The organism is Pseudomonas sp. NPDC087697, assembly GCF_044743155.1.
GTDB lineage: Bacteria > Pseudomonadota > Gammaproteobacteria > Pseudomonadales > Pseudomonadaceae > Aquipseudomonas.
Genome location: NZ_JBIUVW010000025.1, coordinates 1 through 57,428 on the forward strand (window position 1 = coordinate 1; position 57,428 = coordinate 57,428).

Annotated in this window: 48 protein-coding genes and 1 riboswitch (1 of these 49 running past the window's edge); of the genes, 19 read left to right on the top strand and 29 right to left on the bottom strand. The window is 59.6% G+C overall.

Annotated features, from left to right (window positions below):
- Positions 1 to 113 precede the first annotated feature (113 nt).
- Positions 114 to 833: a 16S rRNA (uracil(1498)-N(3))-methyltransferase gene (locus ACIPIN_RS17470; RefSeq protein WP_401120504.1), complete on the bottom strand. Its 720-nt coding sequence runs from the start codon at positions 831 to 833 to the stop codon at positions 114 to 116.
- A 175-nt stretch (positions 834 to 1,008) separates the two neighbouring features.
- Positions 1,009 to 2,415, bottom strand: coding sequence for an adenosylmethionine--8-amino-7-oxononanoate transaminase (locus ACIPIN_RS17475; protein ID WP_401120505.1), 1,407 nt, complete (start codon positions 2,413 to 2,415; stop codon positions 1,009 to 1,011).
- A 322-nt stretch (positions 2,416 to 2,737) separates the two neighbouring features.
- Here ACIPIN_RS17475 and ACIPIN_RS17480 point away from each other — a divergent pair, with 322 nt between their 5' ends.
- Positions 2,738 to 3,289, top strand: a complete 552-nt coding sequence (locus ACIPIN_RS17480; RefSeq protein WP_401120506.1) for a cytochrome b — start codon at positions 2,738 to 2,740, stop codon at positions 3,287 to 3,289.
- Positions 3,290 to 3,320: 31 nt separating this feature from the next.
- On the top strand, positions 3,321 to 3,899 hold the full coding sequence (locus ACIPIN_RS17485; protein WP_401120508.1) for a YceI family protein: 579 nt from the start codon (positions 3,321 to 3,323) through the stop codon (positions 3,897 to 3,899).
- A 66-nt stretch (positions 3,900 to 3,965) separates the two neighbouring features.
- Here the strand turns inward: ACIPIN_RS17485 and ACIPIN_RS17490 are convergent, their stop codons facing one another.
- From ACIPIN_RS17490 to ahcY, 4 genes are all read right to left on the bottom strand, one after another.
- A complete protein-coding gene (locus tag ACIPIN_RS17490) occupies positions 3,966 to 5,819 on the bottom strand; it encodes a DEAD/DEAH box helicase (protein ID WP_401120509.1) in 1,854 nt (617 codons plus the stop codon).
- A 226-nt stretch (positions 5,820 to 6,045) separates the two neighbouring features.
- Positions 6,046 to 6,861, bottom strand: a complete 816-nt coding sequence (locus ACIPIN_RS17495) for a substrate-binding periplasmic protein (RefSeq protein WP_401120510.1) — start codon at positions 6,859 to 6,861, stop codon at positions 6,046 to 6,048.
- Positions 6,862 to 7,045: 184 nt separating this feature from the next.
- A complete protein-coding gene (gene metF, locus ACIPIN_RS17500) occupies positions 7,046 to 7,891 on the bottom strand; it encodes a methylenetetrahydrofolate reductase [NAD(P)H] (protein ID WP_401120511.1) in 846 nt (281 codons plus the stop codon).
- A gap of 160 nt (positions 7,892 to 8,051) precedes the next feature.
- Complete coding sequence (gene ahcY, locus ACIPIN_RS17505; protein WP_401120512.1) at positions 8,052 to 9,461, bottom strand: adenosylhomocysteinase; 1,410 nt, start codon at positions 9,459 to 9,461, stop codon at positions 8,052 to 8,054.
- A gap of 23 nt (positions 9,462 to 9,484) precedes the next feature.
- A riboswitch (S-adenosyl-L-homocysteine riboswitch) is annotated at positions 9,485 to 9,587 on the bottom strand.
- 198 nt (positions 9,588 to 9,785) lie between these two features.
- Here ahcY and ACIPIN_RS17510 point away from each other — a divergent pair.
- On the top strand, positions 9,786 to 10,190 hold the full coding sequence (locus ACIPIN_RS17510; RefSeq protein WP_103396738.1) for an acyl-CoA thioesterase: 405 nt from the start codon (positions 9,786 to 9,788) through the stop codon (positions 10,188 to 10,190).
- Between the two features lie 115 nt (positions 10,191 to 10,305).
- Here the strand turns inward: ACIPIN_RS17510 and ACIPIN_RS17515 are convergent, their stop codons facing one another.
- Positions 10,306 to 11,475: an MFS transporter gene (locus tag ACIPIN_RS17515; RefSeq protein WP_401120513.1), complete on the bottom strand. Its 1,170-nt coding sequence runs from the start codon at positions 11,473 to 11,475 to the stop codon at positions 10,306 to 10,308.
- A 194-nt stretch (positions 11,476 to 11,669) separates the two neighbouring features.
- Between ACIPIN_RS17515 and ACIPIN_RS17520 the strand changes: the two genes are divergently transcribed.
- Complete coding sequence (locus ACIPIN_RS17520; protein ID WP_401120515.1) at positions 11,670 to 12,503, top strand: EamA family transporter; 834 nt, start codon at positions 11,670 to 11,672, stop codon at positions 12,501 to 12,503.
- 35 nt (positions 12,504 to 12,538) lie between these two features.
- Positions 12,539 to 12,922: an MAPEG family protein gene (locus tag ACIPIN_RS17525; protein ID WP_123426462.1), complete on the top strand. Its 384-nt coding sequence runs from the start codon at positions 12,539 to 12,541 to the stop codon at positions 12,920 to 12,922.
- A gap of 128 nt (positions 12,923 to 13,050) precedes the next feature.
- Here ACIPIN_RS17525 and ACIPIN_RS17530 read toward each other — a convergent pair whose 3' ends face one another.
- Positions 13,051 to 14,235 carry a murein transglycosylase A gene (locus ACIPIN_RS17530; protein WP_401120516.1) on the bottom strand — a complete coding sequence of 395 codons (1,185 nt, stop codon included), beginning with the start codon at positions 14,233 to 14,235 and terminating at the stop codon, positions 13,051 to 13,053.
- A gap of 128 nt (positions 14,236 to 14,363) precedes the next feature.
- On the opposite strand from ACIPIN_RS17530, the gene ACIPIN_RS17535 reads away from it, so the two are divergent.
- Complete coding sequence (locus tag ACIPIN_RS17535) at positions 14,364 to 14,813, top strand: c-type cytochrome (protein ID WP_401120518.1); 450 nt, start codon at positions 14,364 to 14,366, stop codon at positions 14,811 to 14,813.
- 119 nt (positions 14,814 to 14,932) lie between these two features.
- Here ACIPIN_RS17535 and ACIPIN_RS17540 read toward each other — a convergent pair whose 3' ends face one another.
- From ACIPIN_RS17540 to ACIPIN_RS17555, 4 genes are all read right to left on the bottom strand, one after another.
- Complete coding sequence (locus ACIPIN_RS17540; RefSeq protein WP_401120519.1) at positions 14,933 to 15,328, bottom strand: DUF1090 domain-containing protein; 396 nt, start codon at positions 15,326 to 15,328, stop codon at positions 14,933 to 14,935.
- A gap of 97 nt (positions 15,329 to 15,425) precedes the next feature.
- Positions 15,426 to 17,072, bottom strand: a complete 1,647-nt coding sequence (gene ligB, locus ACIPIN_RS17545; protein ID WP_401120583.1) for an NAD-dependent DNA ligase LigB — start codon at positions 17,070 to 17,072, stop codon at positions 15,426 to 15,428.
- Positions 17,073 to 17,313: 241 nt separating this feature from the next.
- Positions 17,314 to 18,504, bottom strand: coding sequence for a methionine adenosyltransferase (metK, locus tag ACIPIN_RS17550; protein ID WP_401120521.1), 1,191 nt, complete (start codon positions 18,502 to 18,504; stop codon positions 17,314 to 17,316).
- Between the two features lie 18 nt (positions 18,505 to 18,522).
- Entirely contained in the window at positions 18,523 to 19,518 is a 996-nt protein-coding gene (locus ACIPIN_RS17555; protein WP_401120523.1) for an ArsR/SmtB family transcription factor, read from the bottom strand.
- A gap of 273 nt (positions 19,519 to 19,791) precedes the next feature.
- Between ACIPIN_RS17555 and tkt the strand changes: the two genes are divergently transcribed.
- The 6 genes from tkt to fba all read left to right on the top strand — a co-directional run bounded on the left by tkt (position 19,792) and on the right by fba (position 26,167).
- Positions 19,792 to 21,789: a transketolase gene (gene tkt, locus ACIPIN_RS17560; RefSeq protein ID WP_401120525.1), complete on the top strand. Its 1,998-nt coding sequence runs from the start codon at positions 19,792 to 19,794 to the stop codon at positions 21,787 to 21,789.
- A gap of 175 nt (positions 21,790 to 21,964) precedes the next feature.
- The gene (gene epd / locus ACIPIN_RS17565; protein WP_401120526.1) at positions 21,965 to 23,035 is read left to right on the top strand and encodes an erythrose-4-phosphate dehydrogenase; all 1,071 of its coding nucleotides are present in this window, start codon (positions 21,965 to 21,967) and stop codon (positions 23,033 to 23,035) included.
- A gap of 25 nt (positions 23,036 to 23,060) precedes the next feature.
- Entirely contained in the window at positions 23,061 to 24,224 is a 1,164-nt protein-coding gene (locus ACIPIN_RS17570; protein ID WP_401120527.1) for a phosphoglycerate kinase, read from the top strand.
- A 34-nt stretch (positions 24,225 to 24,258) separates the two neighbouring features.
- Positions 24,259 to 24,480, top strand: a complete 222-nt coding sequence (locus ACIPIN_RS17575) for a hypothetical protein (protein WP_401120528.1) — start codon at positions 24,259 to 24,261, stop codon at positions 24,478 to 24,480.
- A gap of 59 nt (positions 24,481 to 24,539) precedes the next feature.
- Positions 24,540 to 24,872: an MliC family protein gene (locus ACIPIN_RS17580; protein WP_401120530.1), complete on the top strand. Its 333-nt coding sequence runs from the start codon at positions 24,540 to 24,542 to the stop codon at positions 24,870 to 24,872.
- A 230-nt stretch (positions 24,873 to 25,102) separates the two neighbouring features.
- On the top strand, positions 25,103 to 26,167 hold the full coding sequence (gene fba / locus ACIPIN_RS17585) for a class II fructose-bisphosphate aldolase (protein ID WP_020295332.1): 1,065 nt from the start codon (positions 25,103 to 25,105) through the stop codon (positions 26,165 to 26,167).
- Positions 26,168 to 26,266: 99 nt separating this feature from the next.
- On the opposite strand, the gene ACIPIN_RS17590 is transcribed toward fba, so the two are convergent.
- Both ACIPIN_RS17590 and ACIPIN_RS17595 read right to left on the bottom strand, forming a co-directional pair.
- On the bottom strand, positions 26,267 to 27,091 hold the full coding sequence (locus ACIPIN_RS17590; RefSeq protein ID WP_401120531.1) for an aspartyl/asparaginyl beta-hydroxylase domain-containing protein: 825 nt from the start codon (positions 27,089 to 27,091) through the stop codon (positions 26,267 to 26,269).
- A gap of 196 nt (positions 27,092 to 27,287) precedes the next feature.
- Entirely contained in the window at positions 27,288 to 27,581 is a 294-nt protein-coding gene (locus ACIPIN_RS17595; RefSeq protein WP_401120532.1) for a fructose-bisphosphate aldolase, read from the bottom strand.
- 829 nt (positions 27,582 to 28,410) lie between these two features.
- Between ACIPIN_RS17595 and ACIPIN_RS17600 the strand changes: the two genes are divergently transcribed.
- From ACIPIN_RS17600 to ACIPIN_RS17610, 3 genes are read left to right on the top strand one after another with little or no spacing between them, the layout of a single operon-like run.
- The gene (locus ACIPIN_RS17600) at positions 28,411 to 30,534 is read left to right on the top strand and encodes a putative bifunctional diguanylate cyclase/phosphodiesterase (RefSeq protein WP_401120534.1); all 2,124 of its coding nucleotides are present in this window, start codon (positions 28,411 to 28,413) and stop codon (positions 30,532 to 30,534) included.
- Positions 30,535 to 30,576: 42 nt separating this feature from the next.
- Positions 30,577 to 31,068: a M48 family metallopeptidase gene (locus tag ACIPIN_RS17605; protein ID WP_401120535.1), complete on the top strand. Its 492-nt coding sequence runs from the start codon at positions 30,577 to 30,579 to the stop codon at positions 31,066 to 31,068.
- 52 nt (positions 31,069 to 31,120) lie between these two features.
- Positions 31,121 to 31,417 carry a helix-turn-helix domain-containing protein gene (locus ACIPIN_RS17610; RefSeq protein WP_401120536.1) on the top strand — a complete coding sequence of 99 codons (297 nt, stop codon included), beginning with the start codon at positions 31,121 to 31,123 and terminating at the stop codon, positions 31,415 to 31,417.
- A 108-nt stretch (positions 31,418 to 31,525) separates the two neighbouring features.
- Here the strand turns inward: ACIPIN_RS17610 and ACIPIN_RS17615 are convergent, their stop codons facing one another.
- The gene (locus ACIPIN_RS17615; protein WP_401120537.1) at positions 31,526 to 31,978 is read right to left on the bottom strand and encodes a GNAT family N-acetyltransferase; all 453 of its coding nucleotides are present in this window, start codon (positions 31,976 to 31,978) and stop codon (positions 31,526 to 31,528) included.
- A gap of 265 nt (positions 31,979 to 32,243) precedes the next feature.
- Here ACIPIN_RS17615 and ACIPIN_RS17620 point away from each other — a divergent pair, with 265 nt between their 5' ends.
- Entirely contained in the window at positions 32,244 to 32,981 is a 738-nt protein-coding gene (locus tag ACIPIN_RS17620; RefSeq protein ID WP_401120539.1) for a substrate-binding periplasmic protein, read from the top strand.
- Positions 32,982 to 33,132: 151 nt separating this feature from the next.
- On the opposite strand, the gene yccS is transcribed toward ACIPIN_RS17620, so the two are convergent.
- The 10 genes from yccS to betI form a co-directional block, all read right to left on the bottom strand.
- Entirely contained in the window at positions 33,133 to 35,316 is a 2,184-nt protein-coding gene (yccS, locus tag ACIPIN_RS17625; RefSeq protein WP_401120540.1) for a YccS family putative transporter, read from the bottom strand.
- Positions 35,317 to 35,565: 249 nt separating this feature from the next.
- On the bottom strand, positions 35,566 to 36,744 hold the full coding sequence (locus tag ACIPIN_RS17630) for an NAD(P)/FAD-dependent oxidoreductase (RefSeq protein WP_401120541.1): 1,179 nt from the start codon (positions 36,742 to 36,744) through the stop codon (positions 35,566 to 35,568).
- Positions 36,745 to 36,889: 145 nt separating this feature from the next.
- Positions 36,890 to 38,227 (bottom strand): ATP-dependent RNA helicase DbpA, encoded by a 1,338-nt coding sequence (gene dbpA / locus ACIPIN_RS17635; RefSeq protein ID WP_401120584.1) that lies wholly within the window; start codon positions 38,225 to 38,227, stop codon positions 36,890 to 36,892.
- Positions 38,228 to 38,457: 230 nt separating this feature from the next.
- Positions 38,458 to 39,885 carry a multidrug transporter subunit MdtD gene (gene mdtD, locus ACIPIN_RS17640; protein WP_401120542.1) on the bottom strand — a complete coding sequence of 476 codons (1,428 nt, stop codon included), beginning with the start codon at positions 39,883 to 39,885 and terminating at the stop codon, positions 38,458 to 38,460.
- A gap of 191 nt (positions 39,886 to 40,076) precedes the next feature.
- Positions 40,077 to 41,414 carry a TldD/PmbA family protein gene (locus tag ACIPIN_RS17645; RefSeq protein ID WP_401120543.1) on the bottom strand — a complete coding sequence of 446 codons (1,338 nt, stop codon included), beginning with the start codon at positions 41,412 to 41,414 and terminating at the stop codon, positions 40,077 to 40,079.
- Entirely contained in the window at positions 41,414 to 42,856 is a 1,443-nt protein-coding gene (locus tag ACIPIN_RS17650) for a TldD/PmbA family protein (protein ID WP_401120544.1), read from the bottom strand. Before ACIPIN_RS17650 ends, ACIPIN_RS17645 begins: the two co-directional genes overlap by 1 nt.
- Positions 42,857 to 42,998: 142 nt before the next feature.
- A complete protein-coding gene (locus ACIPIN_RS17655) occupies positions 42,999 to 43,694 on the bottom strand; it encodes an RraA family protein (protein ID WP_401120545.1) in 696 nt (231 codons plus the stop codon).
- A 276-nt stretch (positions 43,695 to 43,970) separates the two neighbouring features.
- The gene (gene betA / locus ACIPIN_RS17660; RefSeq protein WP_401120547.1) at positions 43,971 to 45,674 is read right to left on the bottom strand and encodes a choline dehydrogenase; all 1,704 of its coding nucleotides are present in this window, start codon (positions 45,672 to 45,674) and stop codon (positions 43,971 to 43,973) included.
- Between the two features lie 166 nt (positions 45,675 to 45,840).
- A complete protein-coding gene (gene betB / locus ACIPIN_RS17665; RefSeq protein WP_401120549.1) occupies positions 45,841 to 47,313 on the bottom strand; it encodes a betaine-aldehyde dehydrogenase in 1,473 nt (490 codons plus the stop codon).
- Between the two features lie 106 nt (positions 47,314 to 47,419).
- On the bottom strand, positions 47,420 to 48,013 hold the full coding sequence (betI, locus tag ACIPIN_RS17670; protein ID WP_401120551.1) for a transcriptional regulator BetI: 594 nt from the start codon (positions 48,011 to 48,013) through the stop codon (positions 47,420 to 47,422).
- A gap of 482 nt (positions 48,014 to 48,495) precedes the next feature.
- Here betI and ACIPIN_RS17675 point away from each other — a divergent pair, with 482 nt between their 5' ends.
- Entirely contained in the window at positions 48,496 to 50,436 is a 1,941-nt protein-coding gene (locus ACIPIN_RS17675) for a BCCT family transporter (protein WP_401120585.1), read from the top strand.
- Between the two features lie 192 nt (positions 50,437 to 50,628).
- On the opposite strand, the gene choV is transcribed toward ACIPIN_RS17675, so the two are convergent.
- From choV to ACIPIN_RS17690, 3 genes are all read right to left on the bottom strand, one after another.
- Positions 50,629 to 51,807, bottom strand: coding sequence for a choline ABC transporter ATP-binding protein (gene choV, locus ACIPIN_RS17680; RefSeq protein WP_123426493.1), 1,179 nt, complete (start codon positions 51,805 to 51,807; stop codon positions 50,629 to 50,631).
- Entirely contained in the window at positions 51,804 to 52,649 is an 846-nt protein-coding gene (choW, locus tag ACIPIN_RS17685; RefSeq protein WP_123426562.1) for a choline ABC transporter permease subunit, read from the bottom strand. Before choW ends, choV begins: the two co-directional genes overlap by 4 nt.
- Positions 52,650 to 52,715: 66 nt before the next feature.
- Positions 52,716 to 53,666, bottom strand: coding sequence for a choline ABC transporter substrate-binding protein (locus ACIPIN_RS17690; protein WP_401120552.1), 951 nt, complete (start codon positions 53,664 to 53,666; stop codon positions 52,716 to 52,718).
- Between the two features lie 429 nt (positions 53,667 to 54,095).
- Between ACIPIN_RS17690 and ACIPIN_RS17695 the strand changes: the two genes are divergently transcribed.
- Both ACIPIN_RS17695 and ACIPIN_RS17700 read left to right on the top strand, forming a co-directional pair.
- Positions 54,096 to 55,472, top strand: coding sequence for an L-serine ammonia-lyase (locus ACIPIN_RS17695; RefSeq protein ID WP_401120553.1), 1,377 nt, complete (start codon positions 54,096 to 54,098; stop codon positions 55,470 to 55,472).
- A 521-nt stretch (positions 55,473 to 55,993) separates the two neighbouring features.
- The gene (locus tag ACIPIN_RS17700) at positions 55,994 to 57,097 is read left to right on the top strand and encodes a GlxA family transcriptional regulator (protein WP_401120555.1); all 1,104 of its coding nucleotides are present in this window, start codon (positions 55,994 to 55,996) and stop codon (positions 57,095 to 57,097) included.
- Positions 57,098 to 57,190: 93 nt separating this feature from the next.
- Here the strand turns inward: ACIPIN_RS17700 and ACIPIN_RS17705 are convergent, their stop codons facing one another.
- A protein-coding gene (locus tag ACIPIN_RS17705) for a hypothetical protein (RefSeq protein ID WP_347902423.1) crosses the window boundary here: on the bottom strand, positions 57,191 to 57,428 show its 3' portion. 26 nt of this gene lie beyond the right edge of the window; only the last 238 of its 264 coding nucleotides appear in the window; the start codon falls outside the window, past its right edge; its stop codon occupies positions 57,191 to 57,193.

The window sequence follows — 57,428 nt, forward strand, 5'->3', positions numbered from 1 at the left end:
CCTGCCGCCTGCGCTGTTTGAGCAGCAAGCGGCCTAATGCTCCTACAGAGCGGTTCAAAAAAACTGAACCACAACACCGAAGGCTGCGATCTTTTAGCAGGCGACATACCCGCCTAGAAATCACCCCAAAGTTGCTGGGCCACGGCCAACGCCACCACCGGCGCGGTTTCGGTGCGCAGTACTCGCGGGCCGAGGCGGGCGGAATGGAAGCCGGCGCTTTGCGCCTGTTCGACTTCCGCATCCGACAACCCGCCTTCCGGGCCGATCAGGAACGCCAGTGTCGAAGGTTTGGCATGGCTGACCAGCGGCTCGGCCACCGGGTGTAGCACCAGTTTCAATTCAGTCTCGGTCTGCTTCAGCCAGTCGGCCAGCAGCAAGGGCGGGTGAATCACTGGCACTCGTGAACGGCCGCATTGTTCGCACGCGCTGATAGCGACTTGACGCCAGTGTTGCAGGCGTTTGTCGGCGCGTTCGTCCTTGAGCCGGACTTCGCAGCGGTCAGTGAAAATCGGGGTGATTTCAGTCACGCCCAGTTCGGTGGCTTTCTGAATCGCCCAGTCCATCCGTTCGCCTCGGGACAAACCCTGGCCCAGATGAATCTGCAACGGCGACTCGATTTGCCCGGCAAAACTTTCCGTCAACGCCACGCGCACGCGCTTCTTGCCGACTTCCGCCAGTGTGCCGCGAAACTCCTGACCTGAACCGTCGAACACTTGCAATGCATCGCCCTCGGCCATGCGCAGCACGCGACTGATGTAGTGCGCCTGGGCCTCTGGCAATTCATGCTCGCCGAGGCTCAGGGGGGCGTCGATAAAGAAGCGGGACAGTCTCATTCGGGTTCTCTGAAAAGGGTGCTGGTTATCTGAGTCGGTGTCGACATCTTTATGGGCGGCCTGCCCCTGTGGGAGCGAGCCTGCTCGCGATAGCATCACCGAGGTCTAGCAGATCGACTTCGGTGTCCGCATCGCGAGCAGGCTCGCTCCCACATAGACCGTATAGTGCGATCCATCAACCCGGATCGCGGAAGCCCGGATGGAAGTCCTTCGGCACCGCCACGCTGACCTTGTTGCTGGTGGCGATATCGATCCCTTCGCTGGCGACTTCGGCAAGGAAGTCGATCTGCTCGGGGGTGATCACGTACGGTGGCAGGAAATACACCACGCTGCCCAATGGCCGTAACAGCGCACCACGTTCCAGAGCGTGCTGGAACACTTTCAGCCCACGGCGTTCCTGCCATGGGTAGGCGGTCTTGCTCGCTTTGTCCTGAACCATCTCGATAGCCAGCACCATGCCGGTCTGGCGCACTTCCGAGACGTGTGGATGATCAACCAGGTGCGCGGTCGAGCTGGCCATGCGCTGGGCAAGGGCCTTGTTCTTCTCGATGACGTTGTCTTCTTCGAAGATATCCAGCGTCGCCAACGCCGCCGCACAGGCCAGCGGGTTGCCGGTGTAGCTGTGGGAATGCAGGAAGGCGCGCAGGGTCGGGTAGTCGTCGTAGAAAGCGCTGTAGACCTCGTCCGTGGTAACGCACGCGGCCAGCGGCAGGTAGCCGCCGGTCAAGGCTTTGGACAGGCACAGGAAGTCCGGACGGATGCCGGCCTGTTCGCAGGCGAACATCGTGCCGGTGCGGCCGAAGCCGACGGCGATTTCGTCGTGGATCAGGTGCACGCCGTAACGGTCACAGGCTTCGCGCAGCAATTTCAGGTACACCGGGTGATACATGCGCATGCCGCCAGCACCCTGGATCAGCGGCTCGACGATCACCGCGGCGACGGTTTCATGGTTTTCGGCCAGGGTCTGTTCCATCGCGGCGAACATGTTGCGCGAATGCTCTTCCCAGCTCATGCCTTCGGGGCGCAGGTAGCAGTCCGGGCTCGGCACCTTGATGGTGTCCAGCAGCAGCGCTTTATAGGTTTCGGTGAACAACGGCACGTCGCCGACCGACATCGCGGCCATGGTTTCGCCGTGGTAGCTGTTGGTCAGGGTGACAAAGCGTTTCTTGTTCGGCTGGCCGCAGTTGAGCCAGTAGTGAAAGCTCATTTTCAGCGCGACTTCGATGCAGGACGAACCGTTATCGGCGTAGAAACACCGTGTCAGGCCTTCCGGCGTCATCTTCACCAGGCGTTCGGACAACTCGATCACCGGTTGATGGCTGAAGCCTGCGAGGATCACGTGTTCCAGTTGATCGACCTGGTCCTTGATCCGCTGGTTGATCCGCGGGTTGGCGTGGCCGAACACGTTGACCCACCAGGAGCTGACCGCATCGAGGTAGCGTTTGCCTTCGAAGTCTTCGAGCCATACGCCTTCGCCGCGCTTGATCGGGATCAGCGGCAGTTGTTCGTGGTCTTTCATCTGGGTGCAGGGATGCCACAAAACCGCGAGATCTCGCTGCATCCACTGATTATTCAAGCCCATCTTCGTTCTCCTGGAGGCGGTTCGCGGCATGCGCGGCCGTTCAATCGCGCAAGCCTATGCAATGCCAGGCGAGCGGACAACCTATTGTGGCGTTTGCACATGGAAACACAGGTGCGCTACGTGGTTGTATTGACGTGCGCATACTCTGACAGGGCACGGTAAAGCTACTTCCGATTGCGTCGCTCGCTGGGGGTTAATCTTTCCTTAACCCACCTATTTCAGACTCTTGATCGTATTTCTCGATATTTCAAAGCGAAATTTTCGGCTTTAAATCGATAGATAACTCGATAGTCTTGGTCGCAGTTCTTACAGGATTTGGGCAATGCAGCTACGTAACTCTTCCTCCCGCTACGGCTGGGTCAGCATCTTTCTGCACTGGGGCGTGGCGCTGGCAGTCTTCGGTCTGTTTGCTCTGGGCTTGTGGATGGTTGGTCTCGACTACTACAGCACCTGGCGCAAAGAAGCGCCGGACCTGCACAAAAGCATCGGCCTGACATTGTTCGCGATCATGCTGCTGCGGGCGTTGTGGCGCTTTATCAGCCCGCCACCGCCAGCCTTGACCAACTACAGTCGCATGACTCGCCTGGGCGCCACGCTGGGCCATGGGTTTCTGTATTTCAGCCTGTTCGCTGTGATGATTGCCGGTTACCTGATTTCCACTGCAGACGGTGTCGGGATTCCGGTGTTTGGCCTGTTTGAAATTCCTGCGCTGATTTCCGGTCTACCGGACCAGGCAGACATAGCGGGTGCTATTCATCTGTATCTGGCGTGGGCACTGGTAATTTTTTCCGGTCTCCATGCGTTGGCAGCACTGAAGCACCACTTTATCGACCGTGATGCGACCCTGACGCGAATGCTGGGACGCAAAGCCTGATGTTCAACCTCGACTCCAAGGAATAGAAAGCATGTTGAAAAAGACTCTCGCCGCTCTGGCAATCGGTACTGCTCTGTTGTCGGCAGGGCAAGCGATGGCCGCGGAATACACAATCGACAAGGAAGGCAATCACGCCTTCGTCGACTTCAAGATCAGCCACCTGGGTTACAGCTTCATCCACGGTACTTTCAAGGATTGGAACGGCAAGTTCAACTTCGACGCCAAGGCTCCAGAAGCCAGCAAAATCGACGTTGTCCTGAAAACCGCCAGCATTGATACCAACCACGCTGAACGTGACAAGCACATCCGTACCCCGGACTTCCTGGACGCCGCGAAATTCCCCGAAGCCAAGTTCGTTTCCACCAGTGTTAAATCCACTGGCGAAAAAACCGCTGACGTGACCGGCGACCTGACTCTGCACGGCGTGACCAAGCCAGTCGTGTTCAAGGCAACCTTCAACGGCGAAGGCAAGGATCCATGGGGCGGCTACCGTGCCGGCTTCAACGGTACTACCACGCTGCAGTTGAGCGAGTTCGGTATCAAAGGCCCAGGTCCTACTTCCCAGACCCTGGACCTGGACATCTCGTTTGAAGGTGTTCAAGCGAAATAATTTTCGCTGCTGACACAAAAACGCCCCCGATCTCGCGATCGGGGGCGTTTTTGTTAGCGCGATAAATCAGCGGTTGCGAGTCAGCAACGCTGGTTTCTCGCCGCGTGGGCGGCTTGGCAGTTGATCGAGCTGCTCAGGTGTCGGGAAACGATCAGCCTTGGACTCCTTGTGCATGATCTTCGGCTGGGTACCGCGCGGGTTTTGCACTGCGGGCTCCTGACGCGGCTGCTCGTCACGGGCCGGGCGGTTGCGCGACTCTTCGCGACGGGCCTGGCCGTCACGTGGTGCGCCACTGCGTGGACCGCTGCGTTTGGCAGGCGGGGTGCCAGTGCTGGCGCCGCTGCTGTTACGCGGGCCGTTCTGACGACCTTGCGGCTGACCGGTACGTGGAGCAGCTGCGCCCGCGCCTTGTGCCGGAGCACCCGGACGGCGGCCGCGGCCCTGAGGGGCTTTCTGCTGCGGAACGTAGTCGACGCGGTTACCGAAGTTATCGACATCGTCGTCGAGGAACTCGTCCGGTGCACGGTCAGCGGCGGCGCGGGGTGCCGGACGCTGCTGTTCACGGGCCGGAGTACCCTCGCGAGGTTTTTGAGCCGGGCGTTCGCCACGGCCGGCAGCCGGTTTTTCCTTACCTCCCTTGTCCTTGCCTTTGTCCTTACGACCGCCACCACCACCGCTGCCGTTTGGACCGTCGCCGCGCGGGCCACGTGGGTTGCGCGGGTTACGCACATCCGGACGCTCGCGAACTTCTGGCTTCTCGGCTTCTACAGCGCTGGAATCAAAACCCATCAGATTGCCATCGGCAATTTTCTGCTTGGTCATGCGCTCGATGCTTTTCAGCAGTTTTTCTTCGTCCGGGGCAACCAGCGAGATCGCTTCGCCCGAACGACCGGCGCGGCCAGTACGGCCGATACGGTGCACATAGTCTTCGTCGACGTTTGGCAGCTCGAAGTTGACCACGTGTGGCAGTTGGTCGATATCCAGGCCGCGAGCGGCGATATCGGTGGCGACCAGAATGCGCACTTCACCAGCCTTGAAGTCGGCCAGGGCTTTGGTGCGAGCGTTCTGGCTCTTGTTACCGTGGATCGCGACGGCGCTCAGGCCGTGTTTGTCCAGGTACTCGGCCAGACGGTTGGCGCCGTGCTTGGTGCGGGTGAAGACCAGGACCTGTTCCCAGGCGCCGGCAGTAATCAGGTGCGCCAGCAGCGAGCGTTTGTGGCTGGCGGCCAGGCGGAACACGCGTTGTTCGATACGCTCGACCGTGGTGTTCGGCGGCGTGACTTCGATGCGTTCCGGGTTGTGCAGCAACTTGCCGGCAAGGTCAGTGATGTCCTTGGAGAAGGTTGCCGAGAACAGCAGGTTCTGACGTTTGGCTGGCAGGCGGGCGAGGACTTTTTTCACGTCATGGACGAAGCCCATGTCGAGCATCCGGTCCGCTTCGTCCAGTACCAGGATTTCCACGTGGGACAGGTCGACGCTGCCTTGGCCGGCCAGGTCGAGCAAGCGACCCGGGCAGGCCACCAGTACGTCAACACCGCGGGACATGGCCTGAACCTGTGGGTTCATGCCAACGCCGCCGAAGATGCAGGCACTGACGAATTTCAGGTCACGGGCGTAGACCTTGAAGCTCTCGTGCACCTGAGCGGCCAGTTCGCGAGTCGGGGTCAGGACCAGTACGCGTGGTTGGCGCGGGCCGTGACGCTGGGATTTGTCCGGGTGACCGTTGGGGAACAAGCGCTCCAGAATCGGCAGGGCGAAGCCGCCGGTTTTGCCAGTACCTGTCTGTGCCGCGACCATCAGGTCGCGACCTTGCAACACGGCGGGAATGGCCCGCTGTTGCACCGGAGTAGGCTCGGTATAGCCCGCTGCCTCGATGGCGCGGACTAAAGCCTCGGAGAGACCGAGGGAAGCAAAGGACATGAGTAATCCTGTTTTAGTTAGGGCTTGGCCCAATGGGATAGTCTTGCCTGGCGCGAATGGCGTTTAAGAGAAGCGCAATCGCGTCCGGTCCTGCTGGGCCTTGAAGGCTCATCTTCGAGTACTCGCGCGGGCTGAAAAGCTGCGCTGTAGCGGTGTCGAGATGCCTTAAACAAGACCGAGCGTCCGGGCGTGAGCCTGGCGGGAAGGCCGGAGTATAACAGAGCAATCACGGAGCGCTGCTTTCCTGCTGCTCAACGGTTTTTCCGTTGCTGGCTTGCGGCGCGATTAACGGGTCGGTATTTACCGGGCCGGCGCCATAACGCGCACTCAATTGAGCGTAGGCCGGTTCGCGTTTGAAGCGCTTGAGCTCGGCGCCGAAACGCTGCACCAGCAGGTCCATGCCGGCATTGCGGCGCAGGGCCAGAAACTGTTTTTCGTGGCTGATGACCGTCGGGCTTTCGCTGATCTGGCCGCGCAGTTTCAAGGTGTCGAGCAGGGTTTGGCCAACCCGGCGGTCAGTGATCAGCAGGTCGATACGCCCGCGTTGCAGCTTGCCGAAGTTGGCTTCATGGGTTGGCGCAGGTTCGCGGGTGAACAGGGTCGAGTCCCTGAAGTCCTGGCTGTACAGGTAGCCGGGGGAGGTGCCGATGGTCAGGCCGCGCAGGTCTTCAAGGGTGCGGAAGGGGTGAGGGCGATCATTGGCATAGAACATCACGAACTCGACTTCCGACAGCGGTTCGCTGGGATAGAGCAGGGTGGCGTCGCGTTCGTTGCTGTGGAAGATATCCAGCACGCCGTCGACCAATCCTTGATCCAGCATGGCCAGGCAGCGTTTCCATGGCAGGAATTGCCACTGCACTTCAATCCCCAACCGCTGGAAGACGATTGCCGTGGTTTCGTAATCCAGCCCAAGGGCCTGGCCGTTTTCCTCGTATACGTAGGGCATCCAGGGCTCGGTGACAATGCGCAATTTCTCGCCCCGAGCAGTAAAGCTCAGGCAAGCAAAAAGCACGGCTGTCAGTAATTGGGCAATGACGGGCATCGCTGGAGATTACGACGAGATTTGAGCAATAGCCAGAAACGGGTGTTAGAAGAGGGGGCTCTAGCACAAGGGATTTGGGCGTGTGATCCGAGAGTCGAAAGATCGCAGCCTTCGGCAGCTCCTACGGATTATCCGCGTAGGAGCTGCCGAAGGCTGCGATCTTTTGATCTTGCCTGTACGACTTTTAACGCGGCAGTTTCAGGTTGTTCCATACCGCCAGGCTAGGTTCAGCCTGGTTCAGGGTATAGAAATGCAGCCCTGGTGCACCGCCTTGCAGCAAGCGTTCACACATTTCGGTGATCACTTGCTCGCCGAAACCCTGAATGCTCTGGGTGTCGTCACCGTAGGCTTCCAGCTGCTTGCGGATCCAGCGCGGGATTTCCGCACCGCAGGCGTCGGAAAAGCGTGCCAGCTTGCTGTAGTTGGTGATCGGCATGATGCCCGGAACAATCGGGATGTTCACACCCATAGCCCGTACACGCTCGACGAAGTAGAAGTAGCTGTCGGCGTTGAAGAAGTACTGGGTGATCGCACTGTCGGCACCGGCGTTGGCCTTGCGCACGAAGTTGGTGAGATCGTCTTCGAAGTTGCGCGCTTGCGGGTGCATTTCCGGGTAAGCGGCGACTTCGATGTGGAAGTGGTCGCCAGTCTCTTCACGAATGAAGCTCACCAGGTCATTGGCGTGGCGCATTTCGCCGCTGGCCATGCCCATGCCCGAAGGCAGGTCACCGCGTAAAGCGACGATCCGCTTGATGCCGGCTGCCTTGTATTGAGTCAGCAGGCCGCGCAAGTCAGCCTTGCTGTCGCCAACGCAAGACAGATGCGGTGCGGCAGGGACTTTGACTTCGCTTTCGAGCTGCAACACGGTGTTGAGGGTGCGATCACGGGTCGAACCACCAGCGCCATAGGTGCAGGAGAAGAAATCGGGGTTGTAAGTGGCCAGCTGACGGGCAGTGGCGATAAGTTTTTCATGCCCAGCGTCGGTCTTCGTAGGGAAGAACTCGAAGCTGTAGCGACGGTCTTGGGACATTGGAATACCCTTGAGAGCTCGTAAGCCTGTGAGACTTGCACATCCCATGTGGGAGCGGGCTTGCTCGCGAAGGCGCCGGGTCAGTCGACATCAATGTTGAATGATTGGCCGCCTTCGCGAGCAAGCCCGCTCCCACAAGGAGAGCAGGCTGCAGGACCTATCAGTAGCGGTAAGCGTGCGGCTTGAACGGGCCTTCGACGGTCACGCCGATGTATTCAGCCTGTTGCTTGGTCAGTTGAGTGACCACGCCACCGAAACCGCGGACCATTTCCAGGGCCACTTCTTCGTCGAGTTTCTTCGGCAGTACTTCAACCGTCAGGCGCTCGGCTTTCTGGGCTGGCGACAGGTCGGCGTACTTCTGGCCGAACAGGAAGATCTGCGCCAGAACCTGGTTGGCGAACGAGCCGTCCATGATGCGGCTTGGGTGGCCAGTGGCGTTGCCCAGGTTAACCAAACGGCCTTCGGCCAGCAGGATCAGGTAGTCGTCGTTCTGTGCGTCGAAATCGCCAGGGCCGGTACGGTGAACCTTGTGAACCTGTGGCTTCACTTCTTCCCATGCCCAGTTCTTGCGCATGAAAGCAGTGTCGATTTCGTTGTCGAAGTGACCGATGTTGCAGACAACGGCACGCTTCTTCAGGGCTTTGAGCATGTTTGCGTCGCAAACATTGACGTTGCCGGTTGTAGTCACGATCAGGTCGATCTTGCCCAGCAGTGCCTTGTCGATGCTTGCTTCAGTACCGTTGTTGATACCGTCGATGAACGGCGAAACCAGTTCGAAACCGTCCATGCAGGCTTGCATGGCGCAGATCGGGTCAACTTCGGAAACTTTAACGATCATGCCTTCCTGACGCAGGGACTGGGCCGAACCCTTGCCCACGTCACCGTAACCGATGACCAGCGCTTGCTTGCCGGACAACAGGTGGTCGGTACCGCGCTTGATCGCATCGTTCAGGCTGTGACGGCAGCCGTACTTGTTGTCGTTCTTGCTCTTGGTTACCGAGTCGTTGACGTTGATGGCCGGGATTTTAAGCTCGCCCATGGCCAGCATGTCCAGCAGACGGTGTACGCCAGTGGTGGTTTCTTCGGTCACGCCGTGGACGCGGTCCAGGATGGCCGGGTACTTCTTGTGCAGCAGTTCGGTCAGGTCGCCGCCGTCGTCGAGGATCATGTTGGCATCCCACGGCGCGCCATTCTTCAGGATGGTTTGCTCAAGGCACCACTCGTACTCTTCTTCGGTTTCACCTTTCCAGGCGAAAACCGGGATACCGGCAGCGGCGATAGCGGCAGCGGCCTGGTCCTGAGTCGAGAAAATGTTGCAGGACGACCAGCGTACTTCGGCACCCAGGGCAACCAGGGTTTCGATCAGCACGGCAGTCTGAATGGTCATGTGGATGCAGCCGAGGATCTTCGCGCCCTTGAGCGGTTGCTCACCAGAGTACTTGCGACGCAGGCCCATCAGGGCTGGCATTTCGGATTCTGCGATGATGGTTTCGCGACGGCCCCAGGCAGCCAGGGACATGTCGGCAACTTTGTAATCGGTAAAATCTGCAGGCGTGTTTACAGCGCTCATGAAGAGCCTCCATTCGTAATGTATGCGAATGGGCGCCGTTGTGCGTTTAGTGTCTGGTCGATGACGACCAAGCAACGCCCCATCCGAGCCTGACAGGTCGAACCTGCTGCAGCGCCCCTCGGACAGGTGGCGGGAAAACGGTATCAATGCAACGTTACCGTTTTGAAACGGTGGCGATTATAGCGGGCTACGCTGATCTTCCAAAGCCTTTCTGCAGGTCAATGTCTGAACGGTAATCGAGACCATAGTCGATGCCCAATAGAGCTCTAGGTCGGGCTCTGCCATGATGGCGCCCATCATTCGGCAAGACGCTCAGGAGTGAATATGAATTTCCACACCCGCAAATGGGTAAAGCCCGAAGACCTCAACCCCAACGGCACACTGTTCGGCGGCAGCCTGCTGCGCTGGATTGACGAAGAAGCGGCCATCTATGCGATCGTCCAGCTGGGCAACCAGCGCGTGGTCACCAAGTACATTTCCGAAATCAACTTTGTCAGCGCCTCGCGTCAGGGCGACATCATCGAGTTGGGTATCACCGCCACCGAATTTGGTCGCACCTCGATCACCCTGACCTGCGAAGTGCGCAACAAAATCACTCGCAAAAGCATCCTCACGGTCGAGAAGATGGTCTTCGTCAATCTGGGCGAAGACGGCTTGCCGGCGCCACATGGCCGGACCGAGATCAAGTACGTCAAAGACCAGTTCCAGGATGATGCGTCCGTCGAATGACCGCGGTCCCTGTAGGAGCAAAGCTTGCTCGCGATGGGCTCAACTCGGTTTCAGCGGTGTTGCTAGTGGCGCCATCGCGAGCAAGCTTTGCTCCTACGGTACAGCGACATGTCGATCAGCCAGGGACATTGACCGTTGCCGCACTGCGACGTTGCAGGTAGATGAAGAACAGCGCGGTGAACACGGTCAGCCCTCCGACCAGTGCGCCAGTCCACGGCAGGTCTGCCAGATCGGCGCCGCTGGCCACCACCAGTCCACCGATCCATGCACCGGCTGCGTTGCCCAGGTTGAATGCGCTTTGGTTCAGGGTCGAGCCCAGATTTGGCGCCTCAAAGGCCTGATCGATGATCAGCAGTTGCAGAATCGGGCACAGTGCAAAAGCGAACACGCCCCACAGCACAAGGGTGATGGCTGCCGGTATCACCGAGTGGCTGGTCTGGCTGAACGCGGCCAGCACCAGCACGACCGCGAGGGCCATGCCGACCAATGACGGCAGCAAGCGGCTGTCGGCCAGGCGCCCGCCGAGTATGCTGCCGGCAGTCAAACCCACGCCGAACAACAACAGCATGATGGTCACGCCGTGAGGGCTGACGCCGGTGATGTCCTGCAGGATCGGTGCGATGTAGGTGAACACGCTGAACAGGCTGGTGGACGCCAGCACACTCATGCCCAACGCCAGCAGCACATTGGGTTTGCCCAGAACCTTGAATTCGCTGGCCAGGTTGGCCTTGTCCATGGCGATCTCTTTCGGCAGCCAGACCCACTGGGCGATGGCCGCAATCACGCCGATTACCGACACCGCCCAGAAAGTCGAACGCCAGCCCGCGTATTGCCCGAGTGCGGTGCCCAGCGGTACGCCGAGCACGTTGGCCAGGGTCAGGCCGGTGAACATCATCGCAATCGCCTGGGCACGTTTGTTCGGCGCCACCAGCCCGGCGGCGACCACCGAGCCGATGCCGAAGAATGCGCCATGGCACAGTGCGGTGATCACCCGTGCGGCCATCAACGTGGCGTAGTTAGGGGCTAGCGCGCAGAGGATGTTGCCGAGGATGAACATCAGCGTCATGCCCAGCAGCGTGGCTTTGCGCGGCATGTTGGCGGTGCCGACCGCGAGGATCGGGGCACCGAACACCACGCCCAAGGCGTAGCCGGTGATCAGCAGACCGGCTTCGGGAATGCTCACGGCGAGGTCGCGGGCGACATCGGGCAGCAAGCCCATGATGACGAATTCAGTGGTGCCGATGCCGAAGGCGGCAACAGCCAGTGCAAGCAAGGCGAGTGGCATGCGCAAGGTCTCTGTCGGTAGTCTTGACGCTCTGATCAGGCATACGCATGCCGGCTCCCGGCTTCGTGAGACGTCGGGTAGCGGCAGAAATTTATTGGAATAGGTATGTGCGCAACTGAGTGCGGCGTGGTCGGTTGCAGTATAAACAGCTGCTGACATATGACGAATCAATTCTCTGCAGACAAGGAGGTCGTGTGCTCGCGACGGTTCTGGTGTTGGTGGCGGCGCTGTTGCACGCGGCCTGGAATACGCTGATCAAATTCAGTGGTGAGCGGTTATTGGTCGTGGCCTGCATGGACAGCGTGGCGATGCTGTTTGTCGCGCTGATGCTGGGTTTCGTAGTGCTGCCACCGATGGACATCTGGCCGTGGATTTTCGCTTCGGCGGCCTTCGAGTTGCTCTATCGCTATCTGCTGATCCAGGCCTATCGGGTCGGCGATCTCGGATTGGTCTATCCACTGATGCGCGGTTTGTCGCCATTGGTGGTGTTGGCGCTGACGCTGATCTTTGCCGGCGAAGTGCTGACGACCCAGCAAATCCTCGGCATTTTGCTGATCCCGTTCGGCATGCTGTGCCTGCTCTGGCAGGGCGGTGGCGGGGAGCGTTTGCCGTGGTCGATGTTGCCGGTGGTGGTGCTGATCGGCTTTTGCATCGGCTGCTACACCTTTATCGATGGGCAGGCATTGCGGCGCTGGTCGCACCCGCTCGATTATCTGGTTTGGGTCACGCTGTTCAGTGCCTGGCCGTTCCCGCTGTTGGCGCTGGTGCGCAAGCGTCCGGCCTTTATGCTGTTTTGGCGTGAACAGTGGCGACTGGGCTTGAGTGTCGGGTTCTGCGTGTTGTTCAGCTACGCTTTGGTGCTCTGGGCCATGCAGTTGGGGTCGATTGCCGAAGCGGCGGCGCTGCGCGAAATCAGCGTGATTCTGGTGGTGCTGTTCGGCATGCGTTACCTCAAAGAACCTTTTGGCAGGCCCAGGCTCTTAGCCTGTGGACTGGTACTGGCTGGCATGCTCGTGATGAAGTTCTGAGCGAACGTTCACAAAACTCTAAAAAGGAATCTGCAATGACTGTTGCTCTGTGGTGTGTATTGATCGCGATTTTCTTGCCGTACGTTTGCACCTCCATCGCCAAGATTGGGGGTAAGTTCGGGCTTCGGGATAATCATGATCCGCGAGACTTTCTTGAATCCCTCGACGGGTTTGCCAGGCGTGCCCACTGGGCCCAGTTGAACAGCTTTGAAGTGACCCCGGCATTTGCCGCTGCGGTCATCGTTGCGCATCTGGCCGGCAATGCCGAGCTGGTGACGATCAACGTGCTGTCGGTGCTGTTCATCACCAGCCGTCTGCTTTACATCATCTGTTACCTGGCGGATTGGGCGATCCTGCGTTCGCTGGTGTGGTTTGTCGGCATGGGGCTGATCGCCAGTTTCTTTTTTGTGTCGATCTGAGGTTCAGTGGCTGAAATTTTCGGTGTTTGTGCGGGCCTCTTCGCGAGCAAGCCCGCTCCCACAGGAGAATGCATTCCAATGTGGGAGCGGGCTTGCTCGCGAAAGCTATCTATCAGTCGCAGCAGAACTTAAGGATTGGCTTTAACCGTGTCGGCCACCTGCGGCAGTTGCGGCAATGCCGCGCCTTTTGGCCAGAGCATCCAGATTTGTCCTTGCTGTTTCATGTCGCCGGCCAGTTGCCCGGCGGCATCGCCCGTGCCCCAGAACAGATCGGCACGAACTTCACCAGTGATCGCGCCGCCGGTGTCCTGCGCTGCGACTGGTCGCACCAGCGCGCTGCCATCAGGACGAGTGGTGGATAACCACAGCAGGCTGCCCAGCGGAATGACCTTGCGATCCACCGCCACGCTGTAACCCGAGGTCAGTGGCACGTTCAGCGAACCGCGCGGGCCTTCGTTGCTGTCGGGGTTGCGGTTGAAGAACACGTAGCTCGGGTTGCTGCCGAGCAGTTCAGGGATGCGTGTCGGGTGGGCCTTGGCCCAGGCGCTGATAGCACCCATCGTCACTTCTTCTTTTTTCAGCTCGCCCTGATCTACCAGCCAGCGACCGATAGGACGGTACGGGTGACCGTTCTGGTCGGCATAGCCGATGCGCAGTTGGCGGCCGTCTTCCAGTTGAATGCGGCCCGAGCCCTGGATCTGCAGAAATTGCAGGTCCATCGGGTCGGTCAGCCAGGCCAGCACGGGTGCTTTCACCCCTTTGGTTTCAATGGCGGCGGCATCGTCGTAAGGCTTGAGCACTCGGCCTTCAAGGCGACCGCGCAGGCGCTTGCCTTTGAGTTCCGGGTAAATGCTCTCCAGGGAGACGATGATCATGTCATCCGGCACGCCGTAAACCGGTACGTTGGCCACCGGGTTCTGCGTCAGGCTGCCCGGATAGACCGGCTCGTAATAGCCGGTGATCAGGCCATTGGCATTGCCAGCGGAAGAACGCAGGCCGTAAACCTCCAGCTGTTCCTTGAGAAAACCACGGATCGCATCAGCGGTTTGCGGCACATTGGCTGCCGCTGCGCAGGTCGTGCCCCAGACCGGGTCGGACTTCAGGCGGGTACAGGCGCTGCGCCAGGAACCGAAACCGGCCAGCAAGTCGTTATCGGACACCGTCGGCAAGGCTTCCCAGGTCGCGCTGGAATAGGTGGCGATGGCGTGGGTTTGTGGTTTAGCGTTGTCTCCACTGTTGCAACCGGCGAGCAGGGCGACCATCGGAAGGGTCCAGACCAGACTGTTGCGCCAGACGTTGAAAAGGCTGTTCATGCGGTACTTCCTTTAAAGGTTGCCCGAGCGCTTCCAGCGTTCAAGCAACCCTTATTGTTAATAGGGCTATTGGTCTTTGTCGGCGACGCGAGGATACTGGCCGACGTTTCCCGTGACCTGAAGCCACCATGACTCTTAAAAGACTTTCTGTTGTATTGCTGGCCTGTCTGACGCTGTCCGCCTGTGGCGGTGTCGATCCGAACTCGCCGCTGGGTCAGCGCAAGGCAATCTTCAAGCAAATGCTCAAAACCGGCGAAGACCTGGGCGGCATGTTGCGTGGACGCATTCCGTTCGACGGCCCGCGTTTTACCGAAGGTGCGGTCAAACTCGACGCCTTGTCCCATGAGCCGTGGAAGCATTTCCCACAGGTTCGTGAGGACGGCAAAACCAGCGCCAAAGACGATGTCTGGCAGCAGCAGTCGCGTTTCCAGGACATGGCCCGCACACTTGAGGCCGCCACCGGTGAATTGGTGATTACCAGCAAGGTTCAGCCGTACAAGGTCAGCAACCTGGGGCCGGCCGTGCAGAAAGTCGAAGACGCCTGTAGCGCGTGCCATAAACAGTTTCGTGATCACTGATTGGTGTTGCTCCGGCTGACGTCTTCGCGAGCAAGCCCGCTCCCACAGTCTATGCGGTGTCCATGTGGGAGCGGGCTTGCTCGCGAAGGCTGCCTGGAGCACGACATCAATCTTTCTTCTTATTTATCCAGCTCATCCAGCGCTTGCTGCAATTCCTTGCGGGACTCGGCGAGTTTGTCTTTGCGTTTGTTGATCTTCTCGGCGTCGCCCTTTTTCATCGCCTTGTCGAGGTCGGCCTGGCGGCTGCTGACTTCGTGCTTGGCGTCGAGCACCTTATTCTCGCGCTCTTTCTTCAAGGCGGCATCGGTGCAGTGGTCGGTGACTTCGCTCAGGGCTTTTTCCAGGCCAGCCTGTTGATCGGCATTGCCATGGGCCTTGGCCTGTTCGATCTGGGTGCTGATGGACTGGCGCTTGGCGGCACAACCAGTGAGTTCCGGTGGGGCTTCGGCAGCCATCAGCGGTGCCGCCATGACGCCGCAAAGGGTCAACAAGGCGAGCGGTGAAAGAAATTTCATAAAGGCTCCGTTTAAAAAATCATCAGGTCGGCGAGCCGATGGGCTGTTGGAGCGCATCGATACCTATTGGGTTCAAAACTGCCGGATCTCTGAGCATCTAGAAACCGTCTATTCCGGCAGCGCGTAATTGTTCGCTCAAGGCCAGCACCTGCGGATCGCGGAAAAATGCGCTCAATTGTGCAGCGCGCCCCGGGCCGATTCCGGCTTCGGTCTGCCATTGCCCAGTGTCTCGTTGCGCCAGTAATTGCCATGAATCTGCAAGTCTGGCCTCGCCCGTGGGCGGCAAGCCCAAGGCCTTCAGCCAACGTGAAAAGGGTTGTTGCCGGGCGCTTTGCAGGCTGTTCAGCAAACGGGCACTGCTGCGCTCGCCGAAGCCGTCAATGTTAGCAAGCTCTTGGGCATCGAGGGTCAACCAATCGAGCAGCCCCTTGAGGTGGCCGGCGCTGATCAGCTTTTCCCAGGTGCCGGGACCTAGATGGCGCAGCGCCAGTCCTTGTTTGCCACTGAGCCAGCTCAGCCGTGCGAGAAACTGGCTTTCGCAGCCCGGCGTCGGTTGCCAGCAACTGAGGTGGTGAAAGTCTTCTGCACGCGGCGCGCTCACCTCTGGCCGTTCAGTGCTGCGCAACACCACGCCGTCGAGTCGCGGAATGGTCAGCCCGGCAAGGCTGATGGCGACCTGATCGCCGGGACGGATATCCATTGCCTGCCAGCGCTGCAGCGAACTGACGCTTACACGTTTGATCTGCCGGTCATCCAGCATGACCGGAGCAAGCTCCAATACCGGAGTAATGCGCCCGGTGCGACCGATCTTGAAATTGACCTTGCGCACTTCGGTCAGTGCCTGGGCGAAAGGGTACTTCCAGGCCACGCTCCAGGACGGTGTTTTCGCCTGCCAGCGCTCTGCCGCCGGGCGTAGGCTCTGACGCAAGACAATACCGTCGCTGGCAAACGGCAGAGGCGTGCGATACCAGTGATCACGCCAGCGCTCGGCGTCGGCAAACGTGCTGAGGGGTTGGCTGTAGAACTCACTGTCAGAGAAGCCCAACGCTTTCAGAGCGGCCAGGCGCTCTGGCAAGCTGGTCGGACCTTGCGGCCAGTCCCAGACGAACAGCCCGATCCCGCTGGCGTCCTCCGGGCTCAGTTTTTTGCGGGCCATCAAGCCGGCCACGGTGCTGCGGGCATTCAGGCTGCCACTTTTGGCTTGCACATGATCCGCCAGGCGCCAATAGAGTTCGCCTTGCAACAGCAGGTCCAACGGCTGCGGCAGTTGCTGGGGAATTGCGGCGATCTTGCGCGCCGAGGCTGTCCAGTCCTGGCCATTGATCCCGTCACCACGGCTTATCGCCTGCTGCAGTTGACCCTCACGGTAAATCAACGTGACCGCCACACCATCGACTTTGGGTTGAACCCAGATATCGTCGCGTGACTTGAGCCAGGCCTCGACTGCCCGACCGTCGATGAGTTTTTCGAGGCCTGTGTGGGGGATTGGGTGGGTAACCGTGCCACGGGCGGTACGTAGCGGATTTTCAGCTGTTGAGGTCGGCTCGAAGCACACCCGCCAAGCTTTGAGGCGGGCGCGAGATTGGTCGTAGAGTTCGTCGGCGACCAGCGAATGCCCTTGCCGGTGATAGCTGTCGTCCCAGCGCTCGATTTGCTGTTGCAGCGCGGTGATTTCGGCTTGAGCCCGGATAGGGAGCCAGTCGGGGCAGGTAGTGGCGTGAGCGTTCAGGCCGGCAACTATCAGCCAAAACCGATCATCAGACGAAGCGTGGGCAGCATCATGAGCATCCTTGCTCGAGTTGGATGCCTGAAGGCTAGATCAGCTGTGAAGCCTGCGAGCGCAGGTAGTTTTCAGGGTGTGTCGAGAGAGGATCGCATTCCAATGTAGGAGCTGCCGCAGGCTGCGATCTTTTGATCTTTCCAATACCCATGAAAAAGCCCCGCACGGCGAACCGTGCGGGGCTTTTTGTGCAGCCGGAAAAATCTTACAGGCCGGCAGCCGCGCGCAGGGATTCGGCGCGGTCGGTTTTTTCCCAAGTGAAGGTGGTGAAGGTATCGTCACCCACAGTCTTGGTTTCCGGAGTACGACCGAAGTGGCCGTAGGCTGCAGTTTCCTGGTACATCGGGTGCAGCAGGTCGAGCATGGTGGTGATCGCGTATGGACGCAGGTCGAACACTTCGCGGACCAGTTTGATGATCTTGTCATCGCTGATCTTGCCGGTGCCGAAGGTGTTCAACGAGATCGAAGTCGGCTGAGCGACGCCGATGGCGTAGGAAACCTGAATCTCGCAACGCTCGGCCAGGCCAGCAGCGACGATGTTCTTGGCGACGTAACGACCGGCGTAGGCAGCGGAACGGTCAACCTTCGATGGATCTTTACCGGAGAACGCACCGCCACCGTGACGGGCCATGCCGCCGTAGGTATCAACGATGATCTTGCGACCGGTCAGGCCGCAGTCGCCAACCGGGCCACCGATGATGAAGTTGCCGGTCGGGTTGATGTGGAACTGGGTGTCTTTGTGCAGCAGTTCAGCTGGCAGCACGTGCTTGACGATCAGCTCCATCACGCCTTCGCGCAGGTCTTTGTAAGATACTTCCGGGTTGTGCTGAGTCGACAGAACGATCGCGTCGATGCCCACAACCTTGCCGTTTTCATAGCGGCAAGTGACTTGCGACTTGGCGTCCGGGCGCAGCCATGGCAGCAGGCCGGATTTGCGGGCTTCAGCCTGACGCTGAACCAGCTGGTGCGAGAAGGTGATCGGTGCCGGCATCAGCACGTCGGTTTCGTTGCTGGCGTAGCCGAACATCAAGCCCTGGTCGCCAGCGCCTTGATCTTCTGGCTTGCTGCGGTCAACGCCCTGGGCGATGTCTACCGACTGCTTGCCGATAATGTTCATCACGCCGCAGGTCGCGCCGTCGAAGCCGACATTCGAGCTGTTGTAGCCGATGTCGAGGATCACGTTACGGACGATGTCTTCCAGATCGACCCAGGCCGAGGTGGTGACTTCGCCGGCGATGATCGCCACGCCCGTTTTCACCAGAGTCTCGCACGCCACACGGGCGAACTTGTCTTCAGCAATGATGGCGTCCAGCACCGCATCAGAAATCTGGTCGGCGATTTTGTCCGGATGCCCTTCAGACACGGACTCGGAGGTGAAAAGGGAGTATTCGCTCATCTCGATTTTTTCCTGAATTTACCGATGGTGAGTGTCGCCAGCCGGTCGCTGAAAATGGCGGACCTGGATCAGGAAACCATTAAGTAAGCCTACATAGAGGCTTTCCCCGGGAACGAGTCCCGCAGCGGTGGCCCAACGGGCCAAATCGTCCTGTTCAAACCCCAACCAAAGATCACCGCAGGCCTCCCTGGCCCAACTTTGGTTGTGGCTACATAACTCTGTCACTAACAGGCTACCGCCTGGTTGCAGCAAACCGGCCATGTGCTTGAGCGCATCGGCTGGTGCGGCGAAATGGTGCAAGACCATGTTCAGTACAACGCAATCGCCGACCAGGCTTACGCCATTCAATGCATCGGCCAATTGCAGGCTGACGTTAGCCAGCTTTTCACGTTCGCAGACCTGACGCGCCAGTTCGAGCATTGCCGGGCTGTTGTCGAGCGCCGTGACCTGACTGAAACGGCGCGCCAGTTCCGGCAGAAAGCTGCCGTCACCGGGGCCGACTTCAATCGCTGTGGCGCCTTCGTTGAAACTCAACTTGTCGAGCAGCGCCAGCACGCTTTCGCGGTACTGCGCCAGGCCGGCGATCAAGTCTTGCTGGGCGCGAAACTTTTCCGCAACCCGTGAGAAAAAATCCTGGCTGGCAGCGGCTCGTTGCCCATGGACCTGACTGATCCGTGCCTGCACATCGCTGGGCAGGGTCAGGTTGTCCACTTCTTCGAGCAGTGCCGCGTGCAGCTTGCCGCCCAGCAGTTCGGTGTGGGGCAGGGCGCGACGATAAAAAATCGCGTTGCCTTCACGGCGGGTCGCTACCAGATCGGCCTGGGCCAGCACCTTCAAGTGGTGGCTCATGCCTGATTGACCGGTGGCGAAAATTTGCGCCAGCTCCAGCACGCCGAACGAATCATTGGCCAATGCGCGCAAAACGTTCAGCCGCAACGGATCGCCGCCGGCCTTGCACAGGGCCGCCAGCTCATCGCAATCGTCATGGCGAATGGAAGGCACGCGTAAATTCATAAGGCCAGCAGTCTAGTGATGCACTGAAATCCCTGCAAGGCCAATATCAAAAAGTTTTGATATTGCTCGATAGATGGCACTTCCTGGGCTGCGCTTCACTCTACAAACGAAGCGCGGAAAGGTTTCACCAGGCGAATCCGCATTTATCCACAGGAAAAACGTCCCGGATCGACTATCTGTCATTGCCCCGAGGCGTCCGGGTGAGGGAAAATGCTCGCCTTTTTTCCGTTTCATTCTATTCACTCTCGATTCAGAATCCGCAGGAGAACAGCGATGCCCAGCCGTCGTGAGCGTGCCAACGCCATTCGTGCCCTCAGCATGGATGCCGTGCAAAAAGCCAACAGCGGCCATCCCGGTGCCCCTATGGGTATGGCGGATATCGCCGAAGTGCTTTGGCGTGACTACCTCAAGCACAACCCGAGCAATCCATCCTTTGCCGACCGCGACCGGTTCATCCTGTCCAACGGTCATGGCTCGATGTTGATCTACTCGCTGCTGCACCTGACCGGCTACGACCTGTCGATCGATGACCTGAAAAGCTTCCGCCAACTGCACAGCCGCACCCCGGGTCACCCGGAACTCGGCTACACCCCGGGCGTTGAAACCACCACTGGCCCGTTGGGTCAGGGCCTGGCCAACGCCGTGGGTTTTGCTTTGGCAGAAAAAGTCCTGGCGGCGCAGTTCAACCGTCCCGGTCACAACGTTGTCGACCACCACACCTACGTGTTCCTGGGTGATGGCTGCATGATGGAAGGCATTTCCCACGAAGTCAGCTCCCTGGCCGGTACGCTGGGCCTGGGCAAACTGATCGCCTTCTACGATGACAACGGCATCTCCATCGACGGCGAAGTCGAAGGCTGGTTCACCGATGACACCCCGAAGCGTTTCGAAGCCTACAACTGGCAAGTGATCCGCAACGTTGACGGTCACGACCCGGAAGAGATCAAGACCGCGATCGAAACTGCACGCAAAAGCGCGCAGCCGACGCTGATCTGCTGCAAAACCATCATCGGCTTCGGTTCGCCGAACAAGCAGGGCAAGGAAGACTGCCACGGCGCCGCTCTGGGTGACGCGGAAATCGCTTTGACCCGTGCCGCGCTGAAGTGGAACCACGCCCCGTTCGAAATCCCGGCCGACATCTACGCCGAGTGGGACGCCAAGGAAGCCGGCCGTGCGGCCGAAGCCGAGTGGGATCAGCGTTTCGCTGCTTACTCCGCCGAATTCCCTGAGCTGGCCAACGAGCTGGTTCGTCGTCTGAGCGGTGAGCTGCCAGAGGACTTCTCTGAGAAGGCTGCGGCCTACATCGCTGAAGTCGCGGCCAAAGGCGAAACCATCGCCAGCCGTAAAGCCAGCCAGAACGCCCTGAACGCGTTTGGCCCGTTGCTGCCGGAACTGCTCGGCGGTTCGGCTGACCTGGCCGGTTCCAACCTGACCCTGTGGAAAGGTTGCAAAGGTGTCAGCGCTGAAGACGCCAGCGGCAACTACATGTACTACGGCGTTCGCGAGTTCGGCATGACTGCCATCATGAACGGCGTCGCCCTGCACGGCGGCCTGGTGCCTTACGGCGCGACCTTCCTGATGTTCATGGAATACGCCCGCAACGCAGTGCGCATGTCCGCCCTGATGAAGCAGCGGGTGATCCACGTCTATACCCACGACTCCATCGGTCTGGGCGAAGACGGCCCGACTCACCAGCCAATCGAGCAACTGGCCAGCCTGCGCTGCACGCCGAACCTCGACACCTGGCGTCCTGCCGATGCCGTTGAGTCGGCCGTGGCCTGGAAGTGCGCCCTGGAGCGTAAAGACGGTCCTTCGGCACTGATCTTCTCGCGTCAGAACCTGCAGCACCAAACCCGTGACGCGGTGCAGATCGAACTGATCAACCGTGGTGGTTACGTGCTCAAGGATTGCTTCGGTGAGCCTGAGCTGATCCTGATCTCCACCGGTTCGGAAGTGGGTCTGGCCGTTCAGGCCTACGACAAACTGACTGAACAGGGCCACAAGGTGCGCGTGGTTTCCATGCCGTGCACCAGCGTGTTCGATGCTCAGGACGCCGGCTACAAGCAAGCGGTTCTGCCGTTGCAGGTCAGCGCGCGTATCGCCATCGAGGCCGCTCACGGGGACTACTGGTACAAGTACGTGGGCCTGGAAGGCCGTGTCATCGGCATGACCACCTACGGCGAGTCGGCGCCTGCGCCTGCCTTGTTCGAAGAGTTCGGCTTCACCCTGGAAAACATCCTGGGTCAGGCTGAAGAGTTGCTGGAAGACTAAGTCCAGGTGATGTATTGCCTGTTCTGACGCCATCGCGGGCAAGCCTTGCTCCTACAGATTTATGTCGTGCCCGAATCTCGTGGCAATCATCTATCCGTAGGAGCAAGGCTTGCCCGCGATGACAATGGAACATTCAACGCTGAACTGACGGATTCACCAGGTAATCGAGAACCCCATGCCTCAACCGCGTCCTTACAAAGTTGCACTCAACGGCTACGGCCGGATTGGTCGTTGCGTCTTGCGTGCTTTGTTCGAGCGAGGGGCGGCGGCCGGTTTTGAAATTGTTGCGATCAACGATCTGGCCGACATGGCCAGCATCGAATACCTGACACGCTTCGACTCCACCCACGGGCGTTTTCCCGGTGAGGTGAAGGTCGACGGCGATTGTCTGCATATTAAGGGCAACTGCGTGAAGGTCCTGCGCAGTGCCACCCCCGAAGGCATTGATTGGGCGTCGCTGGGCGTCGATCTGGTGCTGGAGTGCTCCGGCGCTTACCACACTCGTGCAGACGGCCAGCGTTTCCTCGACGCCGGCGCACCGCGTGTGCTGTTTTCCCAGCCGATGGCCAGCGAAGCGGATGTCGACGCCACCATCGTCTACGGCGTCAATCAGGATTGCCTGACCGGCGATGAACTGCTGGTGTCCAATGCGTCCTGCACCACCAACTGCGGCGTGCCGCTGTTGCGTCTGCTGGATCAGGCCTTTGGTCTGGATTACGTGTCGATCACCACGATTCACTCGGCGATGAACGATCAGCCGGTGATCGACGCCTATCACCACGAAGACCTGCGCCGCACCCGTTCGGCGTTCCAGTCGGTGATCCCGGTGTCCACCGGTCTGGCGCGCGGTATTGAACGCTTGCTGCCGGAACTTGCCGGGCGAATTCAGGCCAAAGCCGTACGCGTGCCGACGGTTAACGTGTCTTGCCTCGACATCACGATGCAAACCGTCACCGACACCGACGCCACCGAGGTCAACCGGATCCTGCGCGAGGCTGCCACCAGCGGCCCGCTCAAGGGGCTGTTGGCGTATACCGAATTGCCTCACGCCAGTTGTGATTTCAACCATGACCCACATTCGGCGATCGTCGATGCCAGTCAGACCCGCGTTTCCGGCCCAAGGCTGGTGAACGTGCTGGCCTGGTTCGACAACGAATGGGGTTTTGCCAACCGAATGCTGGATGTTGCAGAACACTATCTGCAAACAGCTATCAAGCACTCTGTCCCTCAAAAAACTGCTCTCTAAAACAGCTACCCAGGAAATGCGACCCATGACCGTGTTGAAGATGACCGACCTCGATCTGCAAGGTAAGCGCGTATTGATCCGCGAAGACCTCAACGTCCCAGTCAAGGACGGTGTTGTCACCAGCGATGCGCGAATCCTGGCCTCGCTGCCGACCATCAAGCTGGCCCTGGAAAAAGGCGCGGCCGTGATGGTCTGCTCGCACCTGGGCCGTCCGACCGAAGGTGAATTCTCGGCCGAGAACAGCCTCAAGCCAGTCGCAGACTATTTGAGCAAGGCTCTGGGCCGCGAAGTGCCGCTGGTGTCCGACTACCTGGGCGGTGTTGACATCAAGGCCGGCGACATCGTGCTGTTCGAGAACGTGCGCTTCAACAAAGGCGAGAAAAAGAACGCTGACGAATTGGCCCAGCAATACGCCGCCCTGTGCGACGTGTTTGTGATGGACGCCTTCGGCACCGCTCACCGTGCCGAGGGTTCGACCCACGGCGTGGCCAAATTCGCCAAAGTCGCCGCCGCTGGCCCGTTGCTGGCTGCCGAACTGGACGCATTGGGCAAAGCCCTTGGCGCCCCGGCCCAGCCAATGGCGGCCATCGTTGCCGGCTCCAAGGTCTCGACCAAACTCGACGTGCTGAACAGCCTGAGCCAGATCTGCGACCAACTGATCGTCGGTGGCGGTATCGCCAACACCTTCCTGGCCGCTGCCGGTCACCCGGTCGGCAAATCGCTGTACGAGCCCGACCTGCTGGACACCGCCCGTGCCATCGCCGCTAAAGTCAGCGTGCCATTACCGGTCGACGTGGTGGTTGCCAAGGAATTTGCCGAAAGCGCTACCGCGACCGTCAAGCTGATCGCCGACGTGGCTGCCGACGACATGATCCTCGACATCGGCCCACAGACCGCAGCGCACTTCGCTGAACTGCTGAAGTCGTCGAAAACCATTCTGTGGAACGGCCCGGTCGGCGTGTTCGAATTCGACCAGTTCGGCAACGGCACCAAAGTCCTGGCTCAGGCCATCGCAGACAGCTCGGCGTTCTCCATCGCGGGCGGCGGCGACACCCTGGCAGCTATCGATAAATATGGCGTTGCCGGGCAAATCTCCTACATTTCTACCGGCGGTGGCGCGTTCCTCGAGTTCGTCGAAGGCAAGGTGCTGCCAGCCGTTGAAGTCCTGGAAAGCCGGGCAAAGGCCTAAGGGTCATCCATTGGCCAGGCAAAGGAGTGTTTACATGGTCAAGACGTTAGCGACATTGATCGCTGCGGGTGTGCTGGCCGGCTGCGGGAGTACCCCGAAAGCCGCGCCGGAACACGAAACCGGCGCGCCAGACAAGGGCTGTTACCAGGCCGACTGGCAAGCGGAAACCAACCCCGTGATCAACAAGCGCTCCGGGCCGGATGGCCTGGATAAATACGAGACGCGGACCCCGGCCAAGGAACATGGTTGCCCCTGACCGGTCTGACTCACTAACTCCCAGTGCTGGTGGCGTGTGCCGCCAGCCGAGGAACATTGATGAAAGGCTTGATAGCCGTGGCGTCGCTGGCATTGCTTGCCGGTTGCGCCAATATGAACCCGTTTGTGTCATCGCCCGCCAAGTCCGATAACTGGACGAACTGGGTCTGTGACAGCCAGGCACAAGTGCACTGGCGCTACACCGACACCACGAAAAACACAGTGGATGTGCGGCTTAGCGACGATCAGGTTCATCGCTTGAAGCTTGAGCCTGCGGGTTCAGGTTCGCTGTACAGCGACGACCAGCTGGCGTTTCACGTAAAAGGTGAGGAGGGCCTGGTGTACTGGGTCGCCACCAACGATTTGATCGGCCGGGGCTGCAAGGCTAAATGATTAAAAGGCCTGCGCTAAACCTGTAGGAGCCGAGCTTGCTCGCGATAGCGATCTGACCGTCAACCAAGATGTTGAATGTGATGACCCTATCGCGAGCAAGCTTTGCTCCTACAGGAGATATACCGAATTCGCAGACCGGCCTTACCCCCGATCTGCAATAACTTGAATAGCAGCCGCCGCTACGGCAGGCTTGCACGATTAACGACCCTCAACCGGGAGAGACACACACAATGGCACTTATCAGCATGCGCCAGATGCTGGACCACGCAGCCGAGTTCGGCTACGGCGTTCCAGCTTTCAACGTCAACAACCTTGAGCAGATGCGCGCCATCATGGAAGCCGCTGACAAGACTGACTCCCCGGTGATCGTCCAGGCTTCGGCCGGCGCCCGTAAATACGCTGGCGCACCATTCCTGCGTCACCTGATTTTGGCGGCGATCGAAGAATTCCCGCACATCCCGGTGTGCATGCACCAGGACCATGGCACCAGCCCTGACGTCTGCCAGCGCTCGATCCAACTGGGCTTCAGCTCGGTGATGATGGACGGTTCCCTGGGTGAAGACGGCAAGACCCCGACCGACTACGACTACAACGTCCGTGTGACCCAACAAACCGTGGCCATGGCTCACGCCTGCGGCGTATCGGTAGAAGGCGAGCTGGGCTGCCTGGGTTCGCTGGAAACCGGTATGGCCGGTGAAGAAGACGGCATCGGCGCCGAAGGCGTTCTGGATCACAGCCAAATGTTGACCGACCCGGAAGAAGCCGCTGACTTCGTCAAGCGCACTCAGGTCGATGCCCTGGCTATCGCCATCGGCACCAGCCACGGCGCCTACAAGTTCACCAAGCCGCCTACCGGCGACGTGCTGGCCATCGACCGCATCAAAGAAATCCACAAACGCATCCCGAACACCCACCTGGTGATGCACGGTTCTTCTTCGGTACCGCAAGAGTGGCTGGCGATCATCAACCAGTACGGCGGCGACATCAAAGAAACCTACGGCGTACCGGTTGAAGAAATCGTCGAAGGCATCAAGCACGGCGTGCGCAAGGTCAACATCGACACCGACCTGCGCCTGGCGTCCACCGGTGCGATGCGTCGCCTGATGGCCACCAACCCGAGCGAATTCGACCCACGTAAATTCTTCGGCGCTACCGTCACTGCCATGCGTGATGTGTGCATCGCACGTTATGAAGCGTTCGGTACTGCCGGTAATGCTTCGAAGATCAAACCTGTTTCGTTGGAAGCGATGTTCCAGCGTTATCTGAAGGGTGAGTTGAACGCCAAGGTTAACTAAGCCTGAGCGTTAAACAGCACTAACAAAAAACCCGCCGTGAGGCGGGTTTTTTGTTGGGTGAGAGTGATGGGGTAACTAAGTATTTTCCGTTTTTTACGCTTACTGAATAAGTTTCCAGTTTTTGTAAAAGAACCGGCGCAAGGCGAAGGCTGCTCCCGCAAACGAAGCGACGATGCCGTTCAGGATAAAAGAGGCCCAGGACGGGCGCAGTATGTCGAGAAACAGGCAGTAGCGCTTAGCGTCGTTCTTGTTGAAGGAGGCGTGCAGCAGGGTGTCGTCAAAGATGAACAGCGGATCGTCGTGCCAGTAGTGCTTTTGCTTCCTGACTTGAATGTACACGCCGTCATGATGGGCGGCCGGCATGATGTTGTAGAGCACGCGGTACATCATGCGCAATGGCCCGAAGTGAAAGGACGTTGACTGGTTTTCATTGAAAACCGATACGCCGATGGTCTTTATATAAGGCAACTTCTTCTGAAGTGCGGGGATGTTGAGTTCGGTATCGATCTTGCGGCCATACCATTGGAAGAACAACATGCCACGCTTTTTCTGGGCCATGCGCGCATCGAGGAATTCAATGATCTCTTCCTTGTGAGCCATGGCGGTTTCAATCACGTAGTTGATGTCGTGCTGATGGCTTTCGGGAAGGTCGCGCAACTTGTAAACATAACGGCTTGGCTTGCACAGCAGATCGAAAAAAGTATTCAGAGGCGCGAGCAACCATGTGTTACGGCCGCCACCTATAAAATACTTTTTGACGATTTCTATATCGAATATGCCATTGCGCAGGAAGTCATATATACCGCAAATACAAAGCACAATAAGAAACCAAAGGGTTGCCACCGGGAAACAATAAATAATGGCTGCAATACCGAGAATGGTTATTGCCGAGACTGCTTTCTTGCGGATGACTCGAGTGTTCATGAAACTCAGTTCCCCTGAGGCAGTGCGGGTATTTAGCTTAAAAATACCTATAGGCTCAACAAGATATTTGCCATCATAAGAATTTTCCCTGTAATGAAGTGTAATAAATATTTCCTATTTGTAAAGACTTCTTAAAAAGGAAAAGGGGGGCAGACTCATTGAGTCTGCCCCCCGTTTGATCCTGAAAGCCAGGCTCTCAGCCCGTTACTGGCTCGTCAAACCCACGCTGCTCAATCACCGCAAATACATCGGTAATGTCCTGGACCATCAAGCGCGCAACATTGGTGACGGTGTTGATGTCGCGCTCGGCGTAGTCGGGCAGGCTGGTGCATGCCATGAGGGTGAGGTAACTGAGGACGGCGTGCAGGCGTTCGCTGACGCAGGCGTGGAGTTCGCGCAGCGGTGCGTGGCTGTCGATGAGCAGGACGGGGTAGTCGGTGGCGATTTGGGTGAAGGGGGTGAAGCGGCGGGGCGGGTTTTGAGTGGTCATTGGGTGCATCCTCTTGTTTAAAGAATGATTGCCACCGTTCGCTGCGAAACAAATTGGGTGGCAGCTGTACGCGGGTTCGCAGACCGAGCAACAAGAGAACTCGGCAGACCTGAAGGTCTCCCACATACAGCCGCCATAAAGCACCATGCGAGCAAGAGGTTGCCAGCATAACTTTTTGGGACGGATGTAGCTCATGTTGATAGGGCTGCGAAACCCTGCCGCTGAGTAATGCCAGCGACGCAGTGACTGTAAGCGGCGATTTTGGCGGCTGCAACCGGGGTGTAGGACGGCGCTGCGACCATTGTGGCGAGGGAGCTTGCTCCCGTTCGGCGGCGCAGCCGTCGTAAACCGGGTGGTCTGGAGTGTCTGAGGAAATGAGGTGGCAGGGTTTGGGGCTGCTTCGCAGCCCAGCGGGAGCAAGTTCCCTCACCACAATGGGGTCATCCCTACGGGGTTTGCGGACGTCAAGATCAAGAGATCGCAGCCTGCGGCAGCTCCTACGTCGGTAGCGTGCACCCGAAGCTCCCCGTAGGAGCTGCCGCAGGCTGCGATCTTTCAGCGGTCGACACGCCTTTAGCTCACGTAATCGTGGAAAGGTATTTGTTAATGCCCGCCTGGCAAATGATTGGCGTCAGCCTTCTGTCGAAATGCCACCTTTACCGGTTCTCGTGGCCTGCAGAGTCGACCGTTAGTCGGGAGCCCGGGCTTTGGCTCGGTGATGGCTCGATGACACCTACTGCTTTCGCAGATCCCGGTCTAGAGTGACCTCTCAGTATTTGTCCGGTTTTATTCGACGGTACCGGCCTGACGTCCTAACAAGAGAAGCAGCATGGAATGCGCGCAACCCAAGCCAGGTGAAGGCAGCTCAGTTCTTTTAATAGTGGATGATTACCCTGAAAACCTGATCAGCATGCGCGCGTTGTTGCAACGCCAGGACTGGCAGGTAATGACCGCGGCTTCCGGCTTTGAGGCCTTGAGTCTGTTACTCGAACATGAAATCGACCTGGTGCTGCTGGATGTGCAGATGCCAGGGATGGACGGTTTTGAAGTGGCGCGTTTGATGCGCGGCAGCCAACGCACTCGTTTGACCCCGATCATATTCCTCACCGCCAACGAACAGTCCCAGGACGCCGTGATCAAGGGCTATGCCAGTGGCGCGGTGGATTACCTGTTCAAACCGTTTGACCCACAAATCCTCAAACCCAAAGTCCAGGCCCTGCTTGAACACCAGCGCAATCGCCGAGCCTTGCAGCGGCTGAGCCAGGATCTGGAAGCCGCGCGCGCCTTCAATGCCTCGGTGCTGGATAACGCCGCCGAAGGGATTCTGGTGGTGGGCGAGGATGGTTTGATCCGCTTCGCAAACCCGGCCATGTCCCGCCTGCTCAATGCGACAGTGACTGAGTTGCAAGGTGCGGAGTTCGTCGACTTCCTGCAAAAACCGCACGTGCCGGTGTGGGCAGATTCTGACATTTATGCCGGTTATCAACGGGGTGAAACCTGGCGCGTGCACGACGCACTCCTGCGCACCGCGCCCGGCCAGCAAGTGCCGGTGGCGCTGTCCTGTGCGCCGCTTCCATCTGAACAGAAGGCCATGGTGGTGACCGTGCTCGACATGTCGGTGGTCTGCCATCTGCATCAGCAACTGGAGTTTCAAGCCGTCACGGATCCGCTGACCGGCCTGCTCAACCGCCGTGGTTTTTACCAGACCGTGGAAAATCTGCTGTTGCGCGGTGACCGTTCCGACAGCACGTGGGTCTTGTTGTACCTGGACCTCGATGGCTTCAAACGGGTCAATGATTCGCTGGGCCACGATGCCGGCGACCGGGTGCTGCGTTGGGTGTCCGAGCAGTTGAAGGCCTGTTTGCGGCCGTTCGACATTCTGGCGCGGATGGGCGGCGATGAGTTCACTGCGTTGCTCGACCTGGAGTTCCCCGAACAAGCGGCGAAGATTGCCGAAAAGCTCATCGAGCGCATATCGATCTGTCAGGAAATTGAAGGGCTGGATGTGGCTCTGGGGGCGAGCATCGGTATTGCTACTTATCCCGATTGTGGCTCCAACCTCGACGGTTTGTTGCGCGCGTCCGATATCGCGATGTACGAAGCCAAGCGAGCCGGACGTCAGCAGTATCGTTTCTACGACCATGAGATGAATGGTCGCGCGCGCTCGCGGCTGATGCTCGAAGAAAGCGTGCGCACGGCCATCGAAAACAAGGATTTCAACCTGGTGTATCAGCCCCAGGTGGCGATTGCCGACGGTCGCGTGCGCGGGTTTGAAGCCTTGTTGCGCTGGCAGCATCCGAGTGTCGGTGATGTTCCGCCGGGGTTGTTTTTTCCGTTGCTGGAAGAGGCGCGGCTGATCAGTCGTCTCGGCAGCTGGATTTACCATCACAGTGCCAGGCAGCGAAAGGTCTGGGAAAACCTGTTTGCCGAAGATCTGGTGCTCGGTGTGAGCTTAAGCAGCACCCAGTTCGGTATGTCGAACCTGGTCACCGAGTTGCGTCAGGTGCTGGAGCGCCACGACTTGCAGCCGCATCAGCTGGAAGTTGAAATCACCGAAGAGGCGTTGATACAAAATGTTGAAGAGTCGCGCAAACAGCTGCGTCTGTTGCGTCACCTCGGAGTACGGGTAGCGCTTGATGACTTTGGTTCGGGGCCGTGCTCGTTGGCCCATTTGCGCGATCTGGAGTTGGACACGCTCAAGCTCGACCGCCACCTGATTGCCCGGATACTCGATTCTCCACGGGATGCGGCGCTGGCTCGCAGCGTCATCGAGTTGTGCAAGCAATTCGGGATGCTGGTGATCGCCGAAGGCGTGGAGACCGTTGCACAGTATCAATGGCTTGAGGCCAACGGTTGCCAGTACGTGCAGGGTTTTCTGGTGGCGCGGCCGTTGATGGCCGAGGATGCCGATGACTTTGCGCAGCCGTTTGACTGGAGCGCGCTGACGGCCTGAATTCGCTACACTGGCGGCCTTTCGTCACTCTGTTGTTGGCTCATGACCGCGCTCAAGTACCTCCAGGCTTACCCCGCTGCCTTGCAAGAGCAAGTGCGCCAGCTGATCGATCAGGATCGGCTGGGCGACTATCTGAGCCAACGTTACCCGGACAAGCACGCGGTGCAGAGTGACAAGGCGCTGTACAGCTACGCGCTGGAGTTGAAACAGGAATACCTGCGCAATGCGCCGGCCATCGACAAGGTGCTGTTCGACAGCCGCCTCGACCTGACCCATCGTGCCCTCGGTCTGCACACCGCGATATCGCGGGTGCAGGGCGGCAAGCTCAAGGCCAAGAAAGAAATTCGCATCGCATCGTTATTCAAGGACGCCGCGCCGCAGTTTCTGAAGATGATCGTGGTGCACGAACTGGCGCATTTCAAAGAGTCCGATCACAACAAGGCTTTCTACAAGCTGTGCGAGCATATGCTGCCGGGCTATCACCAGTTGGAATTCGATTTGCGGGTGTACCTGACGTGGCGGGATATGCAATAGAAGATCAAAGGATCGTCCGAAGGCTGCGATCTTTTAAACATGGAGCAGGTGAATGGACGTCAGCAAGACCAAAAGCAGCTTCTACCGTCGCCTGTACGTGGCGTACCTGATCGATAGCGGCCAGGCCAGTAACGTCCCGGCGTTGACCGAGATGACCGGCATGCCCCGGCGCACGGCGCAGGACACCATCGCTGCATTGGCAGACCTGGATATTGTGTGCGAGTTCGAGCAGGAAGAGGGCGGCCGCAACCATGCAGGGCGCTATCGGATTTTGAGTTGGGGCGCGATTGACCCGCGCTGGATCGAGCAGCATTTGCCGCAAATCAAAGCGGTGCTGGATTACCCCTGAACGTTTGCGGTGTCGCAACTGATGCCATCGCGAGCAAGCTCGCTCCCACAGTGGATCTTCGTCGTGTCGTAGATCAGTGTGGGAGCGAGCCTGCTCGCGATAGGGCCCTTACGGACGACGCATCCCGATATGCGCAATATCGTCCTCAAGATATTCCTCCCCCACCACGACAAACCCGTAGCGCCCGTAATACCCCTGCAAATGCGCCTGTGCCGACAGATAGATTGGCAGTTCCGGCCAATACTTCTCGGCCTGTTTGAGCGCATGCTCCATCAGTTCATGCCCCAGGCCCTGGCCCCGTGCATGAGGTGCAATCACCACTCGGCCGATGACCACGTCGCCGCCCTGTGAAATCGGGTCGAGCAAACGCAGGTAAGCCACCAACCGGTCCCCGTCCCAAGCCATCAAATGGCAGGTGTCACCGTCCAGGTCCAGTCCATCGACTTCCTGATAAGCGCATTTCTGTTCAACGACAAACACTTCCGTGCGCAACTGCAAAATGGCGTACAACTGCTCTTTGCCCAGATCGCTGTGGTGTTTGCAGACCCAATCAATTGTCATCTTCACTTTCCTTGAACAACGTCGCTCCGATACTAAGCGTCCTGCCGCTGGATGTCTTGCGGCAGAAAAATCTGTGATAAAGGCCAAAATGCCATCATTCATTTCTCGCAGCCTTGTCTTCTTTGTGTAATCTGCTTTGTAGCGGTTTGTTGTGGCTTCAATGAGCTACTGTTAGGACCGGGGTTGTGGCCGTGATTCGGCACACCGGCCTTTGAGTTTTGGCTAAAAACACGCTGGGCTGCCCGCCCGCTAAGGATTTTTTAGCATGCCGCGATTGCATCTAGCCTTTGCTTTGATTGGGTTGCTATTGCTGAGCCAGACCGCCACAGCAGAAAAACTGCGGCTGGTGGCCGATGCCTGGCCACCCTTTACCGATGCCACGCTGGTCAATGGCGGGGTGGCGACTGACATTGTCAGTACCGCGCTGGCGCGGGCAGGGTATGCCAGTGATTTCGAACAGGTGCCTTGGGCCAGAGCCTTGCTGGGGGTGGGCGAAGGGCGTTATGACGTGCTGGTCAATGCCTGGTTCAACGAAGAACGCACCCACATCGGGCAGTTCTCCAGCGAGTATTTGCTCAACCGGATACGTTTCATCAAGCGCAAAGATGCGCCAATCGAATACAACAACTTGCAGCAACTGCACACCTATCCGATTGCTGTGGTGCGTGGCTACGCCTATTCGCCCGAGTTTGATGGTGACGCCGCCTTGCAGAAAGTCCAGGTGCACAGCTTCGCCATGGCGGTGCGCATGCTCGCCGCTGACCGGGTGAAGCTGACCCTGGAAGATGAATACGTCGCCCGTTATTACCTGGCACGCGAATCATCCAAGGTGCGCAATGCCGTGGAGTTCCTGCCCAATCCTCTAAGCGAAAACAGCCTGCACATTCTGGTCAGCCTGAAGAACCCCGACCATGACAAAATTGTCGCCGGTTTCGACCGCGAGATTGCAGCGATGAAGGCTGATGGCAGTTATGAGCGATTGCTCCAGCAGCATGGGATGTGAGAATCCGGGTTTTGTGGTGTGGCGGATGGCCTCTTCGCGAGCAAGCCCGCTCCCACACTGGATCTGTGTCAGGCACAGAACCTCTGTACGCCGCCGAACCCCTGTGGGAGCGGGCTTGCTCGCGAAGGGGCCCGGACAGTCACCACAGATCTCAATCCTGACTCGTATCCTTGATCAAATGCGCCGCCAGCGTGCGCAACGGCCCGAGCTGCCGGCAGATCAACGCCAGTTGTGTTTGCACCAGACGCTGACCTTCGTCGATCTCGTCGGGCATTTGTTCGAGCCCGGCGGCCAGGGTTTCTTCTTCGTCACTCTGAATCGCAATCGACTGTTTGCTCGCCAACCCTTGGGCGATTTCGTCAATGCTGGCCGCCAGGCTGACGCCGGCACCGTCGATCAGCTGTTCACGAACTTCGGCGGGTAGCTGGATTTCGCGGTGTGCGCCGAGGCCCGAGAGGTAGCTGAGCAAGGTGTGGGAAAGCACCAGAAAACGGAAACCCACATCGGCTTCCTTACGGAAATGCCCCGGTTCCATGAGCATGTTGGCCAGCGTGGTCGACAGCGCCGCATCGGCGTTGTGCGCATTACGCCGGGCCAGCCGATAGGCCAGGTCATCACTTTTACCGGCGGCGTATTGCTGCATGATTTGCCGCAGGTAAGTGCTGTTGCAGGTCAGGGTATTGGCCAGCACTTTGTTCAGCCTGCGGCCCTGCCAGTCCGGCAGGAACAGGAGCACCGCCAGCCCCGCAATCAGGCCGCCGAGCAAGGTATCGAGCAGCCTTGGCAGGAACAGCCCGTAGCCGTCACCAACCTGGTTGAAGCAGAACAGGATCATCAAGGTGATCGCCGCTGTCGCCAGGGTGTAGCGGGTGGTGCGGTTGATAAAGAACACCACCCCGGCGGCAATCGCGAAACACGATTGCACCAGCGGGTTGGGGAACAGATCGAACAGCGCCCAGGCCAGGGTCAGACCAATAGCGGTGCCAAGGATCCGCTGACCGAGTTTGCGCCGCGTGGCGCCGTAGTTCGGTTGGCAGACAAACAGCGTGGTGAGGATGATCCAGTAGCCTTGCGACGGGTGAATCAAATGCACCATGCCGTAGCCGATGGTCAGGGCCAGAGGCAAGCGCAGGGCATGCCGAAACAGCAACGAGGTCGGTGTCAGCTGCGTGCGCAGACGCGTCCAGACGTCCTTGAGGTTGCGCGGAGAACGGTCGAGCAGGCTGCTGTCGGTAGCGTCGGCCAGGCTGTCGGGGTTGCTCGCGTCGCTGAGCAAGCGGTCAAGCGTGCCGAGGTTGGCCGCCAGCGCGCGCAACGAGCGCAGCAAGCCGCGCCAGGCCGGGTTGCTCTGGATGCGCAGGTGTTCAAGAGAGGCGTGCAGGTCGCTGAGAGCTTCGGCGAAGCTGTCGTCATAGACGAACGGCTGACGCATCTGGATCGACTCGGCCAGCGCCCGGCAGGCTTTGCCTTGCTGGCGCAGCAGGCGTTGGCAGCGGAACAAAACGTCGCTGTGGAAGAAGGCGTCGGCCAGGGCGTTGTACGGATAGTGCGAAGAACTGGCGCGTTCGTGGATGTCCTGGGCGAGGAAATACAGCTTCAGGTAGCGGCTGACTTTCGAGCCCGGCCGACCATTGCCGACCCGGTGCAGAATGATTTCCTTGGCGGCGTTGAGCGCTGCCACCACCCGACCATTCTGCTGCGCCAACTCCAGCCGTCGGGCTTCGACGTCCATCTGGCGGATCGGCTCGAACAGCGACGATTTGAGCTTCAGGTAAAACCCCAGCTCGCGGAACAACCGCGCCAGGCTCTGCTGCACCGGTTGGTTGGAAAACAGCGCTTGCCACAGCACCGAGAGCAAGCCGTACCACGCGGCGCCGGCCACCAGCAACACCGGTTCATGCCAGAAGTCGGTGACGGCGCCGCCGCGCTGATCCACACCGATCATGGTGTACACCGACAGAATCAACGTTGCCGAGGCAATCGCGCCATAGCGTTCGCCCAAGGCGCCGAGCATGGTGAGGCCGAAACTGGCCAGTGCCAGGGCGAACACGAAAATGTATGGGTAGGGGAATAACAGCTCGACCGAGAACGCGGCAACGCTGAAGCACACCAGCGTCACGGCCAATGCATTGAGCCGGCCCTGCCAACTGTCGTCGGTCTCGGCCAGGGCGCTGGCGATAATCCCCAGGAACAGCGGGATCAGCAGGCCCATTTCATTCTGGTACCAACACAGCACCATGGTGCCGGTCAGGGCGATGAACACCCGCACGCTGTAGCTGAATTTATCCAGCGCCCAAAGGCGCCGCAGAGACTGACGAAACGAGGTCGATGGCATGAAATGCGGAGGCCTTCCGGGGCAATGCAGCTAAATTGAGCCAGTAATGACGACGACGCAATGGCGCCGATCACATCTGACAGCAAAAAGTGTTCCTTCCTTGTACAAGTGCAATCTGCAAATCACCATAGATCCAATGTGGGAGCGGGCTTGCTCGCGAAAGCGGTGTGTCAGGCAACTTGATGCCAACTGACACTCCCTCTTCGCGAGCAAGCCCGCTCCCACCTTTATTTTGTGTACACCCTTTAGTTAGACGTACTGCGCCGCTGCGTAACCCGAAGCCCAGGCCCATTGGAAGTTGAAACCGCCCAGGTGCCCGGTGACGTCCAGTACTTCGCCGATGAAGTACAGGCCGGGGCTTTTCAGCGATTCCATGGTCTTGGACGAGACTTCATGGGTGTCGACACCGCCGAGCGTGACTTCGGCGGTGCGGTAGCCTTCGGTGCCGGCCGGGACCAGTGTCCAGCTCGCAAGTTTTGCGGCGATATCGGCCAGCTCGGCGTGGGTGTACTGCTTCATCGGTTTGGAGACGAACCAGCTGTCGGCCAGCAGGTTGGCCATCTTCTTGGTGAAGATTTCGCCCAACAGGGTTTTCAGCTCGCTGTTCGGGCGCTCGGCTTGCTGCTGTTGCAGCCAGCTTGGCACATCGTGGTCCGGCATCAGGTTGATCTCGACCGCATCGCCGGATTGCCAGAACGAGGAAATCTGCAGAATCGCCGGGCCGCTGAGGCCACGGTGGGTGAACAGGATGTTCTCGCGAAAGCTCTGATCATTGCAGCTCACCAGACAATCCACCGATGTGCCGGACAGCTCGGTGCACAGCTCTTTGAGCTGGTCGGTGATGGTGAACGGCACCAGGCCGGCGCGGGTGGGCAGCAACTGGTGGCCGAACTGCTTGGCAACCTGATAACCGAAACCGGTGGCGCCCAGAGTCGGAATCGACAGGCCGCCGGTGGCGATGACCAGTGATTCGCAGGTCAGCTGACCCAACGTGGTTTCCAGCAGGTAACCGCTTTCGAGTTTCTCGATCTGCTGGATCGACGTGTCGAGGTGCAGGCTGACGCCGACCTGATCGCACTCGTCGAGGAGCATGCCGAGGATGTCGCTGGATTTGTTATCGCAGAATAGCTGGCCGAGTTTTTTCTCGTGGTACGGCACGCCGTGCTTGGCCACCATCCCGATGAAATCCCACTGGGTGTAGCGAGCCAGCGCGGATTTGCAGAAGTGGGCGTTTTGCGAGAGGAAATTGCTCGGTTCGGTGTACATGTTGGTGAAATTACAGCGGCCACCACCGGACATGAGGATTTTTTTGCCGGCCTTGTTCGCGTGGTCGAGCAACATCACCTTGCGCCCGCGCCCAGCGGCGGTCAGTGCACACATCAACCCAGCGGCGCCAGCGCCAATGATCACGACTTCGGTAGAGCGCAAAACGGTGTCCTCATACAAAATTCAGGGCTGGCGCACCCCCCGTAGGAGCAAGGCTTGCCCGCGATCAAGGCGCTGCGGTCTAACGGGTAGATCGCGTTATCGTTCATCGCGAGCAAGCTTTGCTCCTACGGGGTGATGGTGTTGCTTACAGGATGCGTACGCGCAGCGAGCGGCCTTTGATCTTGCCGTCGCTCAAGCGCTGCACTGCTTGCTTGGCGATCCCGCGTTCCACGGCCACATAGGCCTGGTAGTCGAAGATCGCGATCTTGCCGACCTGAGCGCCTGGAACACCGGCATCGCCGGTCAGTGCGCCAAGGATGTCGCCAGGGCGAACCTTGTCTTTACGGCCAGCGCCGATGCACAAGGTGCTCATGGCCGGCAGCAGCGGCGCGCCGCCCTGGGAGGTCAGGTTGTCCAGTTGATCCCAGCTCAGCGGCGACTTCTGCAGTTGCTCGATGGCTTGGGCGCGATGGGCTTCGGACGGCGCTACCAGGCTGATGGCGATACCTTTCTCACCGGCACGACCAGTACGGCCAACGCGGTGAATGTGGATTTCCGAGTCGCGGGCCAGTTCGACGTTGACCACCATGTCCAGTGCATCGATGTCCAGGCCACGGGCGGCGACGTCGGTGGCAACCAGTACCGAAGTACTGCGGTTGGCGAACATCGCCAGCACCTGGTCGCGATCACGCTGTTCCAGGTCACCGTGCAGGCCAACGGCCGAGATGCCTTTGGCGGTCAGGTGGTCGACGGTTTCCTGCACTTGCTGCTTGGTGAAGCAGAACGCGACGGTGGATTGCGGACGGAAATGCGCGAGGACTTTGACCACCGCGTCCATGCGCTCTTCCGGCGAAATCTCGTAGAAACGCTGCTCGATCTGCGTGTCGTCGTGGAACGCCTCGGCCTTCACTTGCTGCGGATTGCGCATGAACTTCGACGCCAGCTGCTTGATGCCCACCGGGTAAGTGGCGGAGAACAGCAGGGTCTGGCGACGCTCCGGGGACTGGGCGATGATTTCTTCGATGGAATCGTAGAAACCCATGTCGAGCATGCGGTCGGCTTCGTCGAGGATCAGCGTGTTCAGGCCATGGAGCACCAGCGAACCCTTGCGCAGGTGTTGCTGGATGCGCCCCGGGGTGCCGACGATGATGTGCGCGCCGTGCTCCAGCGAGCCGATCTGCGGACCGAACGAGACGCCGCCACACAGGGTCAGCACCTTGATGTTGTCTTCGGCGCGGGCCAGGCGACGGATTTCCTTGGCGACCTGGTCGGCCAGCTCACGAGTCGGGCAGATGACCAGCGCCTGGCAGCCGAAGAAACGCGGATTGATCGGGTTCAGCAGGCCGATACCGAAGGCGGCGGTTTTGCCGCTGCCGGTCTTGGCCTGGGCGATCAGGTCCATCCCTTTGAGGATCACCGGCAAGCTTTGCGCCTGGATCGGCGTCATCTGGGCATAACCGAGGGAGTCGAGGTTAGCCAGCATGGCGGCGGACAGCGGCAAAGTATTAAAAGCGGTGGCGATGGTGGTCACGGGACTGGCCTGCAAAACAAAATGTCGCGCAGTGTACCAGCCCCGCGCTCTCCACCTGCAAATTCTGGACGAATAGTCGTAGCAGCTGCCGAGGTAGGAGGCTGCGTTGGGCTACGAAGTAGCCCCCGAGGGCGGTCCTGCGGACACGCAACGCAGCCTCGTGCCTCGGCAGCTGCTACAGGTCAGTGCTCTATATCGTGCTCGCGGCTGACCATCCGTCGACCATCCTTTGGCGAAAGCTGCAAAAAGATTGCCGCCGCCAGCATCGCCATGACGCCGACAGTGACAAACGTCAGCTGAAACGCGCCTAACACCGTGCCCACGCCATCATTGCCAACCTCTGCCGTGAAGCCACCGAGCAGGGCGCCGGCGCAGGCAACGCCGAGGCTCAGCGACAACTGCGCGACCACCGACAGCAGGCTGTTACCACTGCTGGCGCTGGCGTCGTCGAGGTCGATCAGGGTTACGGTGTTCATCGCGGTGAACTGCAAGGAGTTGATCGCACCGAGTATCGCCAGTAGCACCAGCAGCAACCAATAAGGCGTCTGCTCGCTGACCAGGCCCATGCTCGCGAGCATGATCCCCAACGCCAGGGTGTTGCCGGTGAGCACGATACGGTAACCCAGGCGTTCGATCAGTGGTCGCGCGATCGACTTGGCGAACATCGCTGCTGCCGCCAACGGCAACATGCTCATCCCCGCCAGGGACGGCGAGTAGCCCAATGCGACCTGTAACAGCAACGGCACCAGAAACGGCAGGGCGCCGCTGCCCAGCCGGGCGAACAGGTTGCCAAGAATCCCGACGGCAAAGGTCCGGGTCTTGAACAGTGCCGGCGCGAACAACGGATTGTCGATATGCCCGGCCCGCAGCCAATAAGCCGCCAGGCACGCCATGCCGCCGAACAACAGCAACATCACCCGCAAATGCGGCAGGTGCAGCTCGCCCAGACCTTCCATGGCAATAGTGATCAGCACCATCGCCGCGCCGAACAGCAGGAAACCCAAGCCATCGAAGCGGGTGCGTTCAGAGCCACGCAGGTCCGGGATGAATTTCCACACCGCGTAGCAACCGACCAGCCCGACCGGCAGGTTAATCAGGAAGATCCAGTGCCAGGTCAGGTATTGCACCATCCAGCCGCCCATGGTCGGGCCGATCAACGGCCCGAGCAGGCCGGGAATGGTGATGAAGCCCATGATCCGCACCAGTTCCGAACGCGGATAAGCGCGCAGAACTACCAGTCGCCCGACCGGTAGCATCAACGCGCCGCCCAGTCCCTGAATCACCCGGGCGCCGACCAGCATGCTCAAGGTGCTGGAGAGCGCACAGAGCAAGGAGCCGAGGCTGAACAACAGAATCGCGCCGAAGAAGATTTTCCGGGTGCCGAAGCGGTCGGCGATCCAGCCCGACGCCGGAATCAGCAAGGCGACCGTGAGCATGTAGGCAATGATCACACCCTGCATGCGCAGCGGGTCTTCGGCCAGGTCGCGGGCCATGGCGGGCAGGGCGGTGTTGAGAATGGTCCCGTCGAGGGACTGCATGAAGAACGCAATCGCCACCACCCAGGGGACCCAACGGGCGGTGATTGCGTCAAGAGCCGGGCGGTTGGGCATGGGACCTCTTGGTGGTGTGAAGAAACTATCCGCGAGAACAGTGACGATCCCGTAGCAGCTGCCGCAGGCTGCGTTCGAGGACGAAGCCCTCGCAAATTCAACCGACGCATTCTTTCCGAAGAAACGCGATTGCAGGTTTTACGACTGCTTCGCAGCCGAACGCAGGCTTCGCCAGCTGCTACGGATTGGGTTTACAGCGTCAAGGTGAGGCGGCTGACCAGCGCCCCCGGCAACAACGCCGAAGCCGTCGCCCGCTGGCTGTAGGTGCTGGCCGACAAGATAAGCTCGCGCTCACTCGTCAGCGCTTCCAGCTGCGAACCGAGCAGGCTGTAGGCGCTGTCATCGAAACGCATGGTGCTGACCGGTGCCTGAATCTCGCCGTTCTCGACCCAGAAGGTCGCGAAACGGGTCATGCCGGTCAGGCGTGCGGCGGGTTGATCCGAGTAGTTCAGGTACCACAGATTGCTGATGTACAAGCCAGTGCCGAGCTGCTTGAGAATCTCGGCTTCCGGTAATGCACCGGCGGCCATGTTCAAGGCGCTTGGCGACTCACCGCCGCTGGCGCCGTTGGCGGTCAGGCCGTATTCGGCGGCGCTGCGCGAACCCACCAACCGCTCGCCAGCCTTGCCCGCAACGATCAAGCCGAGATCGCTGCGCGGGTAACCTTCGCTGGAAAACGCCGGGCTCAGGGAACCACTGACTTTTTCATCCAGCGAGAGCAGCGGGCTGAATGCACTATCGCCTGCGTAGAGCTTTTGCAGCGGGCTGCTTTTGCTGGCAATCGACTGCGCGGAGAAACCACCCCAGCAGAGCATGCCGACGATCTCTTCCAGCGCCGCCGGCGCCAGATAGGCGCGGTACTGACCCGGCGCCAAGGTGCGCAGTGGCCGTCCCAGAAACTCCAACTGCTCTCGGGCTTGCTGGAAGCGTTTGGCGAAGCCTTCGCTGTTCCAGTCGTGCCCGGCGTAGCTGGCTTTCACCGCTTGGCCGTTGGCGTGGAACAGGCTGAAGTCGAAATTGAAGCTGTTGGCCTGATGCCAGCCGAAGGCACCGGACGAACTGGCGAAACCCCGGCTGATGGGGCCGGCGGCGTAGAAGCCGACCAGATCGAGACCTTCGGCGGCGCGGGCGATCTCGGCGACCACCTGTTCGGTATCCGGCAACGGGTGATCCTGCACATTCTTGCTCTGCCAGCCTGTGTGGTTGAGCAGCAGATACGGATCCTGCGGCAACAACGGCAGAGTCTCGCGCAGCTGTTGCAGACCTTCGGCCAAGCGCTGAAGGTCGACCTCGGGATCACCGGCGAGGGTGATGCTCAGGTCCGCATGCCGACCGTCATTGATCAGTTTGAAACCCAGGCTGGCCTGCTGGACCTGGCCAGCCTGACGCACTTTGGCGTGGTTGAAGCGCACGAAGGCCGACGATTCGGCGGCGTAGCTCAAGGTGAACTGCTCAGGTTCGCGCACCGCACTGCGCAACCAGGCCACCAGTCCTTTGAATTGCTCGACCTGACTCAATACCGTCGCCATCAGGCGTCTCCCCCAAACACGTCAATGTTGCTGAATACGCAGGCCGGCGAAGCATGGCCGACGCGGATCACCTGGTTCGGCTCGCCCTTGCCGCAGTTGGGTGTGCCCAGCACCTTGAAGGTGCTGAGGTCGCCCACGGCACTGAGGTTGCGCCAGAACTGCGCGGAGATGCCCCGGTAGTTGGGGTTCTTCACCACGCCCTTGAGTTCGCCGTTTTCAATCAACTGACCCCACTCGCAACCGAACTGGAATTTATTACGCGCATCGTCAATTGACCATGAGCGGTTAGTCGACATCAGCACGCCGTGTTCGATGCCGCTGATCAACTGTTCGAGCGGCTGGTCGCCAGGCTCGATGTTGAGGTTGGCCATGCGGTCGATGGGTGGACGGTTCCAGCCGCAGGCGCGGCTGTTGGCGACGCCGTCGAGGCCTGCGCGAAATTGCGACAGCGCGCCGCCCAGTGGACGGATCAGCAAGCCTTCGCGGATCAGGAACTGTTTGCTCGCGGCGGTGCCGTCGTCGTCATGGCCGTAGCTGGCGAGTTGCTCGGGAATGTCCGGGTCAAAGGTCACGTTGAGCAGTTTGGAGCCGTATTGCAGGCTGCCGAAGTCGCTGGTTTTGACGAAGCTGGTGCCGGCGTAATTGCGCTCGTCACCGAGGATGCGGTCCAGTTCCAGCGGGTGGCCGATGGACTCGTGGATCTGCAGCATCATCTGGTCCGGCATCAGCAGCAGGTCGCGTTTGCCTTGCGGGGTGTTCGGTGCCAGCAGCAATTGCAGCGCCTGATCGGCGACTGTCGGCCCGGCGCCGATCAGTCCGCAACGGCTGATCACGTCCGCGCCGCCTTGCTGACCGAAGTTTTCGCGGCCCAGGCTGCGGGTCTGGCTGTCGTTGCCGTCGTAGGCGGTGACATCCAGCCCTGGGTAAACGAAGCGTTGCGCCTGACGCAGTTCGGCGCCAGCACTGTTGAGGTAGATCTGCTCAACGTGAGTGATGCCGATGCTGACCTGCCAGTTCACCAGTCGCTCGTCCTTGGGCACGGCGGCGGATTCGGCGCCGAGCAGTTGGTAGCAATCGCTGAGGGACGGGAAAGGTTGTGCAAGGTTTGGTGACAGGTAATCGGCGCGCTCGCTGGAAACCGCTTGCTGGCGCAGGTCGAGCAGGGCGTGGGCGGCGATCGAGCGGGCCTGTTGTTCGGCGCGGTCGAGGGCGGCCTGCAGGCCTGATGGCGAAAGGTCGTTGGTCGCGGCGTAGGCTTCGACGCCATTGACCCGTGCGGTCAGCATCGCGCCTTCGTCACGGCTCAGGTGTGGCGGCTCGGCAACGTTCTTGCGCACCGACAGGTACTGGCCAGACTCGCGCACATAGCGCAGCGAAAAGAATTCAGCGCCCGTGCGCAAGGCAGCGAAACGCTGCTTGAGCTGGGGGTGGAAATCGAACATTGGAGAACCTCCTTGTGAGTGGCTGCGACCTCGAGGGCCTCATCGCGGGCAAGCCTTGCTCCTACGGTTTTGTGGTTAATCACACATCTGTGATTCAACCCGAACCCGTAGGAGCAAGGCTTGCCCGCGATGCTTTTGGCGGTTAAACCGGGCAACCCTTGGCGCGCAGGATGGCATCGAAACGATCCGGGTCCAGCGTTCCGGCTTCGATAGCCGCAAGCGTAGCCTTTTCCCGCGCCAGCAGGTCGTGGCATCGCACCAACAGTTCCGGCAGTTCGCTGCGCGATGCAGCCACCACGCCGTCACCGTCGCCAATCATCAGGTCGCCAGGGGCAACCAGCATGCCGGCACAGGAAATCGGTACGTTGATTTCGCCGCCACCGTCGGTGCTCGGGCCACGGTGTACGCCGCCGATGGCGTAGGCCGGCAGTTCACCGGTTTGCCACTCGTCGAGGTCACGCAGGGCGCCATTGATCACCACGCCGACGATCCCGGCCTTGAGGGCCATGGCGCGCATGATGCCGCCGAACACGGCGCGAGTCAGGTCGGCACTGCCGTCGATCACCAGTACGTCGCCGGGGCGAGCCATCTGCATGGCCTTGAGGATCATCAGGTTGTCGCCGGGACGTACGCGAACAGTCAGCGCACTGCCCAGCATCGGCGTATTGCCGTGGAAGGCTTTCAAACCCAGACCACCGACGTTGCGGCCCAGGCAGTCGCTGACGGCGGCGGCGGGGATCTTGCTGAATTCTTTCAGCCACTTCGGGTCGAGGGGTTCAACGTTTGGATTGATCAGGTAGCCGGTGGGCCATTTGCTCGAAGACACGACATCAAACATGAGTAAGCCTCGTGGCCAGCCAGGTGGCGGCTTGTCGATGGGGGCGGGAGGTGAAACGTTTGCGCGGTGACTAGATTAGGCCTGCGCGGGGGGTGGGATCAAGGGTGAAGCGGTGTGGGGAGGGTGTAAGGCAGGGAGAGGTGTGTTGTTTGGTAGAAAGCCATCGCGAGCAAGCTCGCTCCCACATTTGATTTCCAGTGTTCACAAAATCTGTGTTCACTGCCGATCCTGTGTGGGAGCGAGCTTGCTCGCGATGGGCGCACCGCGGTGTAGCGGTTACTGCGCGGTCGGGGCCACTTCACGCAGTGGCTTGCCACGTACTGGGGCGTCGCCCGCCACGTAGTACTTGGCCTTGCTGCGTGGCAGCGGCTTGCGACCACGGATCTTGTCGGCGATTTTCTCGGCCATCATGATCGTGGGTGCGTTCAGGTTACCGGTGGTGATCAACGGCATGATCGAGGCATCGACTACACGCAGGCCCTGCATCCCGTGGACGCGACCCTGGCCATCGACCACGGCCATTTCGTCGGTGCCCATTTTGCACGAGCAGGACGGGTGGAACGCGGTTTCGGCGTGTTCACGAATGAACTTGTCGAGTTGCTCGTCGGTTTGCACTTCGATACCTGGGCTCAGCTCGCGACCACGGAAGGCGTCGAGTGCCGGCTGCTGCATGATTTCACGGGTCAGGCGGATGCCGTCACGGAACTCCTGCCAGTCTTGCTCGGTGGCCATGTAGTTGAACAGGATGCTCGGGTACTGGCGCGGATCCTTGGATTTAACCTGGATGCGGCCACGGCTTGGCGAGCGCATGGAACCCATGTGCGCCTGGAAACCGTGCTCTTTCACACCGTTGCTGCCGTTGTAGTTAATCGCTACCGGCAAGAAGTGGTACTGAATGTTCGGCCATTCGAAGTCCGGACGCGTACGGATAAAACCGCCGGCTTCGAATTGGTTGCTGGCGCCGATACCGGTGCCGTTGAACATCCACTCGGCACCAATGGCCGGCTGGTTTTGCCAGAGCAGCGACGGGTACAGCGAAACCGGCTGGGTGCACGCGTATTGCAGGTACAGCTCCAGGTGGTCTTGCAGGTTCTCGCCGACGCCTGGCAGGTCGTGAACTACTGGAATGTCGAGGCTTTCGAGCAGCTTGGCCGGGCCGACGCCGGAGCGTTGCAGGATTTGCGGCGATGCGATCGCGCCGCTGCACAGCAACACTTCTTTGCGTGCTCGGGCTTCAACGCGCTCTTCAGCGCTGCCCACCAGGTAACGTACGCCGACCGCACGCTTGCCTTCGAACAGAATCTTGTCGGTCAGGGCGTGGGTGACGATGTTCAGGGTCGAACGCTTTTTGGCGATGTCCAGGTAGCCGCGTGCGGTGCTGGAGCGACGGCCTTTAGGCGTCACGGTACGGTCCATCGGACCGAAACCTTCTTGCTGGTAGCCGTTCAGGTCGGAGGTCGCCGGGTAACCGGCCTGCACGCCTGCTTCAACCATCGCGTGGAACAGCGGGTTGTTACCGGCTTTAGGAGTGGTCACGCTGACCGGGCCTTCGCCACCGTGGTAGTCGTTCGGGCCGATGTCACGGGTTTCCGCTTTGCGGAAGTACGGCAGGCAGTCCAGGTAGGTCCAGTCTTCCAGGCCAGGGTTTTTCGCCCAGCCGTCGTAGTCCATGGCGTTACCGCGGATGTAGCACATACCGTTGATCAGCGAGGAACCGCCCAGGCCCTTGCCGCGACCGCATTCCATCCGGCGGCCGTCCATGTGTGGCTCTGGATCGGTTTCGTAGGCCCAGTTGTAGCGACGGCCTTGCAGCGGGAACGCCAGTGCGGCAGGCATTTGTGTGCGGAAGTCGAAACGGTAGTCCGGGCCGCCGGCTTCGAGCAGCAGGACGGTGACGCCTTCGTCTTCAGTCAGACGGGTCGCCAGGGTGTTACCGGCAGAGCCGGCCCCGATGATGATGTAGTCGTATTCCTGGGACATTGAATGCACCCTCTTTGAATGGTGGCAGGTCGAAAGTGCCTTGAGGCCTTGCGAGTGCTTCGCACTCGATCGCGGGCAAGCCTTGCTCCTACAGGAATAACTCAGGCCCTGTAGGAGCAAGGCTTGCCCGCGATGACGGCTTCACAGGCGACGCAACTGTGTCGTCTTAGAACACCGAGGCGTAATCGCCCAGCTCGACCTGTACCGATTTGATGCGGGTGAAGTTGTTCAGCGAGCTGATACCGTTTTCACGGCCCACGCCCGACTGCTTGTAGCCGCCGACCGGCATCTTGGCGTCGGACTCGCCCCAGGCGTTGATCCAGCAGATACCGGCTTCCAGTTGATGAATCACACGGTGAGCGCGGTTCAGGTCCTTGGTGACGACGCCAGCGGCCAAGCCGAACTCGGTGTCGTTGGCGCGGCGGATCACTTCTTCTTCGGTTTCATAGGTGAGGATGCTCATCACCGGGCCAAAGATTTCTTCACGAACGATGGTCATGTCATCGGTGCAGTCGGTGAACACGGTGGGTGCCACGAATGCGCCTTTGGCGAATTCGCCTTCGGTCAGACGGCTGCCGCCGCACAAGACGCGAGCACCTTCTTCTTTACCTTTGGCGATGTAACCCAGCACGCTTTCCATGTGGGCGAAGCTGACCAGAGGACCGAAGTTGGTGTTTTCGTCTTCCGGGTTGCCCACGCGGATGCGTGCAACGCGCTCAACGATCTTCGCTTCGAAAGCCGCTTTCAGGTGGCTCGGTACGAACACGCGAGTGCCGTTGGTGCAGACCTGACCGGAGCTGTAGAAGTTGGCCATCATCGCGGTGTCGGCGGCGCGATCCAGATCGGCGTCGTCGAAAATGATCAGTGGGGATTTGCCGCCCAGTTCCATGGTCACGTCTTTCAAGGACGAGCCGGAAGCGCTGGCCATGACCTTCTTGCCGGTGTCGGTGCCGCCGGTGAAGGAGATCTTTTCGATGCGTGGGTGCTCGGTCAGCCAGGTGCCAACTTCACGGCCGCTGCCGGTCAGAACGTTGAACACGCCCGCTGGCAGGCCCGCTTCGGTGTAGATTTCAGCCAGTTTCAGGGTAGTCAGGGAAGTGACTTCGCTTGGCTTGAAGATCATCGCGTTACCGGCCGCCAGGGCTGGAGCGGATTTCCACAGCGCGATCTGGATCGGGTAGTTCCACGCGCCGATACCGGCCACGATGCCCAGTGGCTCGCGACGGGTGTAAACGAACGAAGTGGTACGCAGCGGGATTTGCTCGCCTTCGATGGCGGGAACCAGGCCTGCGTAGTATTCCAGTACGTCAGCGCCGGTGACGATGTCGACGTAACGGGTTTCGGAGTACGACTTGCCGGTGTCGAGGGTTTCCAGTGCGGCCAGTTCATCGTTGCGCTCGCGCAGGATTTCAACGGCACGGCGCAGGATGCGCGAACGCTCCATGGCGGTCATCGCGGCCCAGACTTTCTGGCCTTTTTCGGCGCTGACGACGGCACGTTCGACATCGGCGAAGGTTGCACGTTGCACTTTGGCGAGAACTTCACCGTTGGCCGGGTTGATGGCTTCGAAGGTGGCGTCGCCGCTGGCGTCGGAGTAACCGCCGTCGATGTAAAGTTTTTGCAGTTCGAAACGGGCCATAGAGTCCTCGCAAGTGCATAAGTTGTTGGCGTTAACCACTGGGCGTGCCGTAAAGCCTGGGCACGCTGATCAGTAGCCGTTCAGGGGCCGAGCGGTTATGTGTGCTCTAGCGCTCCTGCTTAGCCAGTTGGAAATCCATATATTCGTAAGCGATCCGTTGCGCCTGCTCGGTGTCGAAAGCGTCTCCCGACAGCGCGCCGCGCAACCACAAACCGTCAATCAGGGCTGCCAGCCCGCGTGCTGCGCTGCGTGCTTGTTCAAGCGGCAGCGCTCGGCGGAACTCGCAGCACAGGTTGGAATACAGGCGGTGATCGTTGATCCGCTGCAACCTGTGTAAAGACGGGTGGTGCATGCTGGTTGCCCAGAAGGCCAACCAGGTTTTCATTGCCGGGCCATTGACCTGGCTGGCGTCGAAGTTGCCTTCGATAATCACCTGAAGATGAGCCCGTGGGCTGTTATCTCCCAGCGCCTGGCGGCGCGCGGTGACGTTCTCGCTGAGGACGCTCATCAGATACCGCATCGTGGCGGCGATCAGGCCATTCTTGTCCTGAAAATAGTGACTGATGATGCCATTCGAGACACCGGCCAAACGGGCGATCAGCGCAATGCTGGCGTCCCCCATTCCGACCTGATCGACCGCCTGCAATGTGGCTTCGATCAACTGCTGGCGGCGTATGGGTTGCATACCGACCTTGGGCATCTTGCACATCTCCTTAGGCCTTCCGGTGGACGAAAAACGGCTACCGGATTGAGGGCCAGTCTATTTTGTTTTGATTGAACGTTCAATCAACAAAGAATAAGATCTGCGACAAATCGTCGCTGCCTACAGGTTTTTCCTACATGTAGTTGGCGGAAAAACGACATCCGAAAATGCTCGAAACCCACACGGGGCATGCTGCGAACCGATTTCAATGGACGCGTTGAATGGGCAAGACGCTCAGGGTCATGTGCTGTGTCATGTACGCGCACGCGATCTTCGAGGTCGGTTTTCAACGCTGCTGCCGCGGTTTCGGGCTTTTTTCGGGGTGTCTTTATATCACCCACCGTTCGGCTGCCAACTAATCGATTGGTCGGGTACTGCTTTGCCTTGTGTCCTTCTCCCGCACTGCCTGGAGCATCTGTGCAATGAGTTCTGCCTCTCTTATAAAGACCCCACCCGATAAGGTGACGGTCAACGGTTGGGTGTTCTACACCTCGACCGCATTGATCCTGCTGCTGACTGCCATCCTCATCGCCGCGCCGCAAGAAGCCGGGAGAGTGCTGGGGATCGCTCAGGCCTGGTTGTCGCGCAGCTTCGGCTGGTACTACATGGTGGTGATCGCCGCCTATCTGGTATTCGTCGTCGGTCTGGCGTTTTCGTCCTACGGCAAGCTCAAACTGGGCAGCAAGGACGACACCCCGGACTTCAGCTATGGCGCCTGGGCCGGGATGTTGTTCTCGTCCGGTATTGGCATCTCGCTGCTGTATTTCGGGGCTTCCGAGCCTCTGGATCACTACTTCAACCCACCGGAAGGCGTGGCCGGCAGCAATTTGGCAGCACGCCAGGCGGTGCAGCTGACGTTCCTGCATTGGGGCCTGCATGGTTGGGCGATTTACGCACTGGTCGGCTTGGCGGTGGCGTACTTTGCTTACCGTCATAACCAGCCGCTGGCGCTGCGTTCGGCGCTGTATCCGCTGGTGGGCGAGCGTTGGGTCAAAGGCGCGGCCGGTCATGCGGTCGACGGCTTTGGCATGTTCGTGACCCTGCTGGGTCTGGTGACCAACCTGGGGATTGGTTCGCTGCAAGTGTCGTCGGGACTGGAAAATCTGTTCGGCATGGAGCACAGCAACACCAACCTGCTGATCGTGATCATCGTGATGAGCACCGTGGCGACCATCGCTGCCGTGTCGGGCGTGGAAAACGGCATCCGCCGTCTGTCCAACCTGAACATCGTGCTGTTCAGCGGCCTGCTGATTTTCGTGCTGCTGTTCGGCCCGACCCTGCACCTGCTCAACGGCTTCGTGCAGAACATCGGCGACTACCTGAACGGCGTGGTGCTGAAAACCTTCGACCTTTACGTGTACGAAGCCGATAACGCCAAGTCCGAGCGCTGGTTGGGTCTGTGGACGCTGTTCTACTGGGCCTGGTGGATTTCCTGGGCCCCATTCGTAGGCATGTTCATTGCGCGTATTTCTCGCGGTCGTACCGTGCGTGAACTGGTGGCTGGTGTGCTGCTGATTCCGCTGGGCTTCACCTTGGCCTGGCTGTCGATCTTCGGTAACTCGGCACTGGATCTGGTGATGAACCACGGGGCGGTGGAACTCGGGAAGACGGCGCTGGAACAGCCGTCCATGGCGATCTACCAACTGCTTGAGCACTACCCGGCGTCGAAAATCGTGATCGGCGTGTCGATCTTTGTCGGTTTCGTGTTGTTCCTGACCCCGGCCGACTCGGGCGCGGTGATGATGGCTAACCTGTCCTGCAAGGGCGGTAACGTCGATGAAGACGCCCCGCACTGGCTGCGGATCTTCTGGTCGGCGGTGATCACCCTGGTGACCATCGGCCTGCTGTTCGCCGGTAACTTCGAAGCCATGCAAACCATGGTGGTGCTGGCCGGTCTGCCGTTCTCGGTGGTGCTGGTGTTCTTCATGTTTGGCTTGCACAAGGCCATGCGCCAGGACGTGCAGATCGAGCAGGAACAAGCCGAGCTGGCGGCGCGTGGTCGTCGTGGTTTCAGCGAGCGTTTGACTCAGCTGGATCTGCAACCGAGCCAGTCGATCGTTCAGCGTTTCATGGACAAGCAAGTCAGCCCGGCGCTGGAAGATGCGGCGGTGCAACTGCGCACCCAGGGTCTGGACGTTCAGACGTTGCTGGGTAAAGCCAAGCGTTGCATGGGCGTGCGGATCGAGATGGAAGAGGGCAACCCTTTTGTCTATGAAGTGAGTCTGGACGGCTATCTGGCTGCACCGAGCGAATCGCCGGGCCCGGATGAAGCGCGTACGCGCTACTACCGCGCCGAGGTATACCTGCACAACGGCAGTCAGGAGTACGACTTGATGGGCTTCACTCAGGATCAGATCACCCGTGATGTGCTCGATCAGTTTGAAAGCCATCGGCAGCTCCTGGGCCGTGTTTATAGCTAAGACTTGAGGTCTGCGGTGTTTATAGAAACACCGCAGATCCATTGTGGGAGCGAGCTTGCTCGCGATGAGGGCATAACAGTCAGCATCCATGTTGACTGACCCACCGCTATCGCGAGCAAGCTCGCTCCCACATTAAGTTCTACGCACTAACAAAAACGCCGCGATCCTCGCGGCGTTTTTGTGTCTGTTGCCTTACCCCAGGTTCTTGCCGAGCAGCGCGTGGTACAGCTCGCTGTCGCCGAGAATCCCCACCACATGATTGTTGTCGTGCAGCACCAGCTTGTTGCCGGTCTGATAACGAATCTGCAACGCGTCGCGCATGCCGATGTTCGAGTCCACCAGCGTTGGTCGACGGCCCAGGCCTTCAACCGCTTGCCCCGGTACCCAGTTCTGCAGGTCCAGGCTCGCGCCGTTCTGGCGTGCGCCCTTGATGGTGTTGCCTTCGGCCAGGTCCAGCCAGGAGTCGCCGCCCGGATCCAGGCATACAGAACCGTTGATGCGTTTGCAGTTGTCCAGTGTGCGCATCAGGCTGCGACCGCACAATACGTTCAGCGGGTTGGTGTGCGCGACGAAAGTCCGCACGTAGTCATCGGCCGGGTTGAGGACGATTTCTTCCGGCTTGCTGTACTGGATGATCCGGCCGTCTTTCATGATCGCGATACGGCTGCCGAGTTTCAGCGCTTCATCAAGGTCGTGACTTACGAAGACGATGGTCTTGTGCAGCTTGCGTTGCAGTTCCAGCAGTTCGTCTTGCAGGCCTTGGCGAATCAACGGGTCGAGGGCCGAGAAGGGTTCATCCATCAGCAGGATGTCGGCGTCCATCGCCAGTGCGCGGGCCAGGCCCACACGTTGCTGCATGCCGCCAGAGAGTTCGTCGGGTTTCTTGTTACGCCATTGGGACAGGCCGACCAGTTCGAGCTTCTCGTCGACTAGTTTGTGGCGTTCCTTCTCGGGACGACCCTGCATTTCGAGGCCGAAGCTGATGTTCTCGCGCACCGTCAGCCAAGGCATCAGGGCGAACTTCTGGAACACCATGGCGATGCGCTTGGTACGCATCATTTTCAGTTCTGCCGGGGTGCAGGAGGCGATGTCGATCTGCCGGCCTTCATGCTCGACGAACAGCTTGCCACGGCTGACCGTGTTCAAGCCGTTGATGCAGCGCAGCAGGCTGGATTTGCCGGAGCCGGAAAGGCCCATCAGCACGCAGATTTCGCCTTTTTCGATGTCCAGGCTGGCTTTTTCAACGCCAACGATTTGCCCGGTTTTTTTCAGGATCTGGTCACGGGTCATGCCCTGGTCGAGCAGTTTCAGGGCTTCACGCGGGTCCTTGGAGAAGACCACGTCGACCTGATCGAAGCGGATTATGCTCATGCGTCACCCCCTACTTTGGCGTCGGGTTGTTTGCAGATACGGTCGAGCATGATCGCCAGCAGTACGATCGCCAGGCCGGCTTCGAAGCCCAGGGCGATATCAGCAGTGTTCAGTGCGTTGACCACGGGTTTGCCCAGGCCATCGGCACCCACCAGTGCCGCGATCACCACCATCGACAACGACAGCATGATGCACTGGGTGATACCGGCTGCGATGCTCGGCATCGCGTGGGGCAGTTCAATACGGGAGAGCAGCTGACGGCGCGAGCAGCCAAAGGCCTTGCCGGCGTCCATCAGTTCTTGCGGCACATCGCGGATGCCCAGGTAGGTCAGACGGATAGGCGCGGCAATCGCGAACACTACCGTTGAAATCAGACCCGGGACCACACCCAGACCGAACAGGGTCAGGGTAGGAATGAGGTACACAAACGTCGGTACGGTCTGCATCAGATCGAGCACCGGACGCATCAGCGTGTAGAACATCGGTTTGTGCGCGGCGACGATGCCCAACGGCACGCCTATTATCACGCAGACGAAGGTGGCGAATAGCACCTGGGCGAGGGTTTCCATGGTTTCCTGCCAGTAACCCAGGTTGAGGATCAGCAGGAAGGAGGCGATGACGAAAGCGGTCAGGCCCCATTTGCGTTGAATGAAGTGAGCCAGCAAGGCGATCAGGCCGATCAGTGCCAGCGGGTTGAACCAGGTCAGCGCGAACGTCACGCCGTGGATCATCGTTTCCAGTGTCGTGGCGATCGCATCGAATGTGCTGGCGCCGTGTTTCGTCAGCCATTCTACGAAGGCAGCGATGTACTGGCCTAAAGGGATTTTCTGATCAATCAGCATGGTAGTGAACGTCCGCATGCAAGGAAAAAAACAGCCCGGGCGAGCGAACTCGCCCGGCGTCAACAATTACTGTGCAAGCTTGGCTTTCACGGCTTCCAGGCCTGGTTTACCGTCAATGGTGGTCACGCCAGCGAGCCAGGTATTGAGTACCTGTGGATTCTTTTTCAGCCAGGCCTTGGCGGCCGCTTCAGGCTTCATCTTGTCGTCCAGGATGTTGCCCATCAGCGAGCTTTCCATGTCGACGGTGAACTCCAGATTTTTCAGCAACTGACCGACGTTGCTGCATTCCTGGCTGTAGCCCTTGCGGGTGTTGGTCAGGACTGTCGCCGCACCGAAATCCGGGCCGAAATAATCGTCGCCACCGGTGAGGTACTGGATCTTGAAGCGCTTGTTCATCGGGTGCGGCGCCCAGCCCAGGAACACCACAGCGGTATCGCGCTTCTGAGCGCGGTCGACTTGCGAGAGCATGCCGGCTTCGCTGGACTCGACCACTTTGAAACCGGCGTCTTTGAGGCCGAAGGCGTTCTTGTCAATCATACTCTGGATCAGGCGGTTGCCGTCGTTGCCCGGCTCGATGCCATAGATCTTGCCGTCGAGTTCTTTCTTGAACTTGGCAATGTCCTTGAAGTCATGCAGCCCTTTGTCGTAAAGCGCTTGTGGCACTGCCAGGGTGTACTTGGCGCCTTTGAGGTTGGTCCGCACGGTTTCCACGGTGCCCGCATCGCGGTAGGCCTTGATGTCGTTTTCCATGGTCGGCATCCAGTTGCCGAGGAACACGTCCATGTTCTTGCCGTCGGCCAGGGACTTGTAGGTCACCGGCACGGAAATCATGGTGGTCTTGGTCTTGTAGCCCAACGCGTCAAGCACGACGCTGGTGGTCGCCGTTGTGGCGGTGATGTCGGTCCAGCCGACATCGGAGAAGTTTACGGTGCTGCACTGTGCCGGCTCTGTGGCGTGAGCCAGAAGCGGCAGACTGAGCATGGCGGCCAACAACAACGACGGGGAACCTATTTTCATGGGTGGACTCCTGAGTGTTTTTTTTGGCGGTGTTCTGACCGCACTTATGGGTGTTGCGGTTGGTGGGCGTGTGGAGCAGCTCTACCACGTCGCCGTGCAATCGAGTCGAGACTGATCATGGACCAGTGAATTTCTGACGCCTACAGGGTGCGTCGTATCCAGTACAGGGATGGTCGCATCCAGTGTCGGTGAGGTCGTTTACAGCTTTATTCAGCGCTTTTTAGTCCTCTGAGCCGCAAAAAAACGGCCAAAACGTGTCGTCTGGGGCCGGCGGCGTTGGTGGGCATGGGTACGTCGGTGTGAGACGTCGAGCGACATCGCAAAAGCCTGATGATGCGGTCAGATCAAAGGGTTGCCGCTTGAGCGTAGCAGCTCCGCCACCGGGCGTTTTGGCGCCCGGAATATGCTCACCGAGGAGTCTCGCACGTCATGGCTATCAGTGTTTTCGACCTGTTCAAAATCGGCATTGGCCCCTCTAGCTCGCACACCGTCGGGCCGATGCGCGCCGCGGCGTTGTTCGTCGAGTCGTTGCGCGAGAAGGTGCTGCTGGAACAGGTGCACCGGATCGAAGTCCAGCTGTTCGGTTCGTTGTCGGCCACTGGTATCGGTCACGGCAGTGACAACGCGGTGATCATGGGCCTGATGGGCGAATGGCCGGACGCGATCGACCCGTCGCAAATCGGCGTTCGCATCGACACGTTGCGTGAAACCCACACACTGTTGCTCGACGGTCGCTTGCCGGTGCCCTTCATCTGGGCGCGGGACATGCGCCTGATCGATGAGAACCTGCCATTCCATCCCAATGCGATGACCCTGGTGGCTGAAGGTGAGCACGGTGAGTTGCATCGCGACACCTACTATTCAGTTGGCGGCGGTTTTGTCGTTGATCAGAAGCAGGCCTCAAGCGGCGTGGTCGATCTGGACCGCACCGTGTTGCCTTACGATTTTTCCAGCGCGGCGGAGCTGCTTGCCCTGTGCCAGAAACACAAACTGCGTGTCGCCGAGCTGATGATGGCGAACGAGAAGGTCTGGCGTTCGGAAGAAGAAATCCGCAGCGGTCTGATGAAACTCTGGCGCGCCATGCAGGATTGCGTCGAACAGGGCCTCAAACACGAAGGCATCCTGCCTGGTGGTCTGAACGTACGCCGTCGCGCTGCCAAGTTGCATCGCAGCCTGCAAGAGCTGAACAAGCCCAACGTGATCGGCTCGACCTTGAGTGCCATGGAGTGGGTCAACCTGTTCGCCCTCGCGGTCAACGAAGAAAACGCGGCCGGCGGGCGGATGGTTACGGCACCGACCAACGGCGCGGCCGGGATCATTCCGGCGGTGTTGCACTACTTTATGAAATTCAGCGAGGTAGTGACGGACGCCAATGTCGTCGACTATTTCCTCGGTGCGGCGGCGGTCGGGATTCTGTGTAAAAAGAACGCCTCGATTTCCGGCGCCGAAGTCGGCTGCCAGGGCGAAGTCGGTTCGGCCTGCGCGATGGCGGCGGCCGGGCTGGCGGAGATTCTGGGGGCGACGCCGGAGCAACTGTGCAACGCGGCGGAAATCGGTCTGGAGCACAACCTCGGCCTGACGTGCGACCCGGTCGGTGGGCTGGTGCAGGTGCCGTGCATCGAGCGCAACGCCATCGCTGCGGTGAAGGCTATCAATGCTGCGCAAATGGCCCTGCGCGGTGACGGTCAGCACTTCATTTCGCTGGACCGGGTGATCCGCACCATGCGCGATACCGGCGCTGACATGCACGACAAATATAAAGAGACATCGCGCGGTGGGTTGGCTGTCAGCGCGGTGGAATGCTAAGACCGAGTCGCCTGCATCGCGGGCAAGCCTTGCTCCTACAGAGACAGGTACGCGTACATCCGTAGGAGCAAAGCTTGCTCGCGATGGGGCCAGAACAGTCAAATCTGCGCGCTAATTGAACACTGGTCCCAATAAGCGCCACCTTTTAGCGCGTCGCAATCAGGCAACAAATATCCTCAACGGTCGGACGTCATTCAGGGCTCCGACCGCTCGTCACCTGTGCTTGGGGTGACACTCTTTCCCGGCGTCTTTTAATGCGCTTCCCACAAGTGCTACCGATTTGCTCAAACGCAACGGGGCAGGGCGCTTGCCTTCGTGGACTGTGCTGATAACCCCCACGGCTCGATAGACACATATAGACACATCGCGACGTCGTTTTCAGGAGTTATTGAATGCGCATTCAACTTTAGGCATGGCAATTGCTCTGTCATAACAAAGCCCCGTCTCACGCAAGAGAACGATGGCCATAACAAGAGCCTCCGCCTGAGGCCATCACCCGCTTTGTGTGAGGAGATACCGCGATGACGTCGTTCAACTCCGGGGCTCAACCCCAGAACCGTGCGCCTCAATCCATCGGCTTTTTGCTGCTGGACAATTTCACGCTGATTTCTCTGGCCTCCGCAGTAGAACCCCTGCGTATGGCCAACCAATTGTCCGGTCGCGAGCTGTATCGCTGGAGCACCCTCACCGTCGATGGCGGCCAGGTCTGGGCCAGTGACGGTCTGCAAATCACCCCCGACGCCTCCATGCACAAAGCCCCCGCCCTGGACACCGTCATTGTCTGCGGCGGCATCGGCATTCAACGCACTGTTACTCGCGAACACGTGTCGTGGCTGCAAAGCCAGGCCCGGCAGTCGCGTCGCCTCGGCGCCGTCTGCACTGGCAGTTGGGCCCTGGCCTGCGCAGGTCTGCTGGACGGTTTCGATTGCAGCGTGCACTGGGAATGTCTGGCGTCGATGCAGGAAGCTTTCCCGCGTGTGGCCATGAGCACTCGCCTGTTCACCCTCGACCGCAACCGTTTCACCAGCTCCGGCGGCACCGCGCCACTGGACATGATGCTGCACTTGATCAGCCGCGATCACGGCCGTGAACTGTCGGCAGCGATCTCGGAAATGTTTGTCTACGAGCGCATTCGTAACGAACAGGATCACCAGCGCGTGCCGCTCAAGCACATGCTGGGCACCAATCAGCCGAAGTTGCAGGAAATCGTCGCGCTGATGGAAGCCAACCTGGAAGAGCCGATCGACCTCGATGAACTGGCGGTCTACGTTGCCGTGTCACGTCGTCAGCTGGAGCGGCTGTTCCAGAAATACCTGCACTGCTCGCCGTCGCGTTACTACCTCAAGCTGCGCCTGATCCGCGCCCGGCAATTGCTCAAGCAAACGCCGATGTCGATCATCGAAGTGGCCTCGGTGTGCGGCTTCGTGTCGACTCCGCACTTCTCCAAGTGCTACCGCGAATACTTCGGCATTCCACCGCGTGATGAACGCGTCGGTTCCAACACCGCCCAACAGGTGGCAATGTTGCCGATCCCGCAAGCACTGGTGCTGGCACCGTTGTCCGGACCGATGTCGGCGTTGAGCCAGGCACGTAACGAGTCGACGTTTGCCAGCGTAAGGCTCTAAACCGAGGCGTCATCAGAAAAGATCGCAGCCTGCGGCAGCTCCTACAGATATTGGCGTAGGAGCTGCCGCAGGCTGCGATCTTTTGCTTTGTTATCAGGCGCTACGGCTTTGTTGGTATTGCGCCAATGCCGGCAGCAGTTGCTTGTCTATCGCCTGGCGCACGGCAGGCAGAATCGTCGCGCTGCTGGTGTACATCTGCTTGACCATGGTCCTCAGGGTCATGGCCCGCACATCGTTCAAACCGCGTACCGCGCATTCACAGGCCTGCTCCGCAGTGGCGCCACTCGGGACTTCAAACCCCAAGGCTTTGAGCTGGCCCAACAGGTCTTCC

Excerpts from the sequence above, each read along its gene's own strand:
- ACIPIN_RS17600 (WP_401120534.1), top strand. The coding sequence starts at position 28,411 with ATGGAATGCGCGCAACCCAAGCCAGGTGAAGGCAGCTCAGTTCTTTTA.
- ACIPIN_RS17495 (WP_401120510.1), bottom strand. The coding sequence starts at position 6,861 with ATGCCCGTCATTGCCCAATTACTGACAGCCGTGCTTTTTGCTTGCCTG.
- ACIPIN_RS17615 (WP_401120537.1), bottom strand. The coding sequence starts at position 31,978 with ATGACAATTGATTGGGTCTGCAAACACCACAGCGATCTGGGCAAAGAG.
- ACIPIN_RS17480 (WP_401120506.1), top strand. The coding sequence starts at position 2,738 with ATGCAGCTACGTAACTCTTCCTCCCGCTACGGCTGGGTCAGCATCTTT.
- betB (WP_401120549.1), bottom strand. The coding sequence starts at position 47,313 with ATGGCCCGTTTCGAACTGCAAAAACTTTACATCGACGGCGGTTACTCC.
- fba (WP_020295332.1), top strand. The coding sequence starts at position 25,103 with ATGGCACTTATCAGCATGCGCCAGATGCTGGACCACGCAGCCGAGTTC.
- choV (WP_123426493.1), bottom strand. The coding sequence starts at position 51,807 with ATGAGCATAATCCGCTTCGATCAGGTCGACGTGGTCTTCTCCAAGGAC.
- ACIPIN_RS17690 (WP_401120552.1), bottom strand. The coding sequence starts at position 53,666 with ATGAAAATAGGTTCCCCGTCGTTGTTGTTGGCCGCCATGCTCAGTCTG.
- ACIPIN_RS17525 (WP_123426462.1), top strand. The coding sequence starts at position 12,539 with ATGACTGTTGCTCTGTGGTGTGTATTGATCGCGATTTTCTTGCCGTAC.
- betI (WP_401120551.1), bottom strand. The coding sequence starts at position 48,013 with ATGCCCAAGGTCGGTATGCAACCCATACGCCGCCAGCAGTTGATCGAA.
- ACIPIN_RS17475 (WP_401120505.1), bottom strand. The coding sequence starts at position 2,415 with ATGGGCTTGAATAATCAGTGGATGCAGCGAGATCTCGCGGTTTTGTGG.
- ACIPIN_RS17650 (WP_401120544.1), bottom strand. The coding sequence starts at position 42,856 with ATGTTCGATTTCCACCCCCAGCTCAAGCAGCGTTTCGCTGCCTTGCGC.
- mdtD (WP_401120542.1), bottom strand. The coding sequence starts at position 39,885 with ATGCCCAACCGCCCGGCTCTTGACGCAATCACCGCCCGTTGGGTCCCC.
- yccS (WP_401120540.1), bottom strand. The coding sequence starts at position 35,316 with ATGCCATCGACCTCGTTTCGTCAGTCTCTGCGGCGCCTTTGGGCGCTG.
- choW (WP_123426562.1), bottom strand. The coding sequence starts at position 52,649 with ATGCTGATTGATCAGAAAATCCCTTTAGGCCAGTACATCGCTGCCTTC.
- ACIPIN_RS17695 (WP_401120553.1), top strand. The coding sequence starts at position 54,096 with ATGGCTATCAGTGTTTTCGACCTGTTCAAAATCGGCATTGGCCCCTCT.
- ACIPIN_RS17645 (WP_401120543.1), bottom strand. The coding sequence starts at position 41,414 with ATGGCGACGGTATTGAGTCAGGTCGAGCAATTCAAAGGACTGGTGGCC.
- ACIPIN_RS17605 (WP_401120535.1), top strand. The coding sequence starts at position 30,577 with ATGACCGCGCTCAAGTACCTCCAGGCTTACCCCGCTGCCTTGCAAGAG.
- ACIPIN_RS17620 (WP_401120539.1), top strand. The coding sequence starts at position 32,244 with ATGCCGCGATTGCATCTAGCCTTTGCTTTGATTGGGTTGCTATTGCTG.
- dbpA (WP_401120584.1), bottom strand. The coding sequence starts at position 38,227 with ATGCTGGCTAACCTCGACTCCCTCGGTTATGCCCAGATGACGCCGATC.
- ACIPIN_RS17610 (WP_401120536.1), top strand. The coding sequence starts at position 31,121 with ATGGACGTCAGCAAGACCAAAAGCAGCTTCTACCGTCGCCTGTACGTG.
- ahcY (WP_401120512.1), bottom strand. The coding sequence starts at position 9,461 with ATGAGCGCTGTAAACACGCCTGCAGATTTTACCGATTACAAAGTTGCC.
- betA (WP_401120547.1), bottom strand. The coding sequence starts at position 45,674 with ATGTCCCAGGAATACGACTACATCATCATCGGGGCCGGCTCTGCCGGT.
- ACIPIN_RS17510 (WP_103396738.1), top strand. The coding sequence starts at position 9,786 with ATGAATTTCCACACCCGCAAATGGGTAAAGCCCGAAGACCTCAACCCC.
- ACIPIN_RS17490 (WP_401120509.1), bottom strand. The coding sequence starts at position 5,819 with ATGTCCTTTGCTTCCCTCGGTCTCTCCGAGGCTTTAGTCCGCGCCATC.
- ACIPIN_RS17580 (WP_401120530.1), top strand. The coding sequence starts at position 24,540 with ATGAAAGGCTTGATAGCCGTGGCGTCGCTGGCATTGCTTGCCGGTTGC.
- ACIPIN_RS17555 (WP_401120523.1), bottom strand. The coding sequence starts at position 19,518 with ATGAATTTACGCGTGCCTTCCATTCGCCATGACGATTGCGATGAGCTG.
- ACIPIN_RS17575 (WP_401120528.1), top strand. The coding sequence starts at position 24,259 with ATGGTCAAGACGTTAGCGACATTGATCGCTGCGGGTGTGCTGGCCGGC.
- ACIPIN_RS17540 (WP_401120519.1), bottom strand. The coding sequence starts at position 15,328 with ATGAAATTTCTTTCACCGCTCGCCTTGTTGACCCTTTGCGGCGTCATG.
- ACIPIN_RS17700 (WP_401120555.1), top strand. The coding sequence starts at position 55,994 with ATGACGTCGTTCAACTCCGGGGCTCAACCCCAGAACCGTGCGCCTCAA.
- ACIPIN_RS17570 (WP_401120527.1), top strand. The coding sequence starts at position 23,061 with ATGACCGTGTTGAAGATGACCGACCTCGATCTGCAAGGTAAGCGCGTA.
- metF (WP_401120511.1), bottom strand. The coding sequence starts at position 7,891 with ATGTCCCAAGACCGTCGCTACAGCTTCGAGTTCTTCCCTACGAAGACC.
- ACIPIN_RS17515 (WP_401120513.1), bottom strand. The coding sequence starts at position 11,475 with ATGCCACTCGCCTTGCTTGCACTGGCTGTTGCCGCCTTCGGCATCGGC.
- ACIPIN_RS17535 (WP_401120518.1), top strand. The coding sequence starts at position 14,364 with ATGACTCTTAAAAGACTTTCTGTTGTATTGCTGGCCTGTCTGACGCTG.
- ACIPIN_RS17530 (WP_401120516.1), bottom strand. The coding sequence starts at position 14,235 with ATGAACAGCCTTTTCAACGTCTGGCGCAACAGTCTGGTCTGGACCCTT.
- metK (WP_401120521.1), bottom strand. The coding sequence starts at position 18,504 with ATGAGCGAATACTCCCTTTTCACCTCCGAGTCCGTGTCTGAAGGGCAT.
- tkt (WP_401120525.1), top strand. The coding sequence starts at position 19,792 with ATGCCCAGCCGTCGTGAGCGTGCCAACGCCATTCGTGCCCTCAGCATG.
- ACIPIN_RS17485 (WP_401120508.1), top strand. The coding sequence starts at position 3,321 with ATGTTGAAAAAGACTCTCGCCGCTCTGGCAATCGGTACTGCTCTGTTG.
- ACIPIN_RS17595 (WP_401120532.1), bottom strand. The coding sequence starts at position 27,581 with ATGACCACTCAAAACCCGCCCCGCCGCTTCACCCCCTTCACCCAAATC.
- ACIPIN_RS17470 (WP_401120504.1), bottom strand. The coding sequence starts at position 833 with ATGAGACTGTCCCGCTTCTTTATCGACGCCCCCCTGAGCCTCGGCGAG.
- ACIPIN_RS17655 (WP_401120545.1), bottom strand. The coding sequence starts at position 43,694 with ATGTTTGATGTCGTGTCTTCGAGCAAATGGCCCACCGGCTACCTGATC.
- epd (WP_401120526.1), top strand. The coding sequence starts at position 21,965 with ATGCCTCAACCGCGTCCTTACAAAGTTGCACTCAACGGCTACGGCCGG.
- ACIPIN_RS17590 (WP_401120531.1), bottom strand. The coding sequence starts at position 27,091 with ATGAACACTCGAGTCATCCGCAAGAAAGCAGTCTCGGCAATAACCATT.